Here is a 43840-nt window from a genome sequence, read left to right as displayed (position 1 = left end):
ATCGTACGGGATGCGACAGTTAGCCCTGGCATGTGCAGGCGCATGGCATCTCTGAGGAGTGCAGCGCCTGCTCCAAGGCCCTCGCAAAGGCAGGCTTGGGATCAGTGGCGGTTGAGCGAAAGCTGGGCGACACTGGAACTTCCCATGACCGGCTTGATGCCTGGCAGTTCATCAGCAAGGCAGGATGGAGCTTTGGCGATCATTTTCGGCAGCCTGCCCTCAGCAGCGGGGCGACCGGAAGAATGGGCGACAGCGGCCGTGGTCGGGTTCTCTGCGCTGAGGCTCGCGGTGCAGAACGGACCGGTCGGAGCGGCGGCCTCACGGTCAAACTGGTATTGGGCGATGACCACGTCGTCGACCTTGTATTGAAGGAAAACCCCTTTGAGGGGCCCTGCCTGTTTGATCGGGCCAATCTTCACCAGATCGATATAGATGGGAGCATCGGACAGTTCCTGGATGGGGAAGTAACGCCGTTTTGTATTGTCTGGGTTGGTCGGAACAGGCATTTTTCTGAAGTCTATGCGCAGTCCTATGCCGGGAATGGAGCTCTCATAAGCCCGGTGTATCTGGTGAAAGGTGCCCACGCCATACCAGCCAGAGTTTTGGTATTTTGCACAGAACATTGCACCCCCTTTCATTTCAGTATATTTCTTGTTGATGATATAAGGGAGAAAGGCGACGCGGCCCACTACACTGCCGATTGCACGAGATTCAATATCAAACGGCAGTGGGACCTCCAGCGTTCTACTGGGCAGGTGGACATAGTGATTTTTGCCATCGTTGATGGAGTTGCCGACTCCATCGTTAGAGCAAAAAGCTTGCGCGTGTGCCTGACCTATGGAAAAAATGAAGAGTACTGAGGACAATGCAATGGCACGGGTAATGGTCATGAAAATGCTCCGTTGCTGAATGAAAAGGCGGTTCTTGGATTTCAATATCGCAGGGCAGGTGACCGGCGGACCGCGTGCCGGAAAGGGGGTGGGCACAGCCATGTACCGCGTCGGTTCAGACGCCGACCGAGGCCTGGGCTTGCGTCGGCGAGTCCCGCAATTCACCCACCAGGCTGCGATCGATCCGCAGGCCAGGGCTGTTGTCTGCCTGGCCGTCCGGCGCCAAGGGCGGCTGCGCCTGGCCCGTGTACTGCTTCGCATCGGCCGTGGTGCGCAAGACACTGATGCGCAGGCTCAGCCGCAAATCGCCAAGATGCTTCTCGGCCTGGAAGGGCAGGCTGGACTGGCGGATGGCGATGGGGCGCGAGGTCTCGGCTCGGTGTGTCAGCGCGGCTTGATGGGACGGCGCTGCGGCAAGATGTGACGGCACGCAGTGCAGGTCCATGCTGGCTGGCACACGGGAGCCGGTGGAGCGCTCCCGCGCCGGCAGCGAATAGGCCATGCTGCAATGGGCCGTGCCATCGCCGGCCTTCCACTGGGCGTGCAGCTGCCCCTGGTCCGACAGGCCGCGCAGCATGAGCTTGCCGGCCTGGCCGACCATGCCCAGGTCCTTGCCGCTCTCGTCCGAGACGACGGCGCCGAAAGGCACGGGCGACGTGTCTGCCTGCGTCAGGCGCAGCACGGCCGAGCGGCTGTAGCTCGTCTTGAACACCACCATGGCGGCGGCACCGGCCACCGGTGCGACGCGCCGGTTGGTTTCCTGCAGTTCCACATCCATGGACATGCCCTTGGGGTCCAGCGACACCTCGTTCATGACATAGGGTGTCATGTAGGGCACCACGGCATAGCCCCGTGCATCGATGCGTACACCGGGCGCATTGGTGAGGCGCGCGCCCTCGGCATGCGGGGCCTGCACAATGGCGAAGGTCTCGCCCAGGGGCTGCGATAGCGTGACCCCTCCGGGGTGGGCGACCAAGGCGCCGCGCGCGCCCAGTGACAGTTGCTGGCCGGCCCGGCCCGCGCTCACGCTGCCGCTGAACAGCGTGTACGGGCGGCGGTAGAGGGCATTGGCGCCTGCATTGAGGCGCGATCCCTGGTTGCCGCTGCTGCCGTATTCGGCATTCAGGCCATAGGAGAGATCGCTGCCGACCTGCCCGTAGGTGCTGGCCTGCAACTGGTTGCCGCCGCTCGAGTCATGTGTGAAACGGCTCATGACTCTGGGCTTTCCCGCCCCCAGCGGAATTGTCACCCCTGCGTACAGCTGCGTGCTGGGGCGGCCCCAGGCATCGCGCTGGCGCGAGGCCGACAGGTTGTAGGGAACGCCCAGCCACGAGCTGCTGTAGTTGAGCGTGTAGTCCACGCGGCGGCCCGCGCGGTTCCAGTAGTTGTCCATGGAGGCGGAAATGCTCAGGTTGCCGCCTTGCTCGCCCAGGCGCTGGCTCAGTGTCATTGCGGCGCGCGTGCGCGGGCGCGACAGCAGGGGCGGTGCGCCGCTGGCAGCGGGCCGGGTCAGGTCGCGCGCCCGCATGGCCTCGTTGATGCCGAAGAACCCGTTGGTGGAATAGCGGTAGGCAGCCAGGGTGATGCCCGTGCCGGACTCCGGGAAGGTCTTGGCGTAGGTGACTCTCAGGCTTTGTCCTGAGTAGCTGCGGTCATGGGGGATGCGGGTGTTGGCGTGTGTGAGGTCCAGGCCAAAGGCACCCCATGGTGTATTGAACACGGCGCCCACCGTGGGCGAGAAATAGCCCCTGGCGACCGTGGCGCCGCCATAGGCCGTGAGCATGTTCGAGAGGCCGTACTGCCAGCCTGCCTGCGAGAAGAACGGAGCGCTCTCACGCAGGCCGCGCACCGCGCCCGCCGTGAGGCTGTAGCGGTGCTGGCCCTCGCGCAGCGAACGAGGAACGGCCGCATAGGGCACCGAGAAGGAACGCACGGAGCCGTCGGCCTCCTCGATATCCACCTGCAGGTCGCCGCCATAGCCGGTGGGGTACAGGTCATTGATCACGAAGGCGCCCGGTGCCACCGTGGTCTCTTGCAGCTTGATGCCGTTCTGGCGGATGACCACCCGGGCGTTGGAATTGGCCACGCCGCGCACCACGGGCGCGAAGCCGCGCTGCGACTCGGGCAGCATGCGGTCGTCCGTGCGCAGCCGCAGGCCGCGGAAGGAGACCGAGTCCATGATCTCCCCGTCGGTGTAGGTGTCGCCCAGGATCAGTTGCGATGACCAGTCGGCGATGTCGCGCTGCGCATAGGCCGAGATGCTCTGATAACGGCTCGGTCCCTGATCGCTCCAACTGAACGAGCCACTGTGCCGGAAATGCCAGCGCGCATAGTTGAAGCCGCTGTTCAGGCCCAGGTAGCCCTGGGTGCTGCTGCCCGCTGGCCCGCCGCGCGCATGGTAGGTGTTGAAGTCATAGCCGAGCGTGCCGGTCGTCACGCCCGCGTTCCACTGCTCCGGACTCACGTAGCCGCTTGCCACGCGCCGCATCAGGATCTGGGGAATGCTCACATCCAGTCGTTGCAAACCTACGTTGAAGCTTGCGGAAGCGCCGGGGACGACCTTTTCAATGCGCAGGCACGCCGGGTCTCCATCCGCAACATCCTCGTTCGCCGGCAGGCTCGCCATGTCAATGTCCATTTGCTCCAGCAGGGACATGTTGAAGCAGGGCTGGGCACTGGCACCCCGACTGCGTTGAGTGAACCGCATCTCGGTGCGGGTCATCCAGTTGCCGTTGACCAGAAGGTCCGGGTTGTAGAGACCCGGTTCCACAGAATTACCCTCTGCAAAACGCAAGACATCGATCCCGTCGCCTCCTCGCAGAAAGCTGCTGTTGAATTCGATGTGCTGTGCGCGTGCGGGCGGCATCCTGCCGGCGGTGTGCTCTGTTTGCGAGGCGCGCATATCCATTTGCCAACAGGCCAGTACTGCCAGCAGCAAGGCATGTAGTGGTTTGGCCTTGAACGCGAAACAGCCTGGCTTCCGTACCCTGTCGGCTTTTTTCTTCATAGCAATCCCTCTCGATGGACATGCCTTTTTTTGCACCTGCTGCGCCGTGCTGCCTACCTCGGCCAGTCACGCGTGACCGGCATGGAGGCTTTCGGTGCTGCGTTAGGGATTCGGCTACCGTCAGCGCCCAAGTTCGACCCTGTGGCCCTCGGCACCACCCCAGTCGTTGAGGCTGGTGTAGACCACGACTGCGTCCGCGGGAAGCTCCTTGGGTGGTTGTTCGTTTTCGGCGGGCTTCTGGAATGCAAACTTTGCCGTTTCTCCTGGCAGCACATGTCCTACATTCATCTTGAAACTCTGGCCAGCTGCCTCTACGGCGATATGGCCCAGATTGGCGACATACGCGGTCGGATTACGGGCCTGAAGTACGGCCTGCCCGTCTCGGGTCGTGCTCGCGGACCACTGCAACTGCTCAGGCGCATCCTTCGGTTCGCCCGGAAGGCCCTTGGGGCGATATATCAGCTTGATGCGCGTGCGAAAGGCCAGTGCGAGGCTGCCCTGGGAGCCTTTCGCGTTCTCGGTCTTGGGCGGCACGTCCAGCACGTTGATCCAGAACAATGACTCTCTGTCCTGGAGTAGGGGCTGGCCGGAATGGATGATGCGCAGCATCTGCTGGTCCGAGGCTTCCAGGCGGGTGAGCGACGGCGCGATCACGAAGGGCACATCTATGCCCTCGGGCGCCATATCTCCATCGCCCGTGTCCAGCCATGACTGCACCAGCGATGGCAATTTTCCTTCATTGGAAATCTTGAGGGTGGCTTCCGTCTCGTCGCCTGAAAATATGACCCGTGTTCCATAGAGGACTATGCTGGCATTGGCCGGGAGGACGCAAATAAGCAATGCAGCCATGGCGAAACAATGTGACAGCAGACTGGATCGGCGATTTTTCACCGGCATAGGAGATCCTGAATTTCTGTATATGAGAGAAATGCCGCAGGCATTGGAGGTGAATGCGCCAGCCACCAGAAGGTGGCCGGCGCTTCTCTGAGGCGGTGGACTGCCTATTGATAGTTCATGGTGAAAGTCGCTTCAGCATTCGCCTCTCCTGAGGCAAGGGGCACGGCAGCCACGTAGTACCTGGCGATGTAGTTGAGCGTATTGGTTCCTGATTGCAGGTTGACAGGCGCGGACGGGCCGCTCAGATCCCAGATGGCCGTTGTCGAGTTGTTCTCCAGTAACTGGATGTCGGCCGTGGCATTGCTCGTATTGATGCGGCCGTTCCTGATGGGGCCATCAAAACGGACCGTGGCAGTGGTGGGCTGACTGTTAGATCCTGGGGTTGAGCAGCCATCCAGCCTGATGGTGATCGTTCTATGATGGGCGGGAATAGCAACGTTGCCGACGGCGCCACCGCCAGACGTGAAACCGCGTTCATTGGGAGGTACGATACCGAAATCGATCTTCTGGTCTCGACTTCCCAGATTGACGATGCAAGTGACAGGAGAAATATTTCCTGTGAATCTGACGATTCCACTCTGAGTGGATTGCGCATGGACAGAACTCAGTGCAAGCAAGGACAAGCCCGCAACCGAAAATTTCAATGCAGAAAATTTCATATTTATGCCTGATGAAATTGAGTTTGATGAATATGGTGGATTGAAGTAATGATCTTGTTTGAAACTTTTTCTTTGACGCACCTCCATTTTTGATTTGATATTGGATATTTTTGAATGATTCCAGATATCGATGGCTATAGAGTTGCTGCTGCTGAAAGTTGCAGGTAATATATTTTTTTATGCGTCAATGGGGTGTGGCTGAAGAGGTTTTTTGGGAATATGAATTGACGGTGGATTGTTCTCGTTGATGACGAAATTTCGAAGAATCAGATTCTGATCTTTGGCAATTTGTCTGATCGGCTTATTGTCAACACATGCTCGCTGAAATGAAATTGGATAATTCTGAATTTCGCGATTTTCTCTCTAGGAATTTCCTGATTTTTTGAGCGAATTTTCGGGATTCCCTAGGAATAGTCCTATCTTGTCTTCAATTGCTTACGAATTGGTGATCCGAACTGTGCGTGCGCGGGTCCAGAAATGGCGGGGCAAAGCCTTGTGGGAAGGCTGTCGCCTATGGGTTGGGGGGATCTGCGATGCAGCTGATGCCGGCAGACAAGCCGATGATGGTCTTTGCGAGAAGAGCAAGGTCTCGGCTGTGCCGCCCTGCGGCACAAGGCCCGCAGTCAATCTTGCGGGTCTTGATGAACAGCGTTTGGGCAGTGACGGCAAATAGCTGCATGCCGATGGCTACCCGTACCAACGTATCTGCAGTCGGCGCGGGAGTCGGAAATGGAAGCCTGCTGGTGCAGGCAATCAACGTGGCCCTGCATTGGCAGGGGCCCATTTGGGCTGCTTTTCCGGTGCTTATGTCTGATCGGCCGATGCCAGGACCCTGATCTTCAAGCTGGGCTGCAGGATGGCCAGCGGACGGTCAGCCCGCAGGGTTTGCTGCGGCGGCTTGTGCTTGCCGGTGCCTGCGTCGTGCCCTGCCGCCACGGGAGTTCTGCCCGCGTTGCTGGTGACTGGCACCGTGGTGGGCAAGGCGCTGATCTTGACGCTCATGCGCAGGCCGTCCAGGTTGCGCTCCAGCTTCAGTGCCTGCTGGCTGTCGCTCGGCTGTGTGGCACGAGCGGGCAGCACTGCAGCCGCAGTGACTGCCGGCGCGCTGGCGACTACCGTGGCCGGTGCCGTTGCTGCCGTGCGTTCCTGGGTCATGCCGGCCAGAGCCACGGCCGACGCCGCGTTGGAGGCCGGGGCGCCGGCCACGGCTGTCTTGGCATTGGTGGTTGCGGTTGAGGTTGTCGCGGTCTTGCCCGGCTTGGCCGATGCCACGTCGGTGGCCGCAGGCAGCAGCTTGTTGCTGGCCACGCAGGGCAGTTCCAGGCTTTGCGGCGGCTGGTAGGTGGTGCTGCGCTTTCTTTCAGGCAGGGTATAGGATAGGTTGCAGCCCACCATGCCGGTGTCGGTCTTCCACTGCACCTGCAGCTCGCCCTGGTCAGACAGCCCGCGCGCCAGCAGCTTGCCGGCCTGGCCGATCACGCCCAGTTCCTTGCCGTCCATGTCCAGCACGCTGGCGCCAAAGGGCACAGGCATGTTGCCGGCCTGCCGCGCGCGGATCACGGCCGAGCGGCCATAGGCTGTCTTGAACACCAGCAGTGGCACGGCGCCGGCCAGCGGCGCGACGTGCTGGCTGGTTTCCTTGAGTTCCACGTCCGTCGACAGGCCCTTGGGATCGATGGAGACCTCGTTCATCGAGAACGGCGTCAGATACGGGACGACGGCATAGCCCCGGCTGTCCACCTTCACTCCGGGCGCGTTGTTGATGCGCGCGCCTTCCGCGTTCTTGGCCTCCACGATGGCAAAGGTGTCAGACACCGATTGCGACAGCGTCACGCCGCCCGGGTGGGCCACGATGGCGCCACGCGCGCCTACCGAGAACTGCTGGTAGCCGCTGTTGGCGCTGACGCTGCCGCTGAGTTCGGTCTGCGATGCGCGGTAGGTGGCGTTGGCGCTGGCACTGGTGCTGCTGCCATTCATGCCACCGGTGTTGTGGTTGGCGCTGAGGCCGTAGGAGATGGCGTTGTCGTCGCCCAGCAGCCCGGACAGGTTGGCCTGGGCCTGCACGCGGCCGCGCGAGTCGCGGTTGGTATTGGTGGAGAGCATCATGCCGCGCTCCATGCTGAGCGGAATCGACAGGCCCACGTGCAGGAACGTGTTGGACTGTCCCCAGGCATCGCGCTGGCGCGCCGCAGAGAGGTTGTAGGAGATGTTGCGGAACGAGTTGCTGTAGCCAATGGCGTAGTCCACGTTGGAGCCCTGGCGGTTCCAGTACTTGGCAGTGGACGCCGTGAGGCTGAGGCTGCCTCCCCCGGGGCCAAACTGCTGGCCCATGACCAGGGAGGCGCGGTTGCGAGGCCGGTACAGGTCCGTGGAGGGCCGTAGCAGATTGGCCTGATCCCGTGCGCGCATGGCGTCGTTGAGGCCGAAGAATCCGTTGGTGGAGTAGCGATAGGCGGCAATGGCCACGTGGGTGCCGGTCTGCGCAAAGGACTTGGCGTAGCTGGCACGCAAGCTCTGTCCGGAAAAGGAGCCGTCATTGGGAATGCTGGTGGAGGCGTGCGTCATGTCGGCACCAAAGGCACCCCAGGGCGTGGTGAGCGCCGCGCCAATCATGGGCGAGATATGGCCCTTGGCCACGGACACACCGCCGTAGCCGGTCAGCATGTTGGTGAAGCCGTGCTGCCACGTGGCCTGCGAGAACAGCGGCGAGGTATTGGGCAGGTGGCGCACCACGCCCGCCGTGAGGCTGTAGCGGTCCTGCCCCTCGCGCAGCGACAGCGGCACGGCCGCGTAGGGCACGGCAAAGCTGCGCACGGCGCCATTGGCCTCGGTGATGCTGACTTGCAGGTCGCCACCGTAGCCCGTGGGATAGAGGTCGTTGATGACGAAGGCGCCGGGCGCCACCGTGGTTTCGTAGAGCTTGATGCCGTTCTGCGTGATGGTGACGCGGGCATTGGTGTTGGCCACGCCGCGCACCACGGGCGCGTAGCCGCGCTGGGAGTCGGGCAGCATGCGGTCGTCACTGTTCAAGCGTATGCCGCGAAACGAGGTGGAGTCCATCAGGTCGCCACCCGTGTAGGTGTCGCCCAAGATGAGCTGGGAAGACCAGTCTGCAATGTCGCGCTGTGCGTAGGTGGAGATGTTCTGGTAGTTGCCCCGTCCAGTGTCCGCCCAGCTGAAGGAGCCGTTGTGCCGGAAATGCCAGCGGTCGATGTTGACGCCGCCGTTCAGGCCCAGGTAGCTCTGCGTGGTGTTTTCTGCGTTGCTGGAGCGCCCGTGGTAGGTGTTGAACTGGTAGCCGAGCAGGCCGACAGGCACGCCGGCGCTCCATTGGTCGGGGCTGACATAGCCGCGCACCGAGCGGCGCAGCGAGGCCTGGGGCACGCTCAGGTCCAGTCGCTGCTTGCCGAAGTCGAAACTGGTGAAGGCGCCCGCGATGATCTGGTCCAGCCGGTTGCAGCCACCGTCGGCAGCCAGCTTCAAGGCGGCCTCGGGCGGCAGGCGCGAGAGGTCGATGCCCACCTTCTCCAGCAGTGCTTTATCCAGGCAGGGCAGCGCGTCCTGTGAACCGGCGAGTGCCTTGAACTGCACTTCGCTGCGGCCAACCCAGTTGCCGTTGATGTAGATGTCTGGGTTGTAGCTGCCTGCCGTGACCACGTTGGCGCGCGAGTAGCGCGAGACGTCAATGGTCTGCTTGCCGGTGTTCAGAAAGCTGGGGTCGAAGTCGACGGCAGCCGGCGTGGGCTGCCACTGGCCGGTGGACGTGGAGGTCGTGACTTCCTTGACCTGCTGGCCCTGCTGGGCCTCGGACTGCCAGCAGACCAGCACGGAGAGCAGCAGCGCATGGCCGGGCTTCAGTTGGAAATATCCGGCAGGGCCTTGGCCTGGCCCCGGCATTGTTCCTTTTCCTTGCCTTGTATGCCGGCTTTTGATTCCCTTTTCTGAATCTGGAAAGACTGGCCTGATCATTTGCTTATCTCCTAATGCTGTGCGCCCGATGCAAAGCGAACGGCCAAGGCCGATGTGCCAGTCCCGGTAAAGAGACCGATGCAGTTTTGCTGGGTATTAACGCGGTGTATCGGTGTGCTGGCCGGGCTGAAAATGCAGTGGCGTTAGATAATCAGACCGGAGAGGACGGGGGATTCGCGTGGCTGTGCTCGCATTGCCCTGTTTATTGGGCGGAATTGCCAATTCTGGCTTCGTGGTTGAGACTGGCGCCCCAATCATTGATGCTGCTGAACATCACCGTGGCACCGGTCGCACCAGCCATATTGGCACCCGCAGGTTCCTTGATTGGGAAGGTGGCCACCTGGCCGGGAAGAACGGGCCCAACGCCTGCCTCGAAGGATTTGCCGTTGAGCTGCAATTCAACGCCAGCCACATTGACCACAAAGGCGCTGGGATTGCGTGCGTTCAACACAGGCTGGTTTTTGGCGTCAACGCCTGCCGACCATTGAAGCAGGGCAGGAGCCTCCTGGGCATTGCCGGGCAGATTGCCGGGCCGGTACATGAGCTTGACGCGAGTGCGAAAGGCGAACTGGAGATTGTTGGAGTCGCCTTCCATTTTCGCCTTGGGCGGGACGTCCAGCACGTTGAGCCAGAACAGGGATTCCTTGTCAGCAGGCAGTGCTTCGCCCGAATAGATGATGCGCAACGTCTGGGTCTTGCCCGCCTCGATGCGCATGATGGTGGGCGTGATGACGAAGGGAACGTCGATGTTCTCAGGCGATTCCTGGTTGTTGCCCTTGTCCAGCCAGGCCTGCACCAGGGCAGGTTTGCTACCTTCGTTGGTGAGCTGGATGGTGGCTTCCTTCTCGCCACTGGGGAAGATGATGCGCGTGCCCGTCAATGTCACGCTGGCCTGTGCCGCCGTTCCAAGAAGAAGGGACAACAGGATGGCAGCAAGCCCATATGAACGTTTGATCGTCAGCATCGGAGAACTCTCTGGGTTTTGAGCGAAAGAATGGGGCCGGTCCCATGTCAGGAAAGCAGAAGACACGGCATATCGACCACCGCAAGGCGGCCGATATGCCTGAAAGTCAGTGATTACTGATAGACCAGCGAGTAGGTCACCGAGGTGTCGGTACGGCCGGCCGTCACGGGGCCGGTGGCCACGTATTCGGAGGCGAAACGCATGATGGCCCGGCCATTGCCACCGACCTTGTTGTCGATGTCCACAAAGCGCGATTGGGCGGAACCGATCTTCAGGCGCTCGTTGTTGCTGGGATCCACGATGGCGATCTGGACACCGGAGGCCACGGTGGGCGCACCAGTACCGCTGGCCGCTGCGGGCTTGAGCATGCCGGTGACCAGGTCCACGTTGGGGCCGGCTTCGAAGAACACGGCGACCTTGGAGACGGGCGCTGTGGAGGTGGCGGTGGCCAGCTCACAGCCGCTGAGTTCCAGCGAGAACGCCTGGCGGCCGACCGTGGCACCCACGGTGGCCAGCTGGTTGTTCGCCACGTTGGGCAGCTTCACGCCGTCCTTGGCGGCGCCGGCGACCGTGGTGTCCACCTTGCAGGTGGTGGTGACCACCTCGCCCGTGAAGTTGATGGTGCCGTCTGCTGCTTGAGCGGTGTTCATGGCCATCATGACCAGGCCGGCAACCGATGTCAGCAATGCGATCTTTTTCATGGGTATTCCCTCGAGTTGAAGAGATAAATGAAATTCCAGCAGCGATGAATGCGCTGGTGGAATAAGAGACTGTGTGAATGTTTGAGTGGTTAATAAATCATCAGTGTTCCATGTTCACCTCGTCAATCCAATGGTTGGTAACTGTCAGCATGGTCAAGGATTTGCAGGGGTTGCGATCATGCTGGAATAGGTGGTGGCGCTGACATGGAGAAATTGTTCGGATGAGGGAGTGTTGGCGAGGGATGGGCGAGGTTTGTTTCTCTGGCATGTTTGAAGTTGAATTGTTCAAATACACCAGTGCCCAATGGCGCGGATGGGATGCAGGAGAGAATCTGTCAAAGAAAAAGGCGAAACAAAAACCTGTTCTTTGGGTATGTGATGGATTCTAGGTGTGCACCGCCACTATATGAAATAGGGCGCATTCTGATAATTGATGCTTGATCTAGGAATAGTCCTAGATTTGCTCTGTCGAATGGGGGAAAGAGGGTGCACAGCCCGCCTGCGCCGGGCGGTTGGCTGTGCTGAGGGTGATGGTGTCTGCGGGGGGAGCGCGGGTCCCGCAGATCAGGACGGGCCGATGGGGTAGTCGAAGGCGAAGGCGCAGGCCTGCAAGGGCTGCACCGGCCCTCGGCCCTGTGGATCAGGGGCGCTGGGTCAGCAGGTACTGCGCCATTTCGGCAAAGCCGTCTCCACGCTCGGCCTGGGTGACATGGCGAGGCAGGTGCTTGAGCTGGGGCACGAAGCGCGCGATGTTGGCCACGCCCAGGCTGTGGGGCATGTGCTCGAACATGAGCTGGTCGTTGGTGGAGTCGCCGATGTAGATCCAGCGGTCCAGCGTGGCGTCGAGGTCGATGTCGAACAGGGTGCGCAGGATCCAGCGCGCGCCTTCGAGCTTGTTGTGCGCACCGAACCAGCCGTTGATGTGGATGGAGCTGACGGTGGCGTTCATGCCCGCCGCCTTCATGATGGCCACGCAGCGGTCAATGTCCTGCTGGGGCATCTGGGTGAATTCGCTGTGGTCCACGGCAATGTCGCATTCGCGGCCCGCCGAGTCGGTGGCGCGCAGCGCCCCGGGCACGGTGGCCTCGATCTCGGCCAGCACCTGCTGCATGCGCGCGTAGTTGGCGGTGCGCGTGGCCTCGTCCTGCTGGTAGAGCTTGTCCAGCCCGCCCTGCGCATTGCGCCGCAGTGCCACGGCGCCGTTCTCGGCCACGATGGCATCCACGGGCCAGGCCTGGGCAAACGGCTCGCTCCAGCCCACGGGCCTGCCCGTGATCGGCACCACGCGCAGGCCGGACTGCTTGAGCCGGGCGATGGCATCGACGACATGGTCCGGCACCACGCCCTCGGTGGTCAGGGTGTCGTCGATGTCGGTGAGGATGCCGAGCGGCGATGCGGGAGGTGTCCAGAGGGACAGCGGCTGGAGAGTTGTAGGCACGGTCGTCAAAATGCAAAAAGCCGCCCGGGGCGGCTTGTAAAAGGGCAGCGTTTGCGCGCACGGACCGTGCGCGCAAGGGCTCCATCCTACTGCCTGGCGAATTCGACGATGGCCTTGTAGAACTTGTCGGAGCCGTCCTTGGGGTTGTCGGGGGATAGCTCCATGCGGTTGACGCCGTGTTCGGCCGCGCCCTTGAAGCGCTGGTTGATCACCGAGAAGTAGTAGGGGCTGATGAAGCTGGCGCCTGCATCGTAGTGGGCCTTTAGCGCGGCCAGGTGCGTTCCTTCCAGCTTCCATTGCTGGGGGTTGAATTCAGGTGCGCCATAGCCGCTGCCGATCTGGTGCTGCTTCATGAAGCCGCGCAGCCAGTCACTGTCGGTGGCTCCGCCATACATGTTCAGGCCCTGCCGCCAGGGTGCCTTGCCGTCGAGCGTCTGGGTCGAGGCGAACAGCTGTGGATTCCAGGAGGGGTTCACATCGGGAATGATCTGGTGGGAGTAGAGCTTGGCTGCGGGCAGGCCGGCGGCAATGGCGCGTTCGTGGAACACCGCAAGCTGTGCATACACCTGCGATTCGCGGTAGTGGTTCCAGTCGCGGGCCAAGGGGTTGTAGTAGACGTCCTTACCGGAGCCAGGCATGTCCAGCCAAGAACGCACCCCCTTGAGCCGCAGCATGGCAATGGGCGGCAGCCAGCCCAGGCGTTTGGGCCCCATGTTGTTGACGACCTTGCCCTGGTCGCGCGGCACGATGTTGAAGTCGATGTTGGCCAGCTGGTACTTCCTGCCCCCCGATTCGGCAACTACCTGCACCACATGCTTGCCAGCGGACATCTGGCTGAAGTCGAGGTTGTGCCGGAAGCCCGTATTGGGACTGGTGATGTTGTCTACCGCGCGGTAGACATCCAGGCGGTTGAGGCCGCTGGCCATGGGGCCGACCAGCTTGCCGTCCACGTACAGCTCCAGCCGCTCGATGGCTTTCTCAGGGTCCCAGAGCCAGCCGGCGACGGGAAGCGTGCCGTCGGCGAAGGCATCGTAGTGTTCGCCGAAACCGTTGAGCTTCTCCTTGCGGATGTCCTTGGACGGTGCAGGAATGGCATCGAACGATGGGTAGTCCAGCCCGGTCTGGGCCTTGAACTGGGCAATGTCCTTGTATTTGGTGCGAAGCCATTGGCGAAAGCCTGCGACCGAGCCCGGGCTGTAGTCGGTGACACGGATGTCCTGATAGGCACCCATGCCGTTCTCGAAGTCCGGGAACATGTGGTGCAGCTCGCCTGGTAATGTGTAGGCAATGATGCGGTCCTGCACAGGCTTGGGCAGTTCCCGTATCTTCCTGGCCATGTATTCAAGGGCCTTGAAGCGGTAGTGGTTGACGGGAACCGAAGCATCCGTCGAGAGCGTGTAGGGCAGGATGCGGTAGCCGAAATAGCCCAATTCCAGAGGCTTGCCGTCGCGTAGCTGCATCAGGTTGACGGGGTCCTTGGCCAGCTCGTCGGCAATGGGGCCGACGGAGTCGAAATGGTCTGCAGAGAAATACAGCACGACCGGACGCTGCACCTTGCGGATAACGTTCAGGAAGCTGTCCACCTTGGCTTCGTCGATTTCCCAGCCCTTGGCCGTGCGCTGGTACAGCCCCAGCAATTGCAGCGTGGCGGTGTAGCCGATCTGCACGTTGCCCTTGGGGCCACCTGGCTCCAGCGTGTCCAGCAGGCGGTTGACGGCAGCGGAGCCGTCCAGCTTGCGCTGCTGGCAGAAGGTATAGGCCTCGTCCATGGACTTGATCCTGGGGTCTGCAACGGCTTCATCGCACAGGAGCATGCCTTCCACCGTGGGCGCGATGACCAGGGGCTGGTCGCGCGTGGCACCAGAACCTGTCTGTGCATGGGCTGCCATGGATGTCAGGGCAAGGCCTGCGGCGATCAGCGTGGATGCGTATGGAAGGTGGAAGGTGCGAGGCAGGTGGGGCATGGATGGGCTGGTGGACAGGTCTGGATGTGGCAGGCCGCGAAGACGGCGCGGTCAGGCGACGGCTTCGTCTTCGAGGGACAGGCTGACCGGCTCGGTGGGCACGCTGCTCACGTCGTAGTGCAGAAAGGCGATCAGGCACTGGATGCCGATGATGATGGGCAGCGCCGCCAGCATGACGGTTCCGCTGGTGGCCGGATGACTGGCGCCACCGATCCAATGCCAGAGACCGAACAAGGTGCCCAGCAGCACGAGCAGCACGTCGCTCAGGCTGTACAGCGTTCCCACGTTGAAGTCGCGTACCAGATAGTTGTAGACATAGCGCCGCCATAGCCGAGAGGCGTGCTTGCGCAGGAATTCGGGCAGCACCTTGCCGATCTTGAGGTTGGACTCTTCATCGGCATAGACCGAATCCATGGGCACATCCTTGACGACGGCGCGCACTGTATTCAGACGGAACAGCATGTCGGTCTCAAAGAAGTAACGGCTTTCCAGCTTGTCCAGCGGCAGCTCGGCCAGCACGCAGGTGCGCACGGCGGTGTAGCCATTGGTGGGGTCCATCACGTTCCAGTAGCCGCAGCTGAGCTTGGTCATGAAGGACAGCACGGCATTGCCGAAAAGGCGTACCGGAGGCATGTCCTGTACCGACTCAGGCCGGTAGAAGCGGTTGCCCTTGGTGTAGTCGGCCTGGTGGCGCAGCAGGGGACGCACGAACAGCGGCAGCAGCGAGGGGTCCATCTGGCCGTCGCCATCGATCTTCACCACGATGTCCATGCCGTCGGCAATCGCCGCCTTGTAGGCCGTGACGATGGCGCCGCCCACGCCCCGGTTCTCGGGGTTGTAGAGCACGCGCACGCGTGGGTCCGTGTTGTTCTCCTCGATGAAGCGTCCACTGCCGGCAGGGCAGGCGTCGTCCACGGCATAGATGGCCTCGACTTCGGGGCCGATGGCGTTGATGACACCGAGCACATGCTGGGTGACCTTGTAGCAGGGGATAGCGACGGCGATACGCAAAATTGACCTCTAGTTGGTTGATGCAATAGCTACACCGGCCATTATGAGCGCGCCACCGGCAAATGTTCTCCAGTGCAATGGCTCATTGAATACCACCCATGCGAGAGTAGGGACGATCAGAAATGCCAAGCCCATGAAAGGGTATGCCATATGCAGAGGTGCGTGGCGAAGAATCCAGATCCATCCCAGGGTGGTGAACCCGTAAAGGACTAGAGAGGAAAAAAGCCAACCATTGAGAATCCAATCAATAATTTGAGGATTTTCCGGTAGCGCAGTGGCGGCTTTTTTGAATAGTAATTGTCCAATTGATATGCAAACCACACACAAGAATGTTAGTAATGTCAATATGGGTGTCATACGATTATTTTTTTGTATGAATGCCATGCTTTTTCATCTGTAGTATTGGCAAGAATACTAGTGTGATCGTGAAGAATGGAAGTATGTATCGGTATTCGCCCGCGATAGAGAATATAAAAATCCCGCCCAATTGCACTATCATGGGGGTGGAAATTAAAAGAAGCGATTTATTGCATTTTGTGATGCCGTCGCGCATTGCTATGAATAGCAATGCAAGGCCAAGAAAAGGCGTCCACAGAAGCCAGCGAATATTGTAGCTGGCTTCGAATTCATTGAATAATAATTTCTCTGCGTCAGTGAATTTAAAAATCCGGTATTCTGATTCTGATTTTATGATCTTGATGACATGCTCGGCATAGGTATGGCTTGGTAAGCCTCCTTGTGCAAAAGCCGAAGTCAGAAATATATTGACTCTGCTGGACAAAAATGCCGGGATATTTCTCCATAGGTTGTACCTGAAAAATTCGCGGATGATAATATTTTTTTCTGACCGTGGGATGTTCAATACCTGAGGGCCATCCAATTTGAATACAAGTGGGTCCCAATAGTCTCGGTCATAATTTTCCAGATAGACTTGGAGTGGCTTATACCTCTCCATGGCATCTACGGTTTTTTGTGAAACGCGTGGTGATGCCACCCAAAGATTCATGGGTCGAGGTTGTAGGAAATTGACGGTTTCATATATGACCAAAGGGTACAGTGAGCCATGGCTCCTATTGGGGTGAGCTGAATTGATGACGCCTATCAGAAGGCAGTTGAATGCCAGCAGTGTTGTGAGAAATACACTTGCTCTTCGATTTTTCTTCCACAGCCAGAAGGCAAGCACGGCAACGGGCACTAAAAAAATTATGCCATTTGGACGGCTAAATGCTGCAAATGGAAGTACAAGGATCAGTAGTAGGGAGGTTTTTGATATTTTTTTGCTCTCGGAAATGATCCACAGTTCGAAAAGCAAGCCGGCAATGGCAATCGAGTAAACACCATCCGGATACAAGGTTCCTATGAAGAAGATGGCTTGCGGAGCAGTACATATAAAAACGAATAGAAAGATTGCAGTCTTCTTTAGTCCCCGGCTCCAGGTCCAGCTCAATATTCTCGACTGAATGATGGCGGACAGAAGCATAATGACCCCGATGGGGGCTTCAACATGCTCATGGCCGCTGTAGAACAGTTTTACGAAGAAATACCAGAACGCAGGTTTTCCGGAAGCCTGATTGATGGGGTCGTTGACCTCCAACAGAATTGCAATGCTGTCTTGTCCCAGGACACCCGGCCAGAAAACCATCAGCCAAAATCCATAGATGGCTGTGAGTAGTGCAAGAAAAGCCAGGAAGGATTTGGTTTGAGCCTTCATTCCATCTGATGACTGAGAGTCTCTGATCATTGTGGATTTTCACGCCTATATACATTGATGGGAGTGCCGTGTTTTATGAAAGCATCTGCCGCCTGGGGTATGGTATTTTGGAGCAATTCTATCGCACTCCATGTCACCTTGCTGCCTTTCGGGCAATTGAATGTAGCCTCCAGAAATCCCTCGCCAGCGGGCCTGAGTTGATAATTCCCAAAAATCGCATAGGTGTGCAATGCACCATCAGGCTTGGTATCTATTTCCGTAGATGTACGAAATCCAGGTCGCACCTGATGTGAATTGGTCAAAGAGATGTTGACCTTTTTGCACGAGCTGGAAGCATTTGGTGCGGGAGCCAAGGAAAACCGCATTCTCCATAACATATCTAGGACCATGTAGTGAGACAGGGTGTCGTAGTTGTGCGAAGGCAAAGGAATCCTGAGTTTGGCGGGGGATTCTTCAAGAACCCAGGTGTCTTTGTAAGCCTGGGTTGCGCCCACCGCTGTCATCGTGCCAAAACGCGCATTGTTGAAGATGACTGACGTAGGCCCCGGACGATGAGGATCCATTCCCCATTCTTCGTGGCGTATTGAATACTTTGTAATTGCCGGGGGGAGTGTTATAAGCAAGCCGACAATTGCAATGCGAGAGACAACCCAGCGTATATTGGAATATGGATTTTCCTGTATTGACCAACTGGGCTTGAATATGATGCCGAGACTGACCCCGCACGCCAGTATAATCCATGGTTCCATGGAATATAAATTATAGCGATCGTTGTAGAGAATAGGCGTCAGTTGCACAGCCATTGCAAATGGCATGAGCAAGAGCGGGAAAAACAGAAGCGCCCGAGATGTATTGTTGTCATCTGTGGATTGGATTTCTGTCTCACGGCGTTGCTTTATCCGATGCTTTATGAAAATAAATGTGGCAGTCAATATGGCTATCCATTCAAATATCCTGAATGGTCTTAAGCCGGGTTCACCCAATAGTTCTGGAGTGCTGTAAAGCAGCCAGGATTTGAGCTTGTATCCGAAGAATCTGATATTGTCCGAAAATTCAGTGTTCTTTATGATTTCAAGGGCGACACGTCTGTTAATTTGATCTGATTCAAGAGCGAGGGGGTTTCCCTTGGTTTGAGGGGCAACGGTTCCAGCAATTGCACCTGCATCGTAGGCAAACCCTGAGAAAACGGGCTCGAGTCCTGCTTTGAGTGGGCTTACTCCATAGTAAATGCCGGTGCCCGCACCTGTTCCAATAGACCAAACGTTGAAGTATGTGCCATTTTTTATAATCACCAGAATCGGAAGAGCCAGTGCCATGATCAATGCAGTACTCAATTGTCGGCAGATAGTGATCTTTTTGATGTCTGCTGTCTTGGCGGCGTATTTCCAGTATATTCCTGCAAAAATTAATAATGCCAATATCCCCACAGTGAAGAATTGCAGTATGGGGCGTGTAAGTAGGGTGACTGTGAGACCGAATGCCAAAAATCCGGCGCACACTTTTCTTAGTCTGGGTGTGAGTGCATACTCTATAACAGCCGTGATGAGAACAAGTAGTCCAAAAAGATACAGTGACTCTGTAAGGACGTGAGGGGCGTAATAGACGATGGTTGGATGGAACACCAGGAGATAGCTGGACGCCATTCCTGCGACCCATCCGGCCAAGCGATAACCGCAATACCACATCAAAAATACGCAGGCTAGAAATAGAGCGCAGTTCGCAATTTGAATTGAAATGGGGTCTGCTGACCAAAGGGCAGGCCACAAATATCCCAGCGGAGCCACGTTATAGCTCAACTGATCTTTTGTTAGAAAATGCCATGGCGCGGCAAGCAAACCGCGGGCTGCCGGTAGATAGGTATGCTGTGCATCACCATTCAGTACGGAGCCTGCAGGAGGGAAGAACTGAGCAAGTCTTTTCTGGGCCGATAAGAGAATCCAGATTAGCCAGATGAATGAAATAAATGGTATCCAAATTTTTTTGATATTGCGATTCAACATTCCTGCGTCCAGCGTCACTAATTCGGTGAAAAAGAAAAACCGCAGCTGTTACCCTACTTGCAAAGCCAACCCCGCATGCTCGCGCAGCGGATGGAAATGGATCTTCGGAAACCGCTCCTGCGCCAATCGCACGTCATAGGGTGACGTGCACAGATAGGCCAGCGTATCGGCCGCATCGCGCGCCATGCGCAGCGGGTAGGCGTTCTCGAATTCGCGCAGTTCGGCCGGGGTGTCGGCCGTGATCCAGCGGGCGCCGGTGTACTGGCAGCCTTCCAGGCGGATGTCGCAGTCGTATTCGGCGTTCAGGCGGTGCTGGACGACTTCGAACTGCAGCTGGCCCACGGCGCCCAGCAGCATGTTGCCGCCGGCCTCGGGCTTGAAGACCTGGATGGCGCCTTCCTCGCCCAGCTGCATCAGGCCCTGCTGCAGCTGCTTGGTGCGCAGCGGGTTCTTGAGCACCACGGTCATGAACATTTCCGGGGCGAAGAAGGGCAGGCCCGTGAATTGGAGGTTGGTGCCGTCGGTGATGGTGTCCCCCAGCTGGACGCCGCCATGCGTGGTGAAGCCGATGATGTCGCCCGCATAGGCTTCTTCCACGGCTTCGCGGCGCTGGCTCATGAAGGTCACGACAGAGGTGGGGCGCAGCTCCTTGGCAGTGCGCTGGACCTTCATCTTCATGCCGGGCGTGTACTTGCCCGAGGCCACGCGCACGAAGGCGATGCGGTCACGGTGGTTGGCGTCCATGTTGGCCTGGACCTTGAAGACCACGCCGGAGAAGCCTTCGTCCTCGGGCTGGATGATCTTTTCCACCGGCTGCTTGTTGACCAGCAGCGAGCTTTTGCGGGGGCCGGGCGGGGGTGACATGTCGACCACGGCATCCAGCACTTCCATGACACCGAAGTTATTCACGCCGGAGCCGAAGAAGACCGGCGTGAGCTTGCCTGCCAGGAAGGCCTCGTGGTCCCAGGGGGCCGAGGCGCCCTGGGCCAGTTCCATGCTTTCCAGCGCATCGTCGAAGGACTGGCCGAAGCGCGCGCGCAGCTTGTCGGCCTCGGCCAGGGGGATGGCCTCGAAATCCTGCGGGCGGCGTTCGCTGCCGGGCTGGAACACCGTCATGGTCTGGGTGAGCAGGTTGATGATGCCGCCGAACTGCCGGCCTTGGCCCACAGGCCAGGTGACGGGGCAGCAGGGCATGCCCAGCTCGCGCTCGACTTCGTCGAGGATGTCCAGCGGATCGCGCACTTCGCGGTCCATCTTGTTGACGAAGGTGATGATGGGCGTGTCGCGCTGGCGGCAGACCTCGATCAGGCGGCGGGTCTGCGATTCCACGCCGTTGGCGGCGTCGATGACCATCAGCGCCGAGTCCACGGCCGTGAGCACGCGGTAGGTGTCTTCCGAGAAGTCCTTGTGGCCGGGCGTGTCGAGCAGGTTGACCACGTGATCGCGGTAGCTCATCTGCATGACCGAGCTGGCCACCGAGATGCCGCGCTGCTTTTCGATTTCCATCCAGTCGGAGGTGGCATGGCGGCTGGCCTTGCGGCCCTTGACGGCGCCCGCGATCTGGATCGCGCCCGAGAACAGCAGCAGCTTTTCGGTCAGCGTGGTCTTGCCCGCATCGGGGTGGGAAATGATGGCAAAAGTCCGGCGGCGCCGGGTTTCAGAGGCGTATGACACAGTATTGAAAGCGCAGAGGCAGGGCGGTGCCTGCCAGGAAAGGGAGACGTAATGTCTGTCGCGGGCGGCCATTGGGCATGGAGCCAAGCGAGGCCGCAAATGGCCGCCATTCTACTTTCGCACTGGAAATATCGGCGAACAGGGATGTAAGTCGTGCCCCTGGTTTCTTGATGCCGTCTTGATACGGCATGCCGCAATCTCAATCCGCTTTTGACAGCCCCGGCCCTAGAGTTTTCCCCATCGCAACAACAGGTGCCGCCAAGCGGTGCCGATGCGGGAGAAATTCCTATGACCCTGACCGAAATCACCGGATGGCTGGGCGCCTTGGGCGCTCTGGCTCTGTTTGTCTACCTGGGATACGCCTTGCTGCGGCCCGAACAGTTCTGAGGTGGCGCAGATGCAAGACCTGATCTTTATCGCCCTGAGCCTGGGCTGCTTCGGGGGCCTGCTGGCCTTCGTGGCGGCGCTGGGCCGGATTTGACTGCCTGAAAGGAGACCGCCATGTGGTTGACCTGGATGGAATATGCACTGGTGCTGCTGGTGATGACGGCGCTGGCCGTGCCCATGGGGCAGTGGCTGGCACGCTGCTTCACGAGTGAGCACCATGTCTGGATCGAGCGGCTGAGCTTTCGCGCCCTGGGCGTGAACCCGGCCGAGCGCATGGGCTGGCAGCGCTACGGGCTGGCGCTGCTGCTGTCCAACGGCGCCATGCTGCTGCTGGGCTATGCGCTGCTGCGCCTGCAGGGCTGGCTGCCGCTGAATGCGCTGGGCAATGCGGCGCAGACGCCGGACCTGGCCTTCAACACGGCCGCGTCCTTTGTGACCAATACCAACTGGCAGGCGTATTCGGGCGAGAGCAGCCTGTCCAACGCCACGCAGATGGTGGCCATCACCTTCATGATGTTTGCGGGTGCTATCACGGGCGTGGTCGCGGCCGCGGGCTTCATCCGCGGCCTGGCGCGCTCCAGTGCATCGGACCTGGGCAACTACTGGGTGGACTATGTGCGCGTGCTGTGGCGCGTGATGCTGCCGCTGAGCTTTGTGGTGGCCCTGGTCTATGTGTGGCAGGGCGTGCCGCAGACGCTGGATGGCCAGGCCTGGGCGACGACGCTGGAGGGCGCGCGCCAGCAGATCCTGCTGGGCCCCGTGGCCAGCCTGGAGAGCATCAAGCACATCGGCACCAACGGCGGCGGCTTCTTCGGCATGAACGCGGCCCATCCGTTCGAGAACCCCACGCCGCTGACCAATGCCATCCACATCCTGGGCATGCTGCTGATTCCCTCGGCGATGACCTATGCCTTTGGCTCCATGCTGCTGCGCCGCCGCCAGGGCTGGGTGCTGTTCGGCGCCTGCCTGGTGATGTTCGTGGGCTTTCTGGCGCTGGTGTTCACGGCCGAGCAGGCCGGCAATCCGCTGCTCACGGCCGCAGGTGCCGACCAGCAGATCAGCGCCACCCAGCCGGGCGGCAACATGGAGGGCAAGGAGCTGCGCTTCGGCATCGCCGATACGGCGCTGTTCGTGGCCACGACCACGGCCGCTACCACGGGCTCGGTCAATGCCATGCATGACTCGCTGACGCCGCTGGGCGGGCTGGTGCCGCTGGCGCAGATGATGCTCAACTGCGTGTTCGGCGGTGATGGCGTGGGCCTGATCAACCTGCTGCAGTACGCCATCCTCACGGTCTTCCTGGCCGGCATGATGATTGGCCGCACGCCCGAGTTCCTGGGCAAGAAGATCGAGGCGCGCGAGATCAAGCTGGTGATGCTGGCCGTGATGGCGCATCCCATCTCCGTCCTGGGCTTCACGGCGCTGGCGGCGGTCTGGCCCGACACGCTGGCCAGCCTGGCCAACCGGGGGCCGCATGGCTTCTCGGAAGTGCTCTATGCCTATGCCTCGGGCACGGCCAACAACGGCTCGGCCTTTGCGGGCCTGAATGCGAACACGCCGTTCTTCAACACCACCATCGGCCTGGCCATGCTGGCGGGCCGCTATCTGACGCTGCTGCCCATGCTGGCCCTGGCGGGCAGCCTGGCGGCCAAGCCCACCGTGCCTGCGGGGCCGGGCACCTTCCCGACGGCCACGCCGCTGTTCATGGGGCTGTTGGTCTTCGTGGTGGTCGTGGTCGGCGGGCTGACTTTCCTGCCTTCGCTGGCCCTGGGTCCCGTGGTCGAGCAGCTGCAGATGCTGTCAGGACAGGTCTACCCCTGAATCCCTGAGCCAGCTGAGCCCGTTTTTTTCTTGGCCGCCGGTTCTGCCTTGGCAGGGCCGTGCGGCGGAGGTTTCGAGATGCAAGTTCAAACACATACTTCCGGCCCCTTGCCGGTGCTGCGCGCTGATGCGCAGGCCCAAGCGCAGGCCGTTCCAGGCGGGCTGCGCTCGCTGTTCGGTCCCAGCCTGCGGTCGGCGCTGTTCGTCGCCGTGGTCACGGGCCTGGCCTATCCGCTGGTCACCACGCTCGTGGCCCAGGCCGCGTTTCCCAAGACCGCCAATGGCAGCCTGGTCATGCGTCAGGGCTCGGTCGTGGGCTCGGCCCTGATCGGGCAGGAGTTCGCCTCGCCGCGCTATTTCCAGGGCCGGCCCAGCGCCACCTCGGCGCCCGATCCCGACAAGGCCGATGCCACGGTGGCCGCGCCCTACAACGCTGCGCTGTCGGCTGCCACCAACCAGGGTCCGACCCATGCGGCGCTCAAGGAGTCCGTGGTGGCGCGCGTGGCGGCCTACCGCGAACTCAATGGCCTGACTGCAGATGCTGCGGTGCCTGTGGATGCCGTGACGGCCTCGGCCTCCGGCCTGGACCCGCACATCTCGGTGGCCAATGCCGAGCTGCAACTGCCGCGCGTGGCCCGCGAGCGCCAACTGCCCGTGGCCAAGGTCCAGGAACTGCTGCGCCAGCAGGTGGAGCCGCGCGTGCTGGGCCTGCTGGGCGAGCCGCGCGTGAACGTGCTGCAGATGAATCTGGCGCTGGACGATCTCTCGGCCGCGACGCTGCAGCCTGCGGCAGTCCATGCCGCCAAGGAGTAAGCCATGTCGCGCAAAACTGCTTTGTCCCTGTTCGATCCTTCGCTGGTGCGCCAGGCGCTGGGTGACTCCATCCGCAAGCTGGCACCCAGCGCGCAATGGCGCAACCCGGTGATGTTCGTGGTCTACCTGGGCGCCATCTTCACCAGCCTGCTCTGGGCTCAGGCCCTGGCGGGCGAAGGCGAAGCGCCTGCGGGCTTCATCCTGGCCATCGCGCTGTGGCTGTGGTTCACCGTGCTGTTCGCCAATTTTGCGGAGGCGCTGGCCGAGGGGCGCAGCCGTGCCCAGGCCGCCAGCCTGCGCAGCATGAAGCGCAGCACCGTCGCCAAGAAGCTGGAGCAGGCCAACTACCAGAGCCGCTGGCATCCCGTGGGTGCCGAAGAACTGCGTTCGGGCATGTGGGTGCTGGTTGAGGCCGGCGACACCGTGCCGCTGGATGGCACAGTGATCGAGGGCGTGGCCTCGGTGGACGAGAGCGCCATCACCGGCGAATCGGCCCCCGTGATCCGCGAGGCCGGTGGTGACTTCTCTTCCGTCACGGGCGGCACGCGCGTGCTGTCGGACTGGCTGGTGGTGCAGATCACCGTCAATCCCGGCGAGTCCTTCCTGGACCGCATGATCTCCATGGTGGAGTCGGCCCGCCGCCACAAGACGCCCAACGAGCTGGCGCTGACCATTTTGCTGGTCGGGCTGACGCTGCTGTTCCTGCTGGTCATCGTTACGCTGCGGCCCTATTCGTCCTTTGCGGTGGAGCTGACGGGCAGCGGGCAGGTCGTGGGACTGACGGTGCTGGTGGCGCTGCTGGTGTGCCTGATCCCGACCACCATCGGGGGCCTGCTGTCGGCCATTGGCGTGGCGGGCATGAGTCGCATGATGCAGGCCAACGTGATCGCCACCTCGGGCCGCGCCGTGGAGGCGGCCGGCGACGTGGACGTGCTGCTGCTGGACAAGACCGGCACCATCACGCTGGGCAACCGCCAGGCCAGCGAGTTCCTGCCCGCGCCCGGCGTGACGGCCGCGCAGCTGGTGGATGCGGCGCAGCTGGCCTCGCTGGCCGACGAGACGCCTGAAGGCCGCAGCGTGGTCGTGCTGGCCAAGGAGATGCATGGCCTGCGCGAGCGCGACCTGGCCACGCTGCATGCGGTCTTCGTGCCCTTCACGGCCCAGACGCGCATGAGCGGCGTGGACATGCCCCAGCCGGACGGCGCCACGCGCAGCCTGCGCAAGGGCGCGGCCGACGCCGTGCGCCGCCACGTTGAATCCCTGGGCGGCCAGTTCCCGCCCGCCATGCTCAAGGTGGTGGAGGATGTGTCACGGCGCGGCAGCACGCCGCTGGTCGTGGCCGACGGTGCCCGCGTGCTGGGCGTGATCGAGCTCAAGGACGTGGTCAAGCACGGCATACGCGAACGCTTTGCCGAGCTGCGCCGCATGGGCATCAAGACCGTGATGATCACGGGCGACAACCCGCTCACGGCGGCGGCCATTGCGGCCGAGGCCGGCGTGGACGACTACCTGGCCGAAGCCACGCCCGAGGACAAGCTGCGCCTGATCCGCGAACACCAAGCCGCCGGCCGGCTTGTGGCCATGACCGGCGACGGCACCAACGACGCACCTGCCCTGGCCCAGGCCGACGTGGCCGTGGCCATGAACAGCGGCACCCAGGCGGCCAAGGAAGCCGGCAACATGGTGGACCTGGACAGCAACCCGACCAAGCTCATCGAGGTCGTGGAGACCGGCAAGCAGATGCTGATGACGCGCGGCGCGCTGACCACCTTCAGCGTGGCCAACGACGTGGCCAAGTACTTCGCCATCATCCCGGCCGCCTTCGTGGGCACGTATCCGCAGCTGTCGGCGCTCAACGTCATGGGGCTGGCCAGCCCGGGCTCGGCCATCCTGAGTGCCGTGATCTTCAACGCGCTGATCATCATCGTGCTGATCCCGCTGGCCCTGCGCGGCGTGCCCTACCGTGCCATCGGTGCCTCGGCCCTGTTGCGGCGCAACCTGCTGATCTACGGCCTGGGTGGCCTGGTCGTTCCCTTCATCGGCATCAAGCTGATCGACATGCTGCTGGTGGCTCTGAACCTGGCGTGACCCTGTGCGGCCCGCCTGCCCGGCCGGGCAGGCCCCGCTTTGCTCTTCTCTTCAAGAAAACCAAGATGAAATCCGTTTCTTCCATGACGGCCGCTTGTGCCGTCCCCCATTTCTCCCTGGCCGCACTGCTGTCGCTGGCGGCCGCATCCTGCCATGCGCAGGCCGAGACCTCCCCCGTCAGCGCTGCCAGCGCCGCTGCCCAGGAATCGCCCGCACCCGCCTACGCCCTCACCGGCAGCGTGACGCTGCTCAGCGACTACCGTTTCCGGGGCATCTCGCAAAGCTGGATGGGGCCGGCGCTGCAGGGCGGGCTGGAGCTGTCGCTGCCGCGGGGCGCCTACCTGGGCGTGTCCGGCTCCAGCGTGTCGCGCCACAGCTATCTGGATGGCCGCGCGCTGGAGCTGGACCTGTACGGCGGCTGGCGCACCGAATTGCCGGCGGGCTGGACGGGTGACATCGGCCTGCTGCACTACAACTACCCCGGCGCGCGCGTGCCCCGGGGCGATGGCAGCGGCGGCGTGCGCTACGACACCACCGAGGCCTATCTGGGCGTCACCAACGGCGGCTTCAGCGCCAAATGGTCGCTGGCGCTGACGCCTTACTTCGGGCTGCGCGACAGCACGGCGGCCACGGCCTTTGCCGAGGCACTTCCCGGCAGCGGCAGCTCACGCGGCAGCAGCTATCTGGACCTGAACTACCAGCATCCGCTGGGCGACTGGGCGGTGCTGGGCCTGCATGCCGGCCACACGCAGGTTCGCAACTACAGCGAACTGTCATATGCCGACTGGCGCGTCTCGCTGGCCCGCAGCTGGGGCCCATGGACGGCCACGCTGGCCTGGGCCGGCACCTCGGCCGACACGCGCTACTACCGCGCGGCCAACGCGGCGGGCCAGATGCAAAGCCTGGGCCGCAGCGGCTGGGTGCTGTCGCTGTCGGCGGCGTTCTAGTGTGGGAGCACGCTCTGGTGCTAGGCTGAGAACCATGCCCATTTCGTCCTCTGCCGAGCCGGCGCCGCCCGGTCTGCCGCGCCCCGATCCCGACGCCCTGGTCGCGCGCCTGCGCCATGAGCGGGCGCAGGAGGGACGGGGCAAGCTGCGCATCTACTTCGGATCGAATGCAGGCGTGGGCAAGACCTACGCCATGCTGGCCGCCGCCCAGCGCGAACGCCAGGGGGGCCGCGAGGTTCTGGTGGGACTCGTGGAAACCCATGGCCGCAAGGAAACGGCGCAGCAGCTGCATGGCCTGGAGCAACTGCCGCTGCGCGAGCTGCCGCACCAGGGGCGGACGCTGCGCGAGTTCGACCTGGATGCGGCGCTCGCGCGGCGGCCGCGCGTGCTGCTGCTCGATGAACTGGCGCACAGCAATGCGCCGGGTTCGCGCCATCCCAAGCGCTGGCAGGACGTGCAGGAGCTGCTGGACGCAGGCATCGATGTCTGGACCACGATCAACGTGCAGCACCTGGAAAGCCTGAACGACGTGGTGGGCGGCATCGTGGGCATCACGGTGCGCGAGACCGTGCCCGACCAGATCTTCGACGATGCCGACGAGGTCATCGTCGTCGACATCTCGCCCGACGAACTGCTGCGCCGGTTGAAGGACGGCAAGGTCTACATGCTGGAGCAGGCCGAGCGGGCCTCACGCAACTTCTTCAGGCGCGGCAACCTGCTGGCGCTGCGCGAACTGGCGCTGCGCCGCACGGCCGACCGCGTGGACGAGGACATGCGCGACTACCGGCGCGAACGCTCCATAGGCACGGTCTGGCCTGCGCGTGAGCGCCTGCTGGTGGCCGTGGCAGGACACGCGGGCGACGACGCCCTGGTGCGCCAGGTCGCGCGCATGGCGCGCCGGCTCGATGCGGACTGGATGGTGGTCTACGTGGACGCGCCCCAGCGCCAGCACCGCCCACGCAGCGTGCAGGCCGCCGTGCTCAAGACCCTGGCCCTGGCCGCGCGCCTGGGCGCCGAGACGGCCACGCTGCCGGGCGCCGATGTGGCCGAGGCCCTGGTCGCCTTCGCGCGCGAGCGCAACGCCAGCCGCCTGGTGCTGGCCCAGCCGCCGCGCCCGGCATGGTCGCCCTGGCGCTGGTGGGGCCGCAGCCTGCCCGACCGCATCGTCCAGCTGCATCCCGACATCGACGTGCTGGTGCTCTCCGGGGGATCCAGCGCGGCCCGGACCGAGGCCGCGCCTGCCGCACCGCTGCGGCGCAGGCCGCTGCCCTGGAAGGGCTATGCCGGCGTGACCCTGGCCTGCTTGACCGCCACGGTGCTGGCCGAGCAACTGCTGCGCATCTTCGACCCGGCCAACGTGGTGATGCTGTTCCTGCTCATCGTCGTGCTGTCTTCGTTGCGCTGGGGGCGTGGCCCGGGCGCCTGGGCGGCGCTGCTGTCGGTACTGTGCTTCGACTTTTTCTTCGTGCCTCCGCGCGGATCCTTCCATGTCAACGACACGCAGTACCTGTTCACCTTCGTGCTGATGCTGGGCGTGGCCCTGGTCTGCGGCCAGCTCATGGCGCGGCTGCGCCACGAGGCGCGCGTGGCGGCCGAGCGCGAGCGGCGCGCGGGCGCCCTGGCGCGGCTGGCGCGCGACCTTTCGGGCGCGCTCACGCAGGAGCAGGTGGTGGAGATTGCGCTGAGCACGGTCTCGGGCGTGTTCGACGCCCAGGCCGGGCTGCTGCTGCCCGATGCCGACGAGCGCCTGCGCCCCGCCGGCGGCGGCTCCTGCCCCATGGACGACAGCATTGCGCGCTGGGCCATGGACCATGGCCAGCAGGCCGGCCAGGGCACGGACACGCTGCCGGCCGCACCGGCCCGCTATGTGCCGCTGGCCGCACCCGTGCGCATGCGCGGCGTGCTGGTGCTGCAACTGCGTGCGCCGCAGCGCCTGGAGGTGCCCGAGGAGCAGCGCCTGCTGGAGGCCTGTGCCAGCCAGGTGGCGCTGGCGCTGGAGCGCCAGCACTTCGTGGCCGTGGCCCAGCAGACCCAGATCGCCATGGAGGGCGAGCGCATGCGCAACACCCTGCTGTCGGCCGTCTCGCACGACCTGCGCACCCCGCTGACCACCATCCTGGGCGCGGCCGAGGCCGCGCAGCGCCATGTGCCGCCGGGCGGCGCGGCCGACATGCTGGAGCAGGTCCGCATCCAGGCGCAGGCCATGCAGCGCCTGGTGGAGAACCTGCTGGACATGGCGCGCCTGCAGCAAGGCGGCGTGCACCTGCAGCGCGAATGGCTGCCGCTGGATGAAGTGGTGGGCAGCGCGCTGCGCCAGATGCGCGCGCGCCTGGGCCAGCATCCCGTGAGCACCGACGTGCCCGCCAGCCTGCCGCTGCTGCAGCTCGATGCCCTGCTCATGGAGCGCGTGCTGGTCAACCTGCTGGACAACGCCGCCAAGTACACGCCGGCCGGCACGCCGCTGGCCATCAGTGCGCGTGTGCAGGACGGCGAACTGCTGCTGTCCGTGCGCGATGGCGGGCCGGGCCTGCCATCTCACCTGCCGGTGGAGACGCTGTTCGAGCCCTTCACGCGCGGCACGGCCGAGTCCACCGTCTCGGGCATCGGCCTGGGCCTGGCGCTGGTGCGCAGCATCGTCGAGGCGCATGGCGGGCGCATCGAGGCTGCCGCCGCGCGGCCCGGCCCGGGCACCATCTTCACGCTGCGCTTTCCCGTGCCCGAGCAGCCTGCGCTGGATTAGAGTCCCGCCATGCACGAAAGCACCCCATGAGCACGCCCGCCAACCGCATCCTGATGATCGAGGACGACCCCGGCATCCGCCGCTTCGTGCGCCTGGTGCTGGAAGACGAAGGCTGGCAGGTCTTCGAGGCTGACAGCGCGCGCCGTGGCCTGATCGAGGCGGCGAGCCGCCAGCCCGACCTGGTCATCCTCGACCTGGGCCTGCCCGACGCCGATGGCAAGCAGGTCCTGACCGAGCTGCGCGGGTGGTCCTCCGTGCCAGTGCTCGTGCTCTCCGCGCGCGAGCGTGAGGACGAGAAGGTGGCCGCATTGGATGCCGGTGCCGACGACTACCTGGTCAAGCCCTTCGGCGTGCCCGAGCTGCTGGCCCGGCTGCGCGTTATGCTGCGCCGCCGCCAGCAGCTGGGCGCCGCCGGTGGGGCGGGCGGCACCGCCGCGTCCAGCAAGGTGCACTTCGGCCCGGTGCAAGTGGACCTGGCCACGCATGAGGTGCGGCGCGCGGGGCAGCCGGTGCACCTCACGCCCATCGAATTCCGCCTGCTGGCGGCGCTGATCGCCGCCCAGGGCCGTGTGATGACCCACCGCCAGCTGCTGCTGCAGGTCTGGGGCCCCGAGTACCTGAGCCGCGCCCACTACCTGCGCGTGCACATGGCCAATCTGCGCCAGAAGATCGAGGACGAGCCGGCCCAGCCGCGCCACCTGGTGACCGAGCTGCAGGTGGGCTACCGGCTTGTGGGGCTGGGCGGTGAGGCATCCCCGGGATCGGTATAATCGGCGCCTCTCCGAGGAGCGTTGCAGCGGCCCCCACACATCAGGCGTGGTCGCGAGGCTCGGAGTCATACCTGCAACGACGCTCGCCCACGCTTTCTGTGCGGTGAGCTTTTTTTCGTCTCCCGCAGAACGTGGTTTTTCATTCATCTTTTGGAGAAAACCATGAACGCTGCTGTTCGTCCCGTTTCCGCCGACACGGCCATCGCTGACATTTCCCTCGCTGCCTGGGGCCGCAAGGAAATCTTGATCGCCGAAACCGAAATGCCCGGCCTGATGGCCACGCGCGAGGAATTCGCCGCTGCCCAGCCCCTCAAGGGCGCGCGCATCACCGGCTCGCTGCACATGACCATCCAGACGGCCGTGCTGATCGAGACGCTCAAGGCCCTGGGCGCCGAAGTGCGCTGGGCGTCGTGCAACATCTTCTCGACGCAGGACCACGCTGCTGCCGCCATCGCGGAAACCGGCACGCCCGTGTTCGCCATCAAGGGTGAATCGCTGGCCGACTACTGGGACTACACCCACCGCATCTTTGAATTCGGCGCCGCCGGCACCGAAGGCGAAGGCCCCAACATGATCCTGGACGACGGCGGCGACGCCACCATGCTGCTGCACCTGGGCATGCGTGCCGAAAAGGATCTGTCCGTGCTGGACAACCCCGCCTCCGAAGAAGAGAAGATCGCCTTCGCCGCCATCCGCGCCAAGCTGGCCCAGGACCCCACCTGGTACACGCGCAAGAGCGCCCACATCATCGGCGTGACCGAAGAGACCACGACCGGCGTGCACCGCCTCAACGAGATGTCGGCCAAGGGCACGCTGAAGTTCCGTGCCATCAACGTCAACGACTCGGTCACCAAGAGCAAGTTCGACAACCTCTACGGCTGCCGCGAATCGCTGGTGGACGGCATCAAGCGCGCCACCGACGTGATGATCGCCGGCAAGGTTGCCGTGGTGGCCGGCTACGGCGACGTGGGCAAGGGCTGCGCCCAGGCGCTGCGCGCGCTGTCGGCCCAGGTCTGGGTCACCGAGATCGATCCCATCAACGCCCTGCAGGCGGCCATGGAAGGCTACAAGGTCGTGACCATGGAATGGGCCGCAGACAAGGCCGACATCTTCGTGACCACCACCGGCAACCGCGACATCATCCGCCACGAGCACATGGTGGCCATGAAGAACGAAGCCATCGTCTGCAACATCGGCCACTTCGACAACGAAATCGACGTCGCCTCCATCGAGCAGTACCAGTGGGAAGAGATCAAGCCCCAGGTGGACCACATCACCTTCCCTGACGGCAAGAAGATCATCCTGCTGGCCAAGGGCCGCCTGGTGAACCTGGGTTGCGCCACCGGCCACCCCAGCTTCGTGATGAGCGCCTCGTTCGCCAACCAGACCATCGCCCAGATCGAGCTGTTCACCAAGCCCGATGCCTACGAGGTCGGCAAGGTCTACGTGCTGCCCAAGATCCTGGACGAGAAGGTTGCCCGCCTGCACCTGAAGAAGGTCGGCGCCATGCTGACCGAGCTGACGGACGGCCAGGCTGCCTATATCGGTGTGAGCAAGCAGGGCCCCTACAAGCCCGAAACTTATCGCTACTAAGCACCCCCTGAGCGGCTTGCGCCGCTTCCCCCTCTCTACCCGCTTCGCGGGGGAGGGGGACGACGCCCTCGCTGCGGGGCGGCCCTTGCTTGGCGTCCCTGAGTTGGGTCGCGCCGGTTTCGGGCATTAGTCAACTGAGATTTCCTGGAGCGACGCTATGCGCGCAGATGTATTTTTGGTGGAAGCCGGCCATGCGGCCACGCGCTCGCAGGCGCAGCGGCTGATTGCGGGTGGCGTGCAATGGCGCATGACGCCGCTGACGCCTTGGAAGAAGGTTGCCAAGAACGGTGACGAGATTCCTGCGGGTGCCGAGCTGCAGTTGCTGGACGGGGCCGAGGCCCGGTTCATCTCGCGCGGCGGGCTGAAGCTGGAAGGCGCGCTGGCGGCCACCAAGCTGTCGGTGGACGGCCTGCGCTGCCTGGACGTGGGCCAAAGCACGGGCGGTTTCACCGACTGCCTGCTGCAGGCGGGTGCCGCCCAGGTCATCGGCGTGGATGTGGGCCATGGCCAGTTGCATGACCGGCTGCGCTCGGATGTGCGTGTGATCTGCGTCGAGGGTGTCAACGCCCGCGCGGTGACGGCCGAGGGCCTGCAGGAGTCCTGCGAGGAAGTGCTGTCCGAACGCTGGGAAGAAGATCCCGACGACAACGACACCCAGCCCGTGGCGCCCTATGCCTGGATGCGCAACGGCGGTCTGGTCGATGAAGACTACGACGACAGCGACGACGCCAAGGAAAAAGAGATCGAGGCCTTCAAGGCCGAGCGCGCGGCCAAGGGCAAGGCCCGGGAAGAAGGCACGGTGGCCACGCAGCGCCGCCGCCGCGCCGAGTTTGCCGACGTGGACATCACGCCGCAGTTCGACTTCGTCACGGGCGATCTGTCCTTCATCTCTCTGACCCTGGTGCTGCCGGCCGTCACGCGCCTGCTCAAGCCGCACGGCCAGCTGCTGATGCTGGTCAAGCCGCAGTTCGAACTGCAGCCGGGCCAGGTCGGCAAGGGCGGCATCGTGCGCGACGCAGCCTTGTTCACCGAGGTGGAGCAGCGCATCCGCAACTGCCTGGGCGAGCTGGGCCTGGAGGTCAAGGGCTGGATGGAGTCGGCCATCGAAGGCGGTGACGGCAACCGCGAATTCTTCGTGCATGCCCAGCAGGCGGCCGTGGTGAAGGAGCCTGCACAGCCTGAAACGCAGGACGACGACGAGCCCCGTTCGGCCGTGAAAACCGCGCCTAAGCGCGTGTCCCGCACCGTGCTGCGCGAGCAGCGCAACGAGCGTGTGATCGACACCAGCACCGAGTTCGGCGTGCCTGGACCGGGGCGCGCCAAGCTGCGCAAACGCAACGAATGAAACACTGAGCAGTGAGTCTTACATGAGCTTTCCGATCAGCTTCGAATTCTTCCCGACCAAGACGCCCGAAGGCGCGGCCAAGCATGTGCAGGTGCGCAAGAACCTCTATGCGCGCAAGCCCCAGTTCTGCTCCGTCACCTATGGCGCGGGCGGCTCCACGCAGGCCGGCACCTTCAACATGGTGCGTGACATCCAGAGCGAAGGCGTCAGCGCGGCATCGCATTTCTCCTGCGTGGGCGCCACGCACGACAAGGTGCGTGCCGAGCTGCAGGAGCTCAAGGCCATGGGCGTGCGCCGCATCGTTGCGCTGCGCGGCGACCTGCCCAGCGGCTATGGCCTGGGCGGTGAATTCCAGTACGCCAGCGACCTCGTGGAATTCATACGCCGCGAGTTCGGCGACTGGTTCCACATCGAGGTGGCAGCCTATCCCGAGGTCCACCCGCAGGCGAAATCCCCACATTCCGATCTGGAAGCGTTTGCGGCTAAAGTGCGCGCTGGCGCGGATTCCGCGATCACCCAATATTTCTACAATGCCGACGCCTACTGCCGTTTCGTTGATGCGGCGCGCGGCATGGGGCTTGATGCACCGGTTGTTCCCGGCATCATGCCCATCACCAGCTCTACGCAGCTGATGCGCTTCTCGGACGCCTGCGGCGCCGAGATCCCGCGCTGGATCCGCCTGCGTCTGCAGGCTTACGGAGATGACACGGCGTCCATTCGCGCCTTCGGCCTCGATGTCGTGTCCCGTCTATGCGAGCAGTTGCGCAGCCAGGGCGCTCCCGGGCTGCACTTCTATACGATGAACCAGAGCGTCGCCACGCTGGAAATCTGCGATCGATTGGGCCTTTGAGCGCGCAGCCACTGCGCCGGCCCCGGGCGGCCCTCTGAACTTGGGAATGGTCAGGCGTTCCCTGGAGGTTTTTGCCCATGGATCGTAGTTTTCGACGCCTGCACTGGCGCTGGCTGGCCATGTGTGCCATCACCGCCACCCTGGCTGGCTGCGCACCGGCTCCCGTGGCCGAAACCGATGCCGAGTCCGGCGCCCTGATGGCCGGTTCTGCAGGTTCGGCAGGTGCCGAGGCCATGGCTGAAGGCCAGACGCCTGCGGCCGTTCCCTCCGCAGGCAAGCGCAGCAGCCGCGCCTCGCGGGCCACGCCGCCTGCCAGCAGATCCGCGGATGCCAGGCCCTCCGAACCGGCTTCGCCCGAAGAGAGCGCCGACACTCCCTCCAATCCCGATTTCGCCCTCGTCCCCTCGCGTGATAGCGACCAGCAAGGCCTGGCTTCCTGGTATGGCCCGGGCCTGCATGGCCGGCTGACGGCCAGCGGCGAACGTTTCGACAAGGAAGAGTTGACGGCTGCGCACCGCAGCTTCGCCTTCGGCAGCCGTGTCTGCGTGCGCAGCGCCGCGACAGGCAGGACGGTGGTGGTGCGCATCAATGACCGGGGGCCGTTTGCGCCCGGCCGCGTGATCGACCTGAGCCAGGCTGCTGCGCAGGAGCTGGGCATGGTCGGCCTGGGCATCAAGCCCGTGGAGCTGTGGCAGCTCGACGAAGGCGAGGAAGAATGCCCCGAAACCCTGGTCACGGCTAGGAAGGCAGAGTCCCTCAAGAAGACTCAGCAGGCCAAGGCACAGACACAAACGCAGGCGCGGACCCGGGTTCAGGCAAAGGCCCCGGTCCGGCCGCGCGTGCAGGCCAAGGCGCCCGCACCCAGGCCCAATGCACGCACGGCCGTGGCCAGCCGTGCCGCCCCTGCCGCCAGGCCGGTGGCGAAGGCCGCTGCGCCCGCCGCAGCCTCGGCCACGGCAGTGGCCTCTGCGGCGTCGAGCTCGCGCTGAAACGGGCTCAGCCGCCGGATTCGAGCGTGAAGGCCGCGTTCTCGTCCTGACCGAGCAGCTTGACCAGCTGCGGCATGGCCGGCTTGAGCTGTTCCTTGAGATTGAACGGCGGATTGATCAGGAACATGCCGCTGGCCGGCAGGCCGCCGCGCTCCGACGTCTTGTTGCTCTTGACCGTGAGCTCCACGTGCAGCCAGCTCTTGCCGGCCTTGGTGGTCATGGTCTTCAGGCGGCGCGGCAGATCGTGCGCCTCGGGGCGCGGGATGATCGGATACCAGACCGCATAGGTGCCTGTGGCAAAGCGCTTGAGGCTGTCGGCCGCCATGTCCAGCACCTTGGCGTAGTCGCTCTTGAGCTCGTAGCTGGGGTCGCACAGCACCAGGGCGCGGCGCGACGGTGGCGGCAGGAATTTCTTGATGCCCTCGAAGCCGTCCTCGTGCAGCACGGCCACCTGGCGGCCCGCTTCGAGCTGGGCAATGTTGCCCACCAGCGAGCGCATGTCGGTGGGATGCAGCTCGAAGACCTTGAGCTTGTCGCGCTCCTGCACGCGCAGCAGGGACTGGATGATGAAGGGCGAGCCCGGGTAGTTGCGCAGCTGCGCGCCCTGGTTGAAGGAGCGCACCGTGGCCAGGTAGGCCTGCAGCACCGGGGCCAGCTCGGCCTCCTTGGCCTGGGCCAGGCGCATGATGCCGTCGGCGGACTCGCCGCTCTTGTTGGCGTAGTCGCCGTCCAGTCGGTACAGGCCGGCGCCGGCGTGCGTGTCCAGCACCGTGAGGGCGGCATCCTTCTGGAGGAGGTATTGCAGGGTGGCGATCAGCACGGTGTGCTTGAGCACATCGGCATGGTTGCCTGCATGGAAGGCGTGGCGGTAACTGAACATAGGCGTATGGTAACCAGCCGCGCTGCCGGGTGGTTGTCCGTGGCGGCTGAAGGATGGGGGCCGGCGCTGAAGCCAGGGCGGTGCAAGGGGGGGATGGCGAAGACCTGCCGTTTTTGTATAATGGAGGGCTTCGCAGCGATTTTAGGGTCCCGCGGCGAAGTTTACATCCCCGCCTAAGAGGCTTCCTTTTTGAAGAAGCGCCGACCGCGGAAAAGGGCCCGCCAAACCTTTCTTGAAAGAGAAAACTCATGGCTACATTCAGCGCAAAGCCCGCTGAGGTGCAACACGAGTGGTTTGTGATTGACGCCACCGATAAGGTGCTCGGACGTGTCGCCAGCGAAGTGGCACTCCGTCTGCGCGGCAAGCACAAAGCCATTTACACACCTCACGTTGACACCGGCGATTTCATCGTCATCATCAACGCCTCCAAGCTCAAGGTCACCGGCACCAAGAACCTGGACAAGGTGTACTACCGCCACTCTGGTTTCCCCGGCGGCATCACTGCCACCAACTTCCGCGACATGCAGGCCAAGTTCCCCGGCCGTGCTCTGGAAAAGGCCGTCAAGGGCATGCTGCCCAAGGGTCCCCTGGGCTACGCAATGATCAAGAAGCTCAAGGTGTACGGCGGTGCTGAGCATCCCCACACCGCCCAGCAGCCCAAGGCTCTGGAAATCTAAGGAGACCTAGATGATTGGTGATTGGAACAATGGCACCGGCCGTCGCAAATCCAGCGTCGCGCGCGTGTTCCTGAAGAAGGGCTCCGGCAAGATTACCGTGAATGGCAAGGACATTCAGGAATACTTCGGCCGCGAAACCTCGATCATGATCGCAAAGCAGCCCCTGGCTCTGACGAGCAACCTGGAAGCTTTCGACATTCAAGTGAACGTCCACGGTGGTGGTGAATCCGGCCAGGCCGGCGCTACCCGCCACGGCATCACCCGCGCCCTGATCGACTATGACGCAGCGCTCAAGCCCGTCCTGAGCCAAGCCGGCTTCGTGACGCGTGACGCTCGTGAAGTCGAACGTAAGAAGGTCGGCCTGCGCTCCGCACGCCGCGCCAAGCAGTTCTCCAAGCGTTAATCCGCTGGCACTGCAGGAAAGTCCCCCGGGGCTTTCCCCAGAAAAAAACCGCCTTTGCCGGCGGTTTTTTTCTGGGCGATGCAAACCCTTCGCATTCACCTTCGCCGTCGGTGGCCAATGCCCCCACTTGCACTGTCGTCAAGCCGGCGGCCCCGGGAATTCCCGAGCCCTTTGCTGTACCATTCGGGCCAATTGAGAACTTCGGAGTATCCCCATGAGCGCCGTCGCAGAAATCACCGAAACCACCACCGCCGAAATGCCCACCCCGATCGTCTTCACCGACAGCGCAGCTGCCAAGGTGGCCGATCTGATCGCCGAGGAAGGCAACCCTGACCTGAAGCTGCGCGTGTTCGTGCAAGGTGGCGGCTGCTCGGGCTTCCAATACGGCTTCACCTTCGACGAGATCACCAACGACGACGACACGACCATGACCAAGAATGGCGTGTCGCTGCTGATCGACGCCATGAGCTACCAGTACCTGGTGGGTGCCGAGATCGACTACAAGGAAGACCTGCAGGGCGCGCAGTTCGTGATCAAGAACCCCAACGCCTCCACCACCTGCGGCTGCGGATCGAGCTTCTCGGTATAAGCCTTGTTGGCCGCGCTGCAGTGAAGCCCGCAGCAGCCCGCCGCACAACACGCCATCAACCGCCGCGCAGCAATGCGCAGGCGGTTTTTTAACGCCTGTGCCCTTCCTGCCTTGCCATGATTCCTGAAGACAAAAGCGCTTCCGCCTCCACCACATCCTCCTCGCGTTCGGTGCTGCTATGGCTTGTGGCCATCGGCTTTTTCATGCAGACGCTGGACGGCACCATCGTCAACACCGCGCTGCCCACCATGGCCGAGGCCCTGGGCGAGAGCCCGCTGCGCATGCAGTCGGTCATCGTCGCCTACTCGCTGACCATGGCCATGCTGATCCCGGCCTCGGGCTGGATGGCCGACCGCTTCGGCACGCGGCGTGTCTACCTGTGGGCGATTGCGCTGTTCGTGCTGGGCTCGGTGATGTGCGCGATTGCGCCCAACCTGCAGCTGATGGTGGCTGCGCGCGTGCTGCAGGGCATGGGCGGGGCGCTGCTCATGCCGGTGGGGCGGCTGGCCGTGCTGCGCGCCTTTCCGCGCGAGCAGTTCCTCAAGGCCATGAGCTTCGTGGCCATCCCCGGCCTGGTCGGGCCGCTGATCGGCCCCACGCTGGGCGGCTGGATGGTGGAGTACGTGAGCTGGCACTGGATCTTCCTGGTCAATGTGCCCGTGGGCCTGATCGGCCTGGCCGCCACGCTGCGCTTCATGCCTGTGGGTGACCGCTTTGCCGTCAAGCGCTTCGATGGCGTGGGCTATGCGCTGCTGGCCTTTGGCATGGTGGCCGTGTCGTTGGCGCTGGACAGCATGTCGGGCAAGGGCATCCACGGCGCCATGGTCTTCGTGCTGCTGATCTTCGGCCTGGCCAGCCTGGCCGCCTACTGGCTGCACGCGCTGCGCCGGCCAGACCCGCTGTTCGCCCCCGAGCTGTTTGCCGTGCGCAGCCTGCGCGTGGGCCTGCTGGGCAACCTCTTCTCGCGCCTGGGCAGCTCCTGCATGCCCTTCCTGATCCCGCTGGTGCTGCAGGTCTGCCTGGGCTTTTCGCCGCTGCAGGCCGGCATGATGATGCTGCCCACGGTACTGGCCAGCATGGCCATGAAGCGCCAGACCACCACGCTGATCCAGCGCATCGGCTACCGCCGCGTGCTCATGGGCAACACCCTGGTGCTGTCGCTGATGATCGCCAGCTTCGGCACGGTCTCCACGGCGTTGCCGCTGTGGGTGGTCATCGTCCAGCTGCTGATCTTCGGCGCCACCAACTCCATGCAGTTCACGGCCATGAACACCGTCACGCTCAAGGACCTCGATGCCGGCAACGCCAGCAGCGGCAACAGCCTGCTGTCCATGGTGCAGATGCTGGCCATGGGCATGGGCGTGGCCGCCGCAGGCGCCGTGCTGGCCGGTTTCAGCGAATGGTTCGGCGGCGACACGCCGCAGCACACCCTCAATGCCTTCCGCGCCACCTTCGTCTGCATGGGCGCGGTGACGCTGGCCTCGACCATGATCTTCTCGCAGCTCGGCGACGATGAGGATGTGCGGCCCAAGCCTCTGGAGCCGGCCGAGCACGAGTGAGGGCTGTGCATAGCTTTTGAACCCTGAACCGCTGCAATCCACACTTTTGTTGCGGGTTTACCCTTGTTTTTGGCAAGGATATATGGCAGCCCGCATAGGAAATATCGAGGCCGTCTTATGCGTTCGGGCGGGGCTGGACTTAATCTCGGGTACATCCGCAGGACTTACGCAAGCAAGAACGCAAACACGCCATCGCCACAGGGCCAGCGGCTTTCTTCCTCGGAATTTGCGTAAGTCGTGATCCGAACAGTCCACGCACCAGCAGTTGCCCCCACGAGCATGAGCCAGAGCCCCAGTTCCCAACCCATCCGCTTCTATCACCGCGGCCAGATCGTCGAGGTACAGGGGCCGCATCCCACGCGCTCGGTGCTCGACTGGCTGCGCGGCGACGCGCGCTGCACCGGCACCAAGGAGGGCTGCAACGAAGGTGACTGCGGCGCCTGCACCGTGGTCATCGCCGAGCTGGCCGAAGACGGCACGCCCGACGCCGTGGGCGGCCTGCAGCTGCAGACGGTCAATGCCTGCATCCAGTTCCTGCCCACGCTGCACGGCAAGGCGCTGTTCACGGTGGAGGACGTCAAGGGTCAGTGCGCCGGCAAGCAGGGCTGTGCCACCGGCAAGCCCGCAGGCGGTGCCGAGCTGCACCCCGTGCAGCAGGCGCTGGTGGACTGTCACGGCTCGCAGTGCGGCTTTTGCACGCCGGGCTTCGTGATGTCGCTGTGGTCGGCCTACGAGCACCACCAGCAGGCCGGCACGCGCCCCTCGCGCCAGCAGCTGGCCGACGAGCTGTCGGGCAATCTGTGCCGCTGCACGGGCTACCGTCCCATCCTGGACGCAGGCCAGCGCATGTTCGACCTGCCCGCCACGCGCATGGCCACCGACCCCGTGGTGCAGGCACTGCAGGGCCTGCGCGCGCACGATGCCGGCTTGGACTACGCCGCGCCCAACGCCGCCCAGGGCGGCCGTGTGGACAGCTTCCACGCTCCGCGCACGCTGGACGAACTCGCCGCCGTGTGCGAGGCCAAGCCCCGCGCGCGGCTGCTGGCAGGCTCCACCGACGTGGGGCTGTGGGTGACCAAGCAGTTCCGCGACCTGGGCGACATCGTCTATGTGGGCGACGTGGCCGAGATGAAGCGCGTCGAGGAACGCCGCGGCGCGGGCAGCCTGGACGGCGGCGAGCTGTACATCGGCGCCGGTGCCTCGCTGGAATCGGCCTGGTCGGCGCTGTCGCAGCGCTTCGTGGGGCTGACCGATGTGTGGCTGCGCTTTGCCTCCGTGCCCATCCGCCATGCGGGCACCATGGGGGGCAACGTGGCCAATGGCTCGCCCATTGGCGACTCCCCGCCCGTGCTGATGGCGCTGGACGCGCAGATCGAGCTGCGCAAGGGCGCACGCGTGCGCCGCATGCCGCTGCATGACTTCTATCTGGACTACATGAAGAACCAGCTGGAACCGGGCGAGTTCGTGCAGGCACTGGCCGTGCCGCTGGACGCTGCACGGCGCCAGACCCGTGCCTACAAGATCAGCAAGCGCTTTGACTGCGATATCTCGGCGCTGTGCGCGGGGCTGGCCATCGAGCTCGATGGCGAGGTGGTGAAGTCCGCCCGCCTGGCCTTTGGCGGCATGGCCGCCGTGGTCAAGCGTGCGGCCCTGGCGGAGGCGGCCATCGTGGGCCAGCCCTGGGACCAGGCCGCAGTGAAGGCCGCCCAGGCCGCGCTGGCCCAGGACTTCAAGCCCATGTCCGACATGCGCGCCAGCGCCGACTACCGGCTCAAGGTGGCGCAGAACCTGCTGCAGCGCCTGTGGCTGGAGACACGTCCGCAGCAGCCGCTGCCGCTGCAGGCCACCAGCGTCTGGAGCGTGATGCCCCATGCAGTGCACCAAGGAGCCTGAAATGAACCGCCCCATCGATCCCTCCCTGCTGCACTCGTCCGAGGCCTTTGCGCATTACCTGAAGAACACCGCCTTCCGCGTGGACGAGCGCGCCGAGGCCGGTGCCCACACCCAGGGCCAGCGCGTTGGCATCAGCCGCCCGCATGAATCGGCCCATCTGCATGTGGCCGGCGAGGCCGCCTACATCGACGACCTGCCCGAGCTGGACGGCACGCTGCACTGTGCGCTGGGCCTGTCGCCCGTGGCCAATGGCCGGCTCAATGCGCTCAGGCTGGATGCCATCCGCGCCATGCCCGGCGTGGTGGCCGTGCTCACGGGCGAGGACATTCCCGGCGTCAACGACTGCGGCTCCATCATCCACGACGACCCCATCCTGTGCAGCGGCGAGATCCGCTACCTGGGCCAGCCGCTGTTCGCCGTGATCGCCGAAAGCCGCGAGGCTGCGCGCCTGGCTGCGGCCCAGGCCAAGGCGGCGGCCGACATCACGGCCGAGCCGCCCGTGCTCACGCCCCAGCAGGCGCATGAGCTGGGCCAGTACGTGCTGCCGCCCATGCACCTGGCGCGCAGCACGAATGAAGGCGGCGCGCGCCGCGCCATGGACGAGGCGCCGCACCGCCTGAAGTCCTCGTTCTACGTGGGCGGCCAGGAGCAGTTCTACCTGGAAGGCCAGATCAGCTACGCCATTCCCAAGGAGGACGGCGCCGTCCACCTGTACTGCTCCACCCAGCACCCCAGCGAGATGCAGCACCTGGTGGCGCATGCGCTGGGCGTGGCCTCGCACGCCGTGCATGTGGAGTGCCGCCGCATGGGCGGCGGCTTCGGCGGCAAGGAGTCGCAGTCGGCCCTGTTCGCCTGCGTGGCCTCGGTGGCCGCGACGCGGCTGCGCCGCCCCGTCAAGCTGCGCCTGGACCGCGATGACGACTTCATGATCACGGGCCGCCGCCACTGCTTCTGGTACGAGTACGAGGTGGGCTACGACGACGAGGGCCGCATCCTCGGCGCCGAGATCTCCATGGTCTCGCGCGCCGGCCACTCGGCCGACCTGTCCGGCCCCGTGATGACGCGCGCGCTGTGCCACTTCGACAACACGTACTGGCTGCCCGATGTGTCCATGCACGGCTACTCCGGCAAGACCAATACGCAGAGCAACACGGCGTTCCGCGGCTTCGGCGGCCCGCAGGGCGCGATCGCCATCGAGAACATCATGGAGACGGTGGCGCGCGAGCTGGGGCGCGATGCGCTCGATGTGCGCCGCGTCAACTTCTACGGCAAGACCGAGCGCAATGTCACGCCCTACAGCCAGGTCGTGACCGACAACGTGATCCACGAGCTGGTGGCCGAGCTGGAGACCTGCAGCGACTACCGCGCGCGCCGCGACGCCATCGCCGAGTTCAACGCGGCCAGCCCCGTGCTCAAGCGCGGCCTGTCGCTGACGCCGCTCAAGTTCGGCATCTCCTTCAACGTCAAGCACTTCAACCAGGCCGGCGCCCTGGTCCATGTCTACAACGACGGCTCCATCCTCGTGAACCACGGCGGCACCGAGATGGGCCAGGGCCTGAACACCAAGGTGGCCCAGGTCGTGGCGCATGAGCTGGGCGTGGGCTTCGGGCGCGTGCGCGTCACGGCCACCGACACCACCAAGGTGGCCAATACCTCGGCCACGGCGGCATCGACGGGGGCCGACCTCAACGGCAAGGCCGCGCAGGACGCGGCGCGCCAGATCCGCGAACGCCTGGCCGCCTGCGCCGCAGAGCGCCATGGCGGCCGCGCGGAGGACGTGCGCTTCGCCAACGACCAGGTCCACGTCAACGGCAAGGTACTGGATTTCAAGGCCGTGGTGGGCGAGGCCTACATCGAGCGCGTGCAGCTGTGGTCCGACGGCTTCTATGCCACGCCCGGCCTGTCGTGGAACAAGGACACCATGCAGGGCCGGCCCTTCTTCTACTACGCCTACGGCGCCGCCGTGAGCGAGGTGGTGGTGGACACGCTGACCGGCGAGTTCAAGCTGCTGCGCGCCGACGTGCTGCACGACGTGGGCCGCTCGCTGAACCCGGCCGTGGACGTGGGCCAGGTCGAGGGCGCCTTCATCCAGGGCATGGGCTGGCTGACCACGGAAGAGCTGGTCTGGCACCCGCAAAGCGGCAAGCTCACCACGCACGCCCCGAGCACCTACAAGATCCCGACGGCAAACGACTGCCCGCCCGTGTTCAACGTGCGGTTGTTCGAGGGCGACAACTTCGAGGACTCCATCCACCGCAGCAAGGCCGTGGGCGAGCCGCCGCTGCTGCTGCCGTTCTCGGTGTTCTTCGCCATCCGCGATGCCGTCTCGGCCGCGGGCGGGCACCGCAGCAACCCGCCGCTGCAATCGCCGGCCACGCCGGAATCCATCCTGCGCGCCATCGAGGCCGTGCAGGCCGCCGGGAGCTGAGCGGACCGGCGCCGCCCCCTCATTCCTTGAATCGGCGCGCAGCGATGCGCGCCACCAGGTCCATGGCCGCCCGGCAGGGTGCCATGCCTTGTGCCGGCCTGGACAGCCGGTGCTCAACCCTGGGCGCTTTCACAACCGTTGCGCCCCGCATGCGAAAACAACACGGAGACAATGCGATGAACT

33 protein-coding genes and 1 riboswitch (1 of these 34 running past the window's edge) are annotated in these 43840 nt (G+C 63.6%); of the genes, 18 read left to right on the top strand and 15 right to left on the bottom strand.

Annotated elements, in window-relative coordinates:
- Nucleotides 1–101: 101 nt before the first annotated feature.
- The 14 genes from KDK82_RS16575 to KDK82_RS16515 form a co-directional block, all read right to left on the bottom strand.
- Nucleotides 102–890: a hypothetical protein gene (locus tag KDK82_RS16575; protein WP_143343485.1), complete on the bottom strand. Its 789-nt coding sequence runs from the start codon at nucleotides 888–890 to the stop codon at nucleotides 102–104.
- 115 nt (nucleotides 891–1005) lie between these two features.
- Nucleotides 1006–3897: a fimbria/pilus outer membrane usher protein gene (locus tag KDK82_RS16570; RefSeq protein ID WP_088165647.1), complete on the bottom strand. Its 2892-nt coding sequence runs from the start codon at nucleotides 3895–3897 to the stop codon at nucleotides 1006–1008.
- A 120-nt stretch (nucleotides 3898–4017) separates the two neighbouring features.
- The gene (locus tag KDK82_RS16565) at nucleotides 4018–4794 is read right to left on the bottom strand and encodes a molecular chaperone (RefSeq protein ID WP_088165646.1); all 777 of its coding nucleotides are present in this window, start codon (nucleotides 4792–4794) and stop codon (nucleotides 4018–4020) included.
- Nucleotides 4795–4898: 104 nt separating this feature from the next.
- The gene (locus KDK82_RS16560; RefSeq protein WP_088165645.1) at nucleotides 4899–5540 is read right to left on the bottom strand and encodes a fimbrial protein; all 642 of its coding nucleotides are present in this window, start codon (nucleotides 5538–5540) and stop codon (nucleotides 4899–4901) included.
- Between the two features lie 717 nt (nucleotides 5541–6257).
- Entirely contained in the window at nucleotides 6258–9350 is a 3093-nt protein-coding gene (locus tag KDK82_RS16555) for a fimbria/pilus outer membrane usher protein (RefSeq protein WP_088165644.1), read from the bottom strand.
- A gap of 274 nt (nucleotides 9351–9624) precedes the next feature.
- The gene (locus tag KDK82_RS16550; protein ID WP_088165643.1) at nucleotides 9625–10386 is read right to left on the bottom strand and encodes a molecular chaperone; all 762 of its coding nucleotides are present in this window, start codon (nucleotides 10384–10386) and stop codon (nucleotides 9625–9627) included.
- A 113-nt stretch (nucleotides 10387–10499) separates the two neighbouring features.
- Complete coding sequence (locus KDK82_RS16545; RefSeq protein WP_013800427.1) at nucleotides 10500–11087, bottom strand: fimbrial protein; 588 nt, start codon at nucleotides 11085–11087, stop codon at nucleotides 10500–10502.
- Between the two features lie 640 nt (nucleotides 11088–11727).
- Entirely contained in the window at nucleotides 11728–12525 is a 798-nt protein-coding gene (locus KDK82_RS16540) for an HAD-IIB family hydrolase (RefSeq protein WP_043820300.1), read from the bottom strand.
- 86 nt (nucleotides 12526–12611) lie between these two features.
- Entirely contained in the window at nucleotides 12612–14489 is a 1878-nt protein-coding gene (locus KDK82_RS16535; protein ID WP_088165642.1) for a hypothetical protein, read from the bottom strand.
- A gap of 51 nt (nucleotides 14490–14540) precedes the next feature.
- A complete protein-coding gene (locus tag KDK82_RS16530) occupies nucleotides 14541–15500 on the bottom strand; it encodes a glycosyltransferase family 2 protein (protein WP_088165641.1) in 960 nt (319 codons plus the stop codon).
- A 9-nt stretch (nucleotides 15501–15509) separates the two neighbouring features.
- A complete protein-coding gene (locus tag KDK82_RS16525; protein ID WP_088165640.1) occupies nucleotides 15510–15857 on the bottom strand; it encodes a hypothetical protein in 348 nt (115 codons plus the stop codon).
- Nucleotides 15858–15861: 4 nt separating this feature from the next.
- A complete protein-coding gene (locus tag KDK82_RS16520) occupies nucleotides 15862–17211 on the bottom strand; it encodes a hypothetical protein (RefSeq protein WP_179217931.1) in 1350 nt (449 codons plus the stop codon).
- Nucleotides 17212–17237: 26 nt separating this feature from the next.
- Entirely contained in the window at nucleotides 17238–19211 is a 1974-nt protein-coding gene (locus KDK82_RS32150; RefSeq protein ID WP_143343484.1) for a hypothetical protein, read from the bottom strand.
- 48 nt (nucleotides 19212–19259) lie between these two features.
- A complete protein-coding gene (locus tag KDK82_RS16515; protein ID WP_043782999.1) occupies nucleotides 19260–20885 on the bottom strand; it encodes a peptide chain release factor 3 in 1626 nt (541 codons plus the stop codon).
- A 288-nt stretch (nucleotides 20886–21173) separates the two neighbouring features.
- On the opposite strand from KDK82_RS16515, the gene kdpF reads away from it, so the two are divergent.
- The 11 genes from kdpF to KDK82_RS16460 all read left to right on the top strand — a co-directional run bounded on the left by kdpF (nucleotide 21174) and on the right by KDK82_RS16460 (nucleotide 35228).
- Nucleotides 21174–21272, top strand: coding sequence for a K(+)-transporting ATPase subunit F (gene kdpF, locus KDK82_RS16510; protein WP_034397326.1), 99 nt, complete (start codon nucleotides 21174–21176; stop codon nucleotides 21270–21272).
- Nucleotides 21273–21386: 114 nt separating this feature from the next.
- On the top strand, nucleotides 21387–23093 hold the full coding sequence (gene kdpA / locus KDK82_RS16505) for a potassium-transporting ATPase subunit KdpA (protein ID WP_088165639.1): 1707 nt from the start codon (nucleotides 21387–21389) through the stop codon (nucleotides 23091–23093).
- Nucleotides 23094–23171: 78 nt separating this feature from the next.
- Nucleotides 23172–23906, top strand: a complete 735-nt coding sequence (gene kdpC, locus KDK82_RS16500) for a K(+)-transporting ATPase subunit C (RefSeq protein ID WP_088165638.1) — start codon at nucleotides 23172–23174, stop codon at nucleotides 23904–23906.
- Nucleotides 23907–23909: 3 nt separating this feature from the next.
- On the top strand, nucleotides 23910–25994 hold the full coding sequence (gene kdpB / locus KDK82_RS16495; RefSeq protein WP_013800441.1) for a potassium-transporting ATPase subunit KdpB: 2085 nt from the start codon (nucleotides 23910–23912) through the stop codon (nucleotides 25992–25994).
- A gap of 83 nt (nucleotides 25995–26077) precedes the next feature.
- On the top strand, nucleotides 26078–26941 hold the full coding sequence (locus KDK82_RS16490) for a TorF family putative porin (RefSeq protein ID WP_088165637.1): 864 nt from the start codon (nucleotides 26078–26080) through the stop codon (nucleotides 26939–26941).
- A 34-nt stretch (nucleotides 26942–26975) separates the two neighbouring features.
- Entirely contained in the window at nucleotides 26976–29681 is a 2706-nt protein-coding gene (locus tag KDK82_RS16485) for a sensor histidine kinase KdpD (protein ID WP_034397323.1), read from the top strand.
- A 26-nt stretch (nucleotides 29682–29707) separates the two neighbouring features.
- Nucleotides 29708–30451 carry a response regulator gene (locus tag KDK82_RS16480; protein ID WP_034397322.1) on the top strand — a complete coding sequence of 248 codons (744 nt, stop codon included), beginning with the start codon at nucleotides 29708–29710 and terminating at the stop codon, nucleotides 30449–30451.
- A gap of 7 nt (nucleotides 30452–30458) precedes the next feature.
- Nucleotides 30459–30543, top strand: a riboswitch (S-adenosyl-L-homocysteine riboswitch).
- 70 nt (nucleotides 30544–30613) lie between these two features.
- Nucleotides 30614–32044 (top strand): adenosylhomocysteinase, encoded by a 1431-nt coding sequence (ahcY, locus tag KDK82_RS16475; protein WP_013800445.1) that lies wholly within the window; start codon nucleotides 30614–30616, stop codon nucleotides 32042–32044.
- A 157-nt stretch (nucleotides 32045–32201) separates the two neighbouring features.
- Nucleotides 32202–33389 (top strand): TlyA family RNA methyltransferase, encoded by a 1188-nt coding sequence (locus KDK82_RS16470; protein WP_088165636.1) that lies wholly within the window; start codon nucleotides 32202–32204, stop codon nucleotides 33387–33389.
- Nucleotides 33390–33411: 22 nt separating this feature from the next.
- Nucleotides 33412–34239, top strand: coding sequence for a methylenetetrahydrofolate reductase [NAD(P)H] (metF, locus tag KDK82_RS16465; RefSeq protein ID WP_034397320.1), 828 nt, complete (start codon nucleotides 33412–33414; stop codon nucleotides 34237–34239).
- 77 nt (nucleotides 34240–34316) lie between these two features.
- Nucleotides 34317–35228 carry a septal ring lytic transglycosylase RlpA family protein gene (locus KDK82_RS16460; protein ID WP_088165635.1) on the top strand — a complete coding sequence of 304 codons (912 nt, stop codon included), beginning with the start codon at nucleotides 34317–34319 and terminating at the stop codon, nucleotides 35226–35228.
- Nucleotides 35229–35235: 7 nt separating this feature from the next.
- Here the strand turns inward: KDK82_RS16460 and KDK82_RS16455 are convergent, their stop codons facing one another.
- Nucleotides 35236–36108, bottom strand: a complete 873-nt coding sequence (locus KDK82_RS16455; RefSeq protein ID WP_012207712.1) for a 23S rRNA (adenine(2030)-N(6))-methyltransferase RlmJ — start codon at nucleotides 36106–36108, stop codon at nucleotides 35236–35238.
- A gap of 248 nt (nucleotides 36109–36356) precedes the next feature.
- Here KDK82_RS16455 and rplM point away from each other — a divergent pair, with 248 nt between their 5' ends.
- The 7 genes from rplM to KDK82_RS16420 all read left to right on the top strand — a co-directional run.
- Nucleotides 36357–36785 carry a 50S ribosomal protein L13 gene (gene rplM, locus KDK82_RS16450; protein WP_088165634.1) on the top strand — a complete coding sequence of 143 codons (429 nt, stop codon included), beginning with the start codon at nucleotides 36357–36359 and terminating at the stop codon, nucleotides 36783–36785.
- A 10-nt stretch (nucleotides 36786–36795) separates the two neighbouring features.
- A complete protein-coding gene (gene rpsI / locus KDK82_RS16445) occupies nucleotides 36796–37188 on the top strand; it encodes a 30S ribosomal protein S9 (RefSeq protein WP_012207710.1) in 393 nt (130 codons plus the stop codon).
- 214 nt (nucleotides 37189–37402) lie between these two features.
- Nucleotides 37403–37777, top strand: a complete 375-nt coding sequence (erpA, locus tag KDK82_RS16440; RefSeq protein WP_013800449.1) for an iron-sulfur cluster insertion protein ErpA — start codon at nucleotides 37403–37405, stop codon at nucleotides 37775–37777.
- A 116-nt stretch (nucleotides 37778–37893) separates the two neighbouring features.
- Complete coding sequence (mdtD, locus tag KDK82_RS16435) at nucleotides 37894–39336, top strand: multidrug transporter subunit MdtD (protein ID WP_013800450.1); 1443 nt, start codon at nucleotides 37894–37896, stop codon at nucleotides 39334–39336.
- Nucleotides 39337–39615: 279 nt separating this feature from the next.
- Nucleotides 39616–41229, top strand: a complete 1614-nt coding sequence (gene xdhA / locus KDK82_RS16430; RefSeq protein WP_088165633.1) for a xanthine dehydrogenase small subunit — start codon at nucleotides 39616–39618, stop codon at nucleotides 41227–41229.
- Nucleotide 41230: 1 nt separating this feature from the next.
- Nucleotides 41231–43657 (top strand): xanthine dehydrogenase molybdopterin binding subunit, encoded by a 2427-nt coding sequence (gene xdhB, locus KDK82_RS16425; RefSeq protein ID WP_016448453.1) that lies wholly within the window; start codon nucleotides 41231–41233, stop codon nucleotides 43655–43657.
- A gap of 176 nt (nucleotides 43658–43833) precedes the next feature.
- A protein-coding gene (locus KDK82_RS16420; RefSeq protein ID WP_012207705.1) for an NCS2 family permease crosses the window boundary here: on the top strand, nucleotides 43834–43840 show its 5' portion. The gene runs 1292 nt beyond the window's last position; the window shows 7 of its 1299 coding nt (coding positions 1–7); its start codon is at nucleotides 43834–43836; the stop codon falls past the right edge of the window.

The sequence above is a fragment of the Delftia sp. K82 genome (assembly GCF_002193035.1).
GTDB classification, from domain to species: Bacteria; Pseudomonadota; Gammaproteobacteria; order Burkholderiales; family Burkholderiaceae_C; genus Comamonas; species Comamonas acidovorans.
This window is presented reverse-complemented; position numbering and strand designations above follow the sequence as displayed.

What these genes read in the sequence shown, in the direction of transcription:
- KDK82_RS16565 (WP_088165646.1), bottom strand. Translation starts at nt 4,794, where the DNA reads ATGCCGGTGAAAAATCGCCGATCCAGTCTGCTGTCACATTGTTTCGCC.
- KDK82_RS16520 (WP_179217931.1), bottom strand. Translation starts at nt 17,211, where the DNA reads ATGAAGGCTCAAACCAAATCCTTCCTGGCTTTTCTTGCACTACTCACA.
- xdhA (WP_088165633.1), top strand. Translation starts at nt 39,616, where the DNA reads ATGAGCCAGAGCCCCAGTTCCCAACCCATCCGCTTCTATCACCGCGGC.
- KDK82_RS16485 (WP_034397323.1), top strand. Translation starts at nt 26,976, where the DNA reads ATGCCCATTTCGTCCTCTGCCGAGCCGGCGCCGCCCGGTCTGCCGCGC.
- kdpC (WP_088165638.1), top strand. Translation starts at nt 23,172, where the DNA reads ATGCAAGTTCAAACACATACTTCCGGCCCCTTGCCGGTGCTGCGCGCT.
- KDK82_RS16545 (WP_013800427.1), bottom strand. Translation starts at nt 11,087, where the DNA reads ATGAAAAAGATCGCATTGCTGACATCGGTTGCCGGCCTGGTCATGATG.
- KDK82_RS16535 (WP_088165642.1), bottom strand. Translation starts at nt 14,489, where the DNA reads ATGCCCCACCTGCCTCGCACCTTCCACCTTCCATACGCATCCACGCTG.
- KDK82_RS16560 (WP_088165645.1), bottom strand. Translation starts at nt 5,540, where the DNA reads ATGGAGGTGCGTCAAAGAAAAAGTTTCAAACAAGATCATTACTTCAAT.
- kdpA (WP_088165639.1), top strand. Translation starts at nt 21,387, where the DNA reads ATGTGGTTGACCTGGATGGAATATGCACTGGTGCTGCTGGTGATGACG.
- kdpB (WP_013800441.1), top strand. Translation starts at nt 23,910, where the DNA reads ATGTCGCGCAAAACTGCTTTGTCCCTGTTCGATCCTTCGCTGGTGCGC.
- KDK82_RS16555 (WP_088165644.1), bottom strand. Translation starts at nt 9,350, where the DNA reads ATGCCGGGGCCAGGCCAAGGCCCTGCCGGATATTTCCAACTGAAGCCC.
- metF (WP_034397320.1), top strand. Translation starts at nt 33,412, where the DNA reads ATGAGCTTTCCGATCAGCTTCGAATTCTTCCCGACCAAGACGCCCGAA.
- KDK82_RS16570 (WP_088165647.1), bottom strand. Translation starts at nt 3,897, where the DNA reads ATGAAGAAAAAAGCCGACAGGGTACGGAAGCCAGGCTGTTTCGCGTTC.
- KDK82_RS16490 (WP_088165637.1), top strand. Translation starts at nt 26,078, where the DNA reads ATGACGGCCGCTTGTGCCGTCCCCCATTTCTCCCTGGCCGCACTGCTG.
- rpsI (WP_012207710.1), top strand. Translation starts at nt 36,796, where the DNA reads ATGATTGGTGATTGGAACAATGGCACCGGCCGTCGCAAATCCAGCGTC.
- kdpF (WP_034397326.1), top strand. Translation starts at nt 21,174, where the DNA reads ATGACCCTGACCGAAATCACCGGATGGCTGGGCGCCTTGGGCGCTCTG.
- erpA (WP_013800449.1), top strand. Translation starts at nt 37,403, where the DNA reads ATGAGCGCCGTCGCAGAAATCACCGAAACCACCACCGCCGAAATGCCC.
- KDK82_RS16480 (WP_034397322.1), top strand. Translation starts at nt 29,708, where the DNA reads ATGAGCACGCCCGCCAACCGCATCCTGATGATCGAGGACGACCCCGGC.
- KDK82_RS16470 (WP_088165636.1), top strand. Translation starts at nt 32,202, where the DNA reads ATGCGCGCAGATGTATTTTTGGTGGAAGCCGGCCATGCGGCCACGCGC.
- KDK82_RS16575 (WP_143343485.1), bottom strand. Translation starts at nt 890, where the DNA reads ATGACCATTACCCGTGCCATTGCATTGTCCTCAGTACTCTTCATTTTT.
- KDK82_RS16455 (WP_012207712.1), bottom strand. Translation starts at nt 36,108, where the DNA reads ATGTTCAGTTACCGCCACGCCTTCCATGCAGGCAACCATGCCGATGTG.
- KDK82_RS32150 (WP_143343484.1), bottom strand. Translation starts at nt 19,211, where the DNA reads ATGTTGAATCGCAATATCAAAAAAATTTGGATACCATTTATTTCATTC.
- mdtD (WP_013800450.1), top strand. Translation starts at nt 37,894, where the DNA reads ATGATTCCTGAAGACAAAAGCGCTTCCGCCTCCACCACATCCTCCTCG.
- xdhB (WP_016448453.1), top strand. Translation starts at nt 41,231, where the DNA reads ATGAACCGCCCCATCGATCCCTCCCTGCTGCACTCGTCCGAGGCCTTT.
- KDK82_RS16460 (WP_088165635.1), top strand. Translation starts at nt 34,317, where the DNA reads ATGGATCGTAGTTTTCGACGCCTGCACTGGCGCTGGCTGGCCATGTGT.
- rplM (WP_088165634.1), top strand. Translation starts at nt 36,357, where the DNA reads ATGGCTACATTCAGCGCAAAGCCCGCTGAGGTGCAACACGAGTGGTTT.
- ahcY (WP_013800445.1), top strand. Translation starts at nt 30,614, where the DNA reads ATGAACGCTGCTGTTCGTCCCGTTTCCGCCGACACGGCCATCGCTGAC.
- KDK82_RS16550 (WP_088165643.1), bottom strand. Translation starts at nt 10,386, where the DNA reads ATGCTGACGATCAAACGTTCATATGGGCTTGCTGCCATCCTGTTGTCC.
- KDK82_RS16525 (WP_088165640.1), bottom strand. Translation starts at nt 15,857, where the DNA reads ATGACACCCATATTGACATTACTAACATTCTTGTGTGTGGTTTGCATA.